Origin of the sequence: Pseudomonas machongensis (assembly GCF_034961125.1) — a bacterium.
GTDB lineage: Bacteria > Pseudomonadota > Gammaproteobacteria > Pseudomonadales > Pseudomonadaceae > Aquipseudomonas > Aquipseudomonas machongensis.
The window spans coordinates 76,427-130,774 of record NZ_JAYFUI010000180.1; the positions used below are offsets into that span (position 1 = coordinate 76,427).

Sequence of the window (54,348 nt, forward strand, 5' to 3'; positions counted from 1 at the left end):
GCGACGCCTGGCAACAGGCCTACGCCCGGGTCGAGGGTCTGCGCAAGCTGGTGCAGCGTTACCTGGACGAAGCCCGCCGGGCCGAAGACAAGCGTGAGCAGAAGCTGCTCGACGAGCTGTCACAGCGCTTGCCCAGGCAGAATCATTTTCCAGGCTGACACCGCTCAAAGCCGCTGCGCTTGCGGCCCAGCCGGGCTGCTGCTAAACCTTCCTGAGTCGTAGCCATCATCGAAGGAATCGCACGCATGGCAGTCGAAACTGATTTTTCACCGGACGAAAAGCAGCTGACGATCAAGGTCAAGGGCCGTTTCGATTTCGGCAAGCATCAGGAATTTCGTGACGCCTACGAGCGCCAGCATCCGGCCCCGGACTCGGTCGTGGTGGATCTCAAGGATGCGACGTACCTGGACAGCTCCGCACTGGGCATGCTGCTGCTGTTGCGCGATCACGCCGGTGGTGACCACTCGGATATCAAAGTGATCAATACCAGTTCTGATGTGCGCAAGATCCTCGCCATTTCCAACTTCGAAAAATTGTTCGACGTCAGCTGAGGCCGTTCATGCCCGCCGAACAGGGATTGAGGGTGCTGATCGCCGAGGACGGTGCCGCGGACCGCTTGCTGCTCGCGCAGATCGTGCGGCGCCAGGGACACGAGGTGGTCACTGCCGAAAACGGCGAGCAGGCCGTTGCGCTGTTCGCCGAACAGAGGCCGGACCTGGTGCTGCTCGACGCCTTGATGCCGGTGATGGATGGATTCGAGGCGGCGCGACGGATCAAGGCCATGGCCGGTGAAGCGCTGATACCGATCATCTTCCTCACCTCGATGAACGAGGAGCAGGGGCTGGTGCGTTGCTTGGAAGCCGGCGGCGACGATTTCATGGCCAAGCCGTATAGCGCAGTGATTCTGGCTGCCAAGATCGGCGCCATGGATCGCCTGCGTCGGCTGCAGGCCACGGTACTGGAGCAGCGCGACGAACTGGCCCGGCATCACCATCACCTGCTCAACGAGCAGCGCGTAGCCAAAGCGGTGTTCGACAAGGTCGCCCATTCCGGTTGCTTGAGAAGCAGCAACATCCGCTACCTGCAGTCGCCCTACGCATTGTTCAACGGCGATCTGCTGCTGGCGGCGTTCGCGCCTTCGGGCGACATGCATGTGCTGCTGGGTGATTTCACCGGTCACGGCCTGCCGGCGGCCGTGGGGGCAATGCCCCTGGCCGAGGTGTTCTATGGCATGACCGCCAAGGGCTATGGTTTGGTCGAGACGCTGCGCGAGATGAACGCCAAGCTCAAGCGCATCCTGCCGGTGGACATGTTCTGTTGCGCGCTGTTGCTGAACCTGAGTTTCGAGCGTGGCACGGTCGAGGTGTGGAACGGTGGCATGCCCGATGGCTATCGTTTGTCGGCCGCCGGCGAGGTGCTGTCGGTGCTGCAATCCCGGCACTTGCCGCTGGGCATCCTGGCGCCCGAGCAGTTCGACGACCGCACCGACATACTGCCGCTGGCAGCGGGGGAGCGATTGTTCCTGCTGTCCGATGGCGTGGTCGATACCAGCGATGCGACGGATCGATTGTTTGGTGTGGAGCGCTTGCGTGAGGTGTTGGCGGCCAACCGCGATCCTGGGCGACTGTTCGATGAAGTGATGCAGGCGCTGGAGCGTTTTGGCGGTGTGCCGCGAGACGACATCAGCCTGTGCGATATCCGCATGGCCGAACCTGGTGGCCTGGCACCTGTGGCGCCGGTGTATTCCGACAGCGGTCGCTCCAGTCCGCTGGATTGGTCGTTGTCGCTGGTGCTGCATGCCGACAGCCTGAAGCGCTTCAACCCGGTACCTTATCTGTTGCAGTTCCTCCAGGAAATCCATGGTCTGCGTCCCAGCAGCGGGGTGTTGCACAGTGTGCTGGGTGAGCTGTATTCCAATGCGCTGGAGCACGGGGTGTTGGGCCTGGACTCACGGCTCAAGCAGGATGCCGAGGGATTTGCCGAGTACTACCGCGAACGCGGTCGGCGCCTGGCCGCGTTGTCCGAGGGCTTCGTGCAGATCGCACTGAGGGTGGAACCCATGGCGGCAGGTGGTCGTCTGACAGTTGAGATCAGCGACAGTGGCACGGGTTTTGATATCGAGAAAGTCTTGGCGCGCCCTGCGTCGGAAAAAGGTTTCAGTGGGCGTGGGCTACAGTTGGTACAGCGCTTGGGCGTCAAGGCTCAATGGCTCGACCAGGGGCGGCGGGCGCGGGTGGAGTTCGGTTGGTGAGCGGCCTCGGCGATTGAGGCATAATCAAGCTTGATCAAGGAGTGAGCAAGTGACACACGAGCATATCGATCAAAAGGTCCTTAGCGACCTGCAGGAGGTCATGGAAGATGGCTATCTGCAGTTGCTGGAAACCTTCCTGGAAGACTCCGAGCGCCGTCTCAGTCAGTTGCACGAGGCCAAGGACGCCAGCGAGTTGGGGATGGCCGCCCACAGCTTCAAGGGCAGCAGCAGCAACATGGGCGCAGTTGGCCTGGCCAGTCTGTGCCAGCAGCTCGAGGAGCGTGTGCGGCAACAGCCTTTGTATGGCATCGAGGACCTGATCAATCGGATCGACCAGGAGTTCGTCGAGGTCCAGCGCTTCTACCGTAGCGAGCGCGAGCGGGTTTCTGCAGGCTGACGGTAAAGCTGGCGCGAGTTTTGCCTGTCTTCACCCAGATTCTATTTCGGTTCACTGGCGTGGAGAGTTTCAATGCCTGTCGCATCCAATCCCTTGTTGCAAGCCGGCCTCGCCAACGCGACCTCGCGGGCGACCAGTCCTGCGGCGGACAAAACCCCGCAAGCACCGGGCAATCAGGGCAGCGGCTTCGACCAGCTGATGGCCCGACAGCAGAGCGACAAGATGCCGGTGCGCAACGACAAGGCCTCTGTGCCGGCGCCCAAGGACAAGCCTGACTTCAATGCCGGCGGCAAGGGCGGCAACGACCGATCTTCGCCGGTTGCCGGTAATGGCAAGAACTTGCCAGCCAACAGCAACAAGGCCGCATTGGCCGCTGACAAGAACAACCAGGGTAGCGACAGCACTCAACAGGCTGGTGACAGTACCCAGCAGGCCTCCAGCGACGCCAATCAGGCAAGCGACTCGAGCTCCCTGGACGCCAGCCTGGTGGCAGGGCAGGTGACCGACGCCCAGGCGGGGGCGCAATTGCTCCAGGCCCAGGCCGAAGCCGTCGCCCCGGTGCTGCAGGCCGCGATCCAGCAGACTGCTGCGCAACCGGTCCCTGAAGAGCTGGCGCCGCCAGTCGCCGAGCAGGCCGACAGCGACTTCGATCCCGAGGCCGACGCCCTGGCGAACATGCCGACCTTGCGCCTGGCGCTCGAGCAGAGCGCCCAGGCCAAAGGCACCACCTCGACGCACGCCTCTGGCCAGGGTGACAAGACCCAGGCCCAGGACGACAGTGCCCAGGCCAACGTCAATACCTTGGCGAACCTGGCGGTCAAGCCTGAGGGTGAATCCGAGCGCGGACAATCACAGCCTGGCGAAAAAGGCTTCTCCGAGCTGTTGTCCAATGGTCTGAAGGACGTCAAGCATGCCGACAGCGACACCCGCGTGGACGACTTCGCCAATCGCCTGGCCAACCTGACCCAGGCCGTCACCGCCAAGACTGCCCATGCCGTACCGCCGACCAATCCGCTGCACCAGCCCCTGGCGATGAATCAGGGGGCCTGGACCGAAGGGTTGGTCAACCGCGTCATGTACCTGTCGAGCCAGAACCTCAAGTCGGCCGACATCCAGCTCGAGCCTGCCGAGCTCGGCCGTTTGGACATTCGCGTCAATGTCGCGTCGGACCAGGCCACCCAGGTGACCTTCATCAGTGGTCACGCCGGCGTGCGCGATGCGCTGGACAGCCAGCTGTACCGACTGCGCGAGCTGTTCGCCCAGCAGGGGCTGGCCCAGCCTGACGTCAACGTCGCCGACCAGTCGCGTCAGCAACAGCAGCAGGCCCAGCAGGGTGGATCGAATCTGTCTGGTGTCGCTGCGCGTCGCGCCGGGGAGGCGGGCGAGGACGGTGAGCTGGCCGATGCTTCGCGGCCGGTGGAGCAGCAGGTGGTGATCGGCGACAGTGCGGTCGATTACTACGCCTGATCATTCGGGGCTGCGTCTGACACCGGTGCGGGCTTTTGTGAGCAACTGTCTTGCTCAAAATCTAGAAGCCAGCCCAAATCACTGTGGGAGCGGGCTTGCCCGCGAAAAATACACCGCGCTACCTGGCACGGGCTACGCCCGTGTTCGCGGGCAAGCCCGCTCCTACCACCTCCTCAAGCCCGCTCGGCCAAATCTGGCATAACACTTGCTCAGCCACGTCATCCTTTCTTGAAACCCCGATGGACGACGGATTATTGGCATGGCGAAGAGCGACGCAGTCAAAGACCCCGCCACTAAAGGCAAACTGAAGCTGATCCTGCTGCTGGTGCTGGCCTTGCTGCTGGCCGTGGGCCTGTCGGTGGGCGCCACCTGGTTCATCATGCACAAGAGCGAGCCTGCACCTGCGGCCGACCCTGCCGTGGCCAGCGTCAAGCAAGCGGCGATCTACGAGCCCCTGGCGCCGGCCTTCGTGGTCAATTTCAACCAGAACGGCCGCCAGCGCTACATGCAGGTGAGCATTACCCTGCAGGGCCGCAACCAGGCGGACCTCGATGCGCTGAAAGTGCACATGCCGGTGATTCGCAACAATCTGGTGATGATGTTCTCCGGGCAAGGCTTCGACAGCCTGGCCAGCAGTGCCGTGGGCCAGGAAATGCTGCGCCAGAAGGCCACTGCGGTGGTCCAGGAAGTGGCGCAGAAGGAAGTCGGCAAGCCGGTCATCGACCAGTTGCTGTTCACCAATTTCGTATTGCAGTAGGAGCACACTCGATGGCCGTGCAGGACCTGCTGTCCCAGGATGAGATCGATGCCCTGCTGCATGGGGTCGACGATGGGCTGGTACAGACCGAGAGCGCTGCCGAACCCGGTGGCGTCAAGAGCTACGACCTGACCAGCCAGGACCGGATCGTCCGCGGTCGCATGCCGACCCTGGAGATGATCAACGAGCGCTTCGCCCGTTACACCCGCATCAGCATGTTCAACCTGCTGCGTCGCTCCGCCGACGTGGCGGTGGGCGGCGTGCAGGTGATGAAGTTCGGCGAGTACGTGCATTCGCTGTACGTGCCGACCAGCCTCAACCTGGTCAAGATCAAGCCGCTGCGCGGCACCTCGCTGTTCATCCTCGACGCCAAGCTGGTGTTCAAGCTGGTGGACAACTTCTTCGGTGGCGACGGTCGCCACGCCAAGATCGAAGGCCGTGAGTTCACCCCGACCGAGCTGCGTGTGGTGCGCATGGTCCTGGACCAGTGCTTCGTCGACCTCAAGGAAGCCTGGCAGGCGATCATGCCGGTGAACTTCGAATACATGAACTCCGAGGTCAACCCGGCCATGGCCAACATCGTCGGGCCCAGCGAGGCGGTGGTGGTCTCGACCTTCCACATCGAGCTCGATGGCGGCGGCGGCGACCTGCACGTGACCATGCCGTATTCGATGATCGAACCGGTGCGCGAGATGCTCGATGCCGGTTTCCAGTCCGACCTGGACGACCAGGACGAGCGTTGGGTCAAGGCCCTGCGCGAGGACGTGCTGGACGTCAATGTGCCGCTCTCGGCCACCGTTGCCCGTCGTCAGCTCAAGCTGCGCGACATCCTGCACATGCAGCCGGGCGATGTGATTCCGGTAGAGCTGCCCGAACACCTGGTACTGCGCGCCAACGGCGTGCCGTCGTTCAAGGCGCGTCTGGGCTCGCACAAGGGCACCCTGTCGCTGCAGATCATCGACCCGATCGAGCGCCGCTGACGGCGAGCCGGTCGCACTACGAATTGAAAGCCTGTCGAGGACTTTATGGCTAACGAAAACGAGATCACCTCCCCAGAGGAACAGGCCCTGGCCGATGAGTGGGCGGCAGCCCTGGAAGAAACCGGTGATGCCGGCCAGGCGGACATCGATGCGCTGTTGGCAGCCGACAGCGGTCGCTCCTCCGGCGCAGGTCGCCTGCCGATGGAAGAGTTCGCCAGCTCCCCGCGGCCGAGCGAGAACGTCGGCCTGGAAGGGCCGAACCTGGACGTGATCCTGGACATTCCAGTGAGCATCTCCATGGAGGTGGGCGCCACGGAAATCAGCATTCGCAACCTGCTGCAACTGAACCAGGGGTCGGTCATCGAGCTTGATCGCCTGGCAGGCGAACCGCTGGATGTACTGGTCAATGGCACGCTGATCGCCCATGGCGAAGTGGTGGTGGTCAACGAGAAGTTCGGCATTCGCCTAACCGACGTGATCAGCCCCAGCGAACGCATCAAGAAGCTGCGCTGAGTGAAGGGCCTGATACGCGGCGTCGCCGCCCTGGGCGCATTGCTCGCCAGCGAGGTGGTGATCGGCGCGGCTGATCCCGCGTCGGTGTCGGCCAGCACGTCCGCGCCCGGCGGCATGGGTGGGCAACTGGCGCAGATGGTCTTTGGTCTGCTCGTGGTGGTGGGCGCCATCTTCCTGCTCGCCTGGCTGTTGCGCCGCCTGCAGGTGGCACAGCCGCGCGGCGGGCAGGTGATCGAGATCGTCGGCAGCCGAGCCCTCGGCCCGCGCGACCGCCTGCTGCTGGTGCAGGTGGGCAAGGAACAGATCCTGATCGGCCACAGCCCTGGCAGCATCGAGGCGCTGCACGTCATGGCCGAGCCCGTGGAGGTGCCTGTCGGCGCGCGTCAGGCGGCACCGGAATTCGCCCAGCGGCTGCTCGAGCTGATGGGCAAGGACCAGAAGGACAAGAAGTGATGAGCGGCGCGCTGCGCTTACTGTTGACCCTGGCGCTGCTGCTGGCCGCGCCTGTGGCCCTGGCCGCCGATCCGTTGTCGATCCCGGCCATCACCCTGTCCAATGGGCCGGACGGCCAGCAGGAATATTCGGTCAGCCTGCAGATCCTGTTGATCATGACGGCGCTGAGCTTCATTCCGGCGTTCGTCATCCTGATGACCAGCTTTACCCGCATCATCATCGTCTTCTCCATCCTGCGCCAGGCCCTGGGCCTGCAGCAGACGCCGTCGAACCAGTTGCTCACCGGCATGGCCCTGTTCCTGACCATGTTCATCATGGCGCCGGTGTTCGATCGGGTGAATCGTGACGCGTTGCAGCCCTACCTGAACGAACAGATGACCGCGCAACAGGCCATCGACAAAGCCCAGGGGCCGCTGAAGGACTTCATGCTGGCGCAGACCCGGCAAAGCGATCTGGACCTGTTCATGCGCCTGTCCAAGCGCACCGACATCGCCGGCCCCGACCAGGTGCCGCTGACCATCCTGGTGCCGGCATTCGTCACCTCCGAGCTCAAGACCGCGTTCCAGATCGGCTTCATGATCTTCATCCCGTTCCTGATCATCGACATGGTGGTCGCCAGCGTGCTGATGGCGATGGGTATGATGATGCTGTCGCCGCTGATCATCTCGCTGCCGTTCAAGATCATGCTGTTCGTCCTGGTCGATGGCTGGGCGCTGATCATGGGTACGCTGGCCGGCAGTTTCGGCGGCGTCTGAGGCCACTCAAGGAGAGTTTTCGATGACCCCTGAAGTTGCCGTCGACCTGTTCCGCGATGCGCTCTGGCTGACTGCCCTGATGGTGGCGGTGCTGGTGGTGCCGAGCCTGCTGGTCGGCCTGCTGGTGGCGATCTTCCAGGCGGCCACGCAGATCAACGAACAGACCCTGAGCTTCCTGCCGCGCCTGCTGGTGATGCTGATCACCCTGATCGTGGTCGGTCCGTGGCTGGTGCAGAAGTTCATGGAATACATGACCGGCCTGTACAGCGGCATTCCGCAGTTGATCGGATGATGAGCCCATGCTCGAGCTGAGCGCCGCGCAGATCGGCACCTGGGTCGCCACCTTCATCCTGCCGCTGTTTCGCGTGGCAGCGGTGCTGATGACCATGCCGGTGTTCGGGACGCGCATGCTGCCGGCCCGCATACGCCTGTATGTAGCGGTCGCGATCACCGTGGTGATCGTGCCCGGCCTGCCACCGCTGCCCGAGTTCGAGCCCTTGAGCGTGCGTGGCGTGCTGCTGTGCGCCGAACAGATCATCGTCGGCGCGCTGTTCGGGTTTTCCTTGCAGATGCTGTTCCAGGCGTTCGTCGTCGCCGGGCAGATCGTGGCGATTCAGCTGGGCATGGCGATGGCCTCGATGATCGACCCGGCCAATGGCGTCAACGTGGCGGTGGTCGGGCAGTTCCTGACCATGCTGGTGAGTGTGCTGTTCCTGCTGATGAACGGCCACCTGGTGGTGATCGAGGTATTGACCGAAAGCTTCACCACGCTGCCGGTGGGCAATGCCCTGGTGGTCGCGCATTTCTGGGAGATTGCCGGACGCCTGGGCTGGGTGCTGGGAGCGGGGCTGGTTCTGATCCTGCCAGTCATCGCAGCCCTGTTGGTGATCAACATCGCCTTTGGTGTGATGACCCGAGCCGCGCCACAGCTGAACATCTTCTCCATTGGTTTCCCGCTGACCCTGGTGCTGGGGCTGGCCATCTTCTGGGTCGGGCTTGCCGACATCCTCTCGCACTACCAGCAACTGGCCAGCGAGGCCTTGCAGTGGCTGCGTGAGCTGGCACGGGCGCCCTGAGCATGGCAGAGAGCGAGAGCGGTCAGGACAAGACAGAGGAACCCACCGAGAAGCGCAAGCGCGACGCACGGGAAAAGGGTGACATCGCCCGTTCCAAAGAGCTCAACACCTTCGCGGTGACCCTCGGCGGCGCCGGCGCCTTGCTGGCCTTCGGCGGCCACCTTGCCGAAACCCTCATGACGCTGATGCGCGTGAACTTCAGCCTGTCGCGCGAAGTGATAGTCGACGAGCGGGCCATGGGTGCCTTCCTGATGGCCTCGGGCAAGATGGCCATCTGGGCCACCCAGCCGGTGCTGGTGCTGCTGTTCGTCGTATCGTTCGTGGCCCCTATCGCCCTGGGCGGCTTTCTGTTTTCCGGCTCCTTGCTGCAGCCCAAGTTCAGCCGGATGAACCCGCTGTCCGGGATCAAGCGCATGTTCTCGCTGAACTCGCTGACCGAACTGCTCAAGGCGGTGGCCAAGTTCTTCCTGGTGCTGGTGGTGGCGCTCGTGGTGCTGGCCAACGACCGCGAGGCGCTGATGGCGATTGCCAAGGAGCCGCTCGAGCAGGCGATCATCCACAGCGTGCAGGTGGTGGGCTGGAGCGCCTTGTGGATGGCGGCGGGTCTGCTGCTGATCGCCATCGTCGATGTGCCGTTCCAGCTCTGGCAGACGCACAAGAAGCTGAAGATGACCAAGCAGGAAGTGCGCGACGAATACAAGGATACCGAGGGCAAGCCGGAGGTGAAGCAGCGCATTCGCCAACTGCAGCGCGAGGCGTCGCAGCGCAGGATGATGGCGGCGGTGCCCGAGGCCGATGTGATCATCACCAACCCGACGCACTATGCCGTGGCGCTCAAGTACGACCCGGAGAAGGGCGGTGCGGCGCCGCTGCTGCTGGCCAAGGGCACCGACTTCCTGGCCTTGAAGATCCGCGAGATCGGCCAGGAGCACAAGGTACAGATCCTCGAATCGCCAGCGCTGGCACGGGCGATCTACTACTCCACGGAGCTGGAGCACGAAATTCCGGCCGGGCTGTACCTGGCAGTGGCGCAGGTGCTGGCGTACGTGTTCCAGATTCGCCAGTACCGCTCGGGCAAGGGCAAGCCGCCCGAGCCGCTGAAGAAGGATTTGCCGATCCCGCCGGACCTGCAGCGCGACAGTTGATCCTGTTGGCGCGGGCTTGCCCGCGAAAAGAACACCGCGGTGGACCGCGAAAACACCGCAACAGAGCGCCTGGCCCCGCACCCCGGCAAAGTTGGAAAGCTTCTTGCAAAGCCACGCCCAAGCGCCGTCCAGGCGTCAAAGTTTTGCTTGAAGAGGATACCCGGTGGATCGCGCACAGTTAATCAGCAACGCCCGTAACAACCTGGCCGGTCTCGGTCGGGGGAACCTGGGTGTGCCGCTGTTGCTGCTGGTGATGCTGGCGATGATGATGTTGCCCATCCCGCCGTTCCTGCTCGATGTGTTCTTCACCTTCAACATCGCGCTGTCGATCGTGGTCCTGCTGGTCTGCGTCTACGCCCTGCGCCCGCTGGACTTCGCCGCCTTTCCGACCATCCTGCTGGTGGCGACGCTGCTGCGCCTGGCGCTCAACGTCGCCTCGACCCGCGTGGTCATGCTGCACGGCCAGGAGGGCCACGGAGCGGCGGGCAAGGTGATCCAGGCCTTCGGTGAGGTGGTGATCGGCGGCAACTACGTGGTCGGTGCGGTGGTGTTCGCCATCCTGATGATCATCAACTTTGTCGTGGTGACCAAGGGTGCCGGGCGTATTTCCGAGGTGAGCGCGCGCTTCACCCTCGACGCCATGCCCGGCAAGCAGATGGCCATCGACGCCGACCTCAACGCCGGCCTGATCGACCAAGCCCAGGCCAAGGCGCGTCGTGCCGAGGTCGCCCAGGAGGCCGAGTTCTACGGTTCGATGGACGGTGCCAGCAAGTTCGTGCGTGGCGACGCCATCGCCGGCCTGCTGATCCTGTTCATCAACCTCATCGGCGGCATGCTCATCGGCATGCTGCAGCATGGCATGACCTTCAGCGACGCCGGCAAGGTGTACGCTTTGTTGACCATCGGTGACGGTTTGGTGGCGCAGTTGCCCTCGCTGCTGCTGTCCACTGCGGCCGCGATCATGGTCACCCGCGCCTCGGGCTCCGAGGACATGGGCAAGCTGATCAACCGGCAGATGTTCGATTCGCCCAAGGCGCTGGCCGTTTCCGGCGTGCTGATGGTGGTGATGGGGCTGGTGCCGGGTATGCCACACATCGCCTTCCTCAGCCTTGGCGTGCTGGCCGGCGGCGGCGCCTACATGGTGTGGAAGAAGCAGCAGAAGGCCAAGCTCCTGGCCGTGCAGGAAGCGCAGCGCCAACAGGATCTGCTGCCATCGCCGCAGCGCGCCATGGAAACCAAGGAGCTGGGCTGGGACGACGTCACGCCGATCGACATGATCGGCCTGGAAGTCGGCTATCGCCTGATTCCGCTGGTCGACCGCAACCAGGGCGGCCAGTTGCTGGCGCGGATCAAGGGCGTGCGCAAGAAACTCTCGCAAGACCTGGGCTTTCTCATGCCCACCGTGCACATTCGCGACAACCTCGACCTGCAGCCCAGTGCCTATCGCCTGACGTTGATGGGAGTGATCCTGGCCGAGGCCGAGATCTACCCGGACCGCGAGCTTGCGATCAACCCTGGGCAGGTGTTCGGCACCCTCAATGGTATCGCCGCGCGCGACCCGGCCTTTGGCCTCGAGGCGGTGTGGATCGATGTGGCCCAGCGCGCCCAGGCGCAGTCCTTGGGTTACACGGTGGTCGATGCCAGCACCGTGGTCGCCACTCACCTGAATCAGATCCTGCAGAAGCACTGCCACGAGCTGATCGGCCATGAAGAGGTCCAGCAGTTGCTGCAGGTGCTGTCCAAGGCATCGCCGAAACTTGCCGAGGAACTGGTGCCGGGTGTCATTTCCTTGTCGGGGTTGCTCAAGGTCCTGCAGGCCTTGCTTGCCGAGCAGGTGCCCGTGCGTGACATCCGCAGCATTGCCGAGGCCATCGCCAACAATGCCGCCAAGAGTCAAGATACCGCCGCGTTGGTGGCTTCGGTGCGGGTCGGCTTGTCACGTGCCATCGTGCAAAGCATTGTCGGCGTTGAGTCCGAGCTGCCTGTGATCACCCTTGAACCAAGGTTGGAACAGATCTTGCTCAATAGTCTGCAAAGGGCCGGGCAGGGTCAGGAAGACGGTGTTCTTCTTGAACCGAGCATGGCCGAGAAGCTGCAGCGTTCGCTGATCGAGGCGGCGCAGCGCCAGGAGATGCAAGGCCAGCCGGCCATTCTCCTGGTCGCCGGCCCGATCCGTGCCATGCTGTCGAGATTCGGTCGTCTGGCCGTGCCCAACCTGCATGTGCTGGCGTACCAGGAAATACCGGACAACAAGCAAGTCACCATCGTTGCCACCGTGGGCCCTAACGGCTGAGGTAGTGGGTTATGCAAGTTAAGCGTTTTTTCGCCGCCGATATGCGTCAGGCCATGAAGCTGGTCCGTGATGAGCTTGGCGCCGATGCCGCAATCATCGGCAACCGGCGTATCGCCGGCGGTGTCGAACTGACGGCCGCGCTGGACTACAAACTGTCCGCCCTGGCCCCACGCGTGCCGAATGTCGAGCTCGAGGACGAGCTGCGCAAGACCCATTCGCGCATCGCCACCGCCCAGGCCGAGCTGGACGGGCGTGGTGACGCCGAGCTCGGCAACCGGCAATTGTTTGCCGGCCTGTCGCTGACCGCGTCCGAGCCGCTGGTCGAGCCGCATGTGGATGTTCCGGCGCCCGCGCCGGCCCCTGCGGCCCCGACGGTCGACAAGCGCGTCTTCGACGCCATGCGTTCGGAGCTTTCGGGCTTGCGCGAGCTGCTTGAAGTGCAGCTGGGCTCGCTTGCCTGGGGCCAATTGCAGGGCAACAAGCCGCAGCAGGCCAACCTCTGGCGTCGCTTGCAGCGCCTGGGCCTGTCTGGCCCGATCGCCCGTGATCTGCTTGAGCGGGCCGGTGAGATCGAAGACCCGCGTCAGGCTTGGCGCATGGTCCTGGCGCACTTGGCGCGTCTGATCGAGGTGCCTGAGGTGGAGCCGATCGAGGAGGGCGGGGTCATCGCCATGGTCGGCCCGGCCGGCATGGGCAAGACCACCACCCTGGCCAAGCTCGCCGCGCGCTATGTGCTCAAGTACGGCTCGCAGCACCTGGCGCTGGTGAGCATGGACAGCTACCGCATCGGTGCCCAGGAGCAGCTCAAGACCCTCGGGCGCATCCTCAATGTGCCGGTGACCTACGTCGATCCGGGCCAGTCGCTGGCCCAGGCCCTGGAACCACTGCTGCGCAAGCGCGTGGTGCTGATCGATACCGCCGGCCTTCAGGCCAGCGATCCGGCGCTGCGCATGCAGCTCGAATCGCTCGCCAGCCGCGGCATCGCCGCCAAGAACTACCTGGTACTGGCCACCACCAGCCAGAAACAGGTGCTGACCGCCGCCTATCACAGCTACAAGCGCTGTGGCCTGGCCGGTTGCATCCTGACCAAGCTCGATGAAACGGGCAGCCTCGGCGAAGTGCTGAGCCTGGCCATCAGTCACGAACTGCCCGTGGCCTATCTCACCGATGGTCCGCGCATTCCTGACGACCTGCAGTTGCCGCGCAAGCATCAGTTGGTGAGCCGCGCGGTCAGCGTGCAGTTGCAGGAAGAGCCCAGCGAAGAGGCCATGGCCGACATGTTCGCTGATCTCTACCACAATCCCGATAAGCGCGCGGGTTGACGATGAACGGCGCAGGGGGTCGACAGCGGCCCTTCAAGTGGGCAGGTCCCACGCGAGACAAGGTAAAGAACAGACATGGGTAGCATGCATCCCGTACAGGTGATCGCCGTCACCGGTGGCAAAGGTGGCGTCGGCAAGACCAACGTTTCAGTGAACCTGTCCCTGGCGCTGGCTGAACTCGGCCGCCGGGTCATGCTGCTGGACGCCGACCTGGGTCTGGCCAACGTCGACGTGCTGCTGGGGTTGACCCCCAAACGTACCCTGGCCGACGTCATCGAAGGACGCTGCGAGCTGCGCGACGTGCTGTTGCAGGGGCCGGGCGGCGTGCGCATCGTGCCGGCGGCCTCGGGTACCCAGAGCATGGTGCACCTGGCGCCGGCCCAGCATGCCGGGCTGATCCAGGCGTTCAGCGAGATCGGCGACAACCTCGATGTATTGGTGATCGACACCGCTGCAGGTATCGGTGACTCGGTGGTCAGTTTCGTTCGCGCGGCGCAGGAAGTGTTGTTGGTGGTGTGCGACGAGCCCACTTCGATCACCGACGCCTACGCCCTGATCAAGCTGCTCAACCGCGATTACGGCATGAATCGTTTCCGCGTCCTGGCCAACATGGCGCAGAGCCCGCAGGAAGGACGCAACCTGTTCGCCAAGCTGACCAAGGTCACCGACCGCTTCCTCGACGTGGCCTTGCAGTACGTGGGCGCCGTGCCCTACGACGAATGCGTGCGCAAGGCGGTGCAGAAGCAGCGCGCAGTGTACGAGGCCTTCCCGCGCTCCAAATGCGCCCTGGCGTTCAAGGCCATTGCGCAGAAGGTCGACAGCTGGCCGCTGCCGGCCAACCCGCGCGGGCACCTGGAGTTCTTCGTCGAGCGCCTGGTACAGCCCACCAGTGCGGGGCCGGTGCTATGAGCGCGAGTGGATTCAAGATGTACAGCAAGGCGTCCAAGGACGCTCAGTACGAGCTGGTCGAGCGCTATGCCCCGCTGGTCAAGCGGATTGCCTACCACCTGTTGGCGCGCCTGCCGGCGAACGTGCAGGTCGAGGACCTGATCCAGGCCGGCATGATCGGCCTGCTGGAAGTGGCCAACAAGTACGACGCCAGCAAGGGTGCGAGCTTCGAGACCTATGCCGGCATCCGCATCCGTGGCGCCATGCTCGACGAGGTGCGCAAGGGCGACTGGGCGCCGCGTTCGGTGCACCGCAACACGCGCATGGTCAGTGACGCGATTCGCGCCGTCGAAGCAAGAACCGGTCGTGACGCTAAAGATCACGAGGTTGCTGCCGAACTCCAATTGGGTCTCGACGATTATTACGGGATTCTGAACGATACCTTGGGCAGCCGCCTGTTCAGTTTCGACGACCTGCTGCAGGACGGCGAACACGAAGGGCTGCACGAGGACGGTGTCAGCGGCCAGGTCGAGCCGTCGCGTGACCTGGAAGACGAACGCTTCCAGGCTGCACTGACCGATGCGATCGCCAACCTGCCGGAGCGCGAGCGCCTGGTCCTGGCGCTGTACTACGACGAAGAGTTGAACCTCAAGGAAATCGGGGAAGTGCTGGGGGTCAGCGAATCGCGTGTCAGCCAGTTGCACAGCCAGTGCGCGGCGCGTCTGCGCAGTCGGTTGGGTGAATGGCGAGCGCGGTGAACCCGGGTTCGATGCAGTCGTTTTACGTGGTGCCGAATTGATTGAGCGCGCGCTTGTGAGACGAGCGCGTTTAAGACTGCTTGGAGGTCTAATTGAACAAAGATATGAAAATCCTCATCGTTGACGACTTCTCGACGATGCGGCGGATCATCAAGAACCTGTTGCGTGATCTGGGCTTCACCAACACCGACGAAGCCGACGATGGCACCACGGCTCTGCCGATGCTCGAAAGCGGTCACTACGACTTCCTGGTGACCGACTGGAACATGCCTGGCATGTCCGGCATCGATCTGCTGCGCAAGGTGCGCGCCCACGACCGTCTCAAGGGCATGCCGGTGCTGATGGTGACCGCCGAGGCCAAGCGCGACCAGATCATCGAAGCGGCCCAGGCCGGCGTCAACGGCTATGTGGTCAAGCCTTTCACCGCGCAGGTACTCAAAGAAAAGATCGAAAAGATCTTCGAACGCGTCAACGGCTGAGCCATGTCTGGGGGCGCTATGGAATCAAGAAACGATTCTCTGGGGGAGTTCGAGTCGACCCTGAAGAAGCACGCCGAGCAACTGGTGCAAAGCCTGGAACGCGGCCAGTTCGGCGAGGCGGTGCAGCTGATCCACCAGCTCAACCAGACCCGTGACCGCGGCCTTTATCAGGAAGTGGGCAAGCTCACTCGCGAGCTGCACAGCGCTATCGTCAGTTTCCAGATCGATCCGCGCATGCCGCAGGCCGAGGAAGTGTCGCAGATCACCGACGCCACCGAACGGCTGTCCTACGTGGTCCGGCTGACCGAGAACGCGGCCAATCGCACCATGGACCTGGTCGAGCAAAGCACGCCTGTGCTCAACGATCTGGCATCCGAAGCCCAGAACCTGTCTGCCGACTGGCAGCGCTTCATGCGCCGCGAGGTGGCAGCGCCTGAATTTCGTGAGTTGGTCAAGCGCGTCGACAGTTTCCTGACGCACAGCGCCGAAGGTAACCGCAAGGTGGCCGGCCATCTCAACGACATTCTCCTGGCTCAGGACTATCAGGACCTGACCGGGCAGGTGATCAAGCGGGTGACCGCGCTGGTCACCGAAGTCGAAAGCAATCTGCTCAAGCTCGTGTTGATGGCAAGTCAAGTCGACCGCTTTGCCGGCATCGAACATGACCACGATCAATTGCGTGCTGAAAAAGATGAAGAAAAACATCCAACTCGGGGTGAAGGTCCGCAGATTCATGCCGATAAGCGTGAAGACGTCGTGTCCGGTCAGGACGATGTCGACGATCTGCTGTCCAGCCTGGGTTTTTAGGGAGCACGTTTAATGAGCTTCGGCGCCGATGAAGAAATCCTTCAGGATTTCCTGGTAGAAGCCGGCGAAATCCTCGAGCAACTGTCCGAGCAACTGGTGGAGCTGGAAAGCCGACCTGATGATGCGGACCTGCTCAATGCGATCTTTCGCGGTTTTCACACTGTAAAAGGGGGCGCCGGCTTCCTTCAGCTCAATGAGCTGGTGGAGTGCTGCCACATTGCCGAGAACGTCTTCGACATCCTGCGCAAGGGAGAGCGCCGGGTCGATGCCGAACTGATGGATGTGGTGCTCGAAGCGCTCGACACGGTCAACAGCATGTTTGGCCAGGTTCGCGAGCGCAGCGACATCACCCCGGCTACGCCAGAGCTGCTCGCCGCGCTGTCGCGCCTGGCCGAACCGGCCAGCGCCGATGCCGTGGCACCGGTTGCCGTGGCGGCGGTCGTCGAGGCACCGGCTGCCGAGGCGGACATCACCGATACCGAGTTCGAGCAACTGCTCGACTCCCTCGACGCGGTCAAGGCCCAGGCCGAGGCGGCCGAGCAGTCGCAGGGCGAAGCCGTTTCCGGCAGTGCCGACGAGATCACCGACGCCGAGTTCGAGTCGCTGCTCGACCAACTGCATGGCAAGGGTCAGTTCTCGCCGGAAGTCGCGGCGAGCGAGCCGGAGGCTGCAGTCGCGACGCCGGCCGGTGACGAGATCACCGACGAAGAGTTCGAGGCGCTGCTCGATCAGTTGCATGGCAAGGGCGCTTTTGCCGCCGATGCACTGCCGAGCGTCGAAGCCACCGCCTCTGCGCCAGCGGCCGAACCTGTCGGCGATCACATCACCGACAACGAGTTCGAGGCCCTGCTGGACCAACTGCATGGCAAGGGCAAGTTCAGTGGCGATGCCGTCGCGGCTGAAGCGCCTGCCGTTGCCGTGGCTGCCGCGCCTGCTGCCAAGGTCGAAAGCAAGCCTGTCGCCAAGCCGGCGCCTGCCCCCGCCGCGGCTGCCAAGCCGGCCGCTGCTCCGGCACCGGCACGCGCTGCAGCGCCGGCTGCCGACAAGCACGGCGCCAGCGAAGCGGAAACCACGGTGCGGGTCGATACTGCGCGCCTGGATGAAATCATGAACATGGTCGGCGAACTGGTGCTGGTGCGTAACCGCCTGGTGCGCCTGGGCCTGAACAGCGGCGACGAGGCCATGTCCAAGGCCGTGTCCAACCTCGACGTGGTCACTGCCGACCTGCAGACCGCGGTCATGAAGACCCGCATGCAGCCGATCAAGAAGGTCTTCGGCCGCTTCCCGCGCCTGGTACGCGACTTGGCCCGCCAGCTCAAGAAAGAGATCAACCTGGAGCTGGTCGGCGAAGAGACCGACCTGGACAAGAACCTGGTCGAGGCTCTGGCCGACCCGCTGGTGCACTTGGTGCGCAACGCGGTCGACCATGGCGTCGAGACCCCCGAGGAACGCGAGGCCTCCGGCAAGGCGCGTACCGGTCGGGTGGTGCTGTCGGCCGAGCAGGAGGGTGACCATATCCTGCTGTCGATCTCCGACGACGGCAAAGGCATGGACCCGAACGTCCTGCGCGCCAAGGCGGTCGAGAAGGGCCTGATGGACAAGGATGCAGCCGACCGCCTGAGCGAGTCGGATTGCTACAACCTGATCTTCGCCCCGGGCTTCTCGACCAAGACCGAGATCTCCGACGTGTCCGGCCGCGGTGTGGGCATGGATGTGGTGAAGACCAAGATTTCCCAGCTCAATGGCTCGATCAACATCTTCTCGGCCAAGGGCCAGGGCTCGAAGATCGTCATCAAGGTGCCGCTGACGCTGGCAATCATGCCGACGCTGATGGTGATGCTGGCCAACCAGGCGTTCGCCTTCCCGCTGGTCAACGTCAACGAGATCTTCCATCTCGACCTGTCGCGCACCAACGTGGTCGATGGCCAGGAAGTGGTGATCGTGCGCGACAAGGCGCTGCCGCTGTTCTACCTCAAGCGCTGGCTAGTCCAGGACCAGCAGCACGAGGAGCAGCTCGAAGGGCATGTGGTGATCCTGTCGGTCGGTACTCAGCGCATCGGCTTCGTGGTCGACCAGTTGGTGGGCCAGGAAGAGGTGGTGATCAAGCCGCTGGGCAAGATGCTGCAGGGCACCCCGGGCATGTCCGGCGCCACCATCACCGGTGACGGTCGTATCGCGCTGATCCTCGACGTCCCGAGCATGCTCAAGCGTTACGCCGCCCGGCGTATTTGATTTCGGCGGCGCGACCTGGCGGTTGCGCCGCCTAACGGAGTGTTTATGGCAGTCAAGGTCCTGGTGGTGGATGATTCCGGTTTCTTCCGCCGCCGTGTCTCGGAAATCCTCTCGGCGGACCCGACCATCCAGGTGGTCGGCACCGCGACCAACGGCAAGGAAGCGATCGATCAGGCGCTGGCGCTCAAGCCTGACGTGATCACCATGGACTACGAGATGCCGATGATGGACGGCATTACCGCCGTGCGGCACATCATGCAGCGCTGCCCGACACCGGTCCTGATGTTCTCTTCGCTCACCCACGAAGGTGCGCGTGTCACCCTCGATGCGCTGGATGCAGGGGCGGTCGACTACCTGCCGAAGAACTTCGAGGATATTTCGCGCAACCCCGAGAAGGTCAAGCAGATGCTGTGCGAGAAGGTCCATACCATCTCGCGCAGCAATCGCCGTTTCAGCAGCTTCGCCAGCCACGCGCCCAGCCCGGTTGCCAGCGCTGGGTCGAGCACCAGCCATGCCCCGGCCAGCACCTTGGGCAGCGCTGCACCGACACGCCCTGCGGCGCCGGTACGCAGCGTTGCGCCTGCCGCCAGCCATTCGCCGGCGCCCAAGCGCAAGCCCTACAAGCTGGTGGCCATCGGCACCTCCACAGGCGGTCCGGTTGCCCTGCAGCGGGTGCTGACGCAACTGCCCGCCAACTTCCCGGCCCCCATCGTGCTGATTCAGCACATGCCTGCGGCGTTCACCAAGGCCTTTGCCGAGCGCCTCGACAAGCTGTGCAAGATCAGCGTCAAGGAGGCCGAGGACGGTGATGTGCTGCGTCCAGGCCTCGCGCTGCTGGCCCCGGGAGGCAAGCAGATGATGGTCGATGGCCGTGGCACGGTGAAGATCCTGCCGGGGGACGAACGCCTGAACTACAAACCCTGCGTGGACATCACCTTCGGCTCGGCGGCCAAGACCTACGGTGACAAGGTGCTGTCGGTCGTGCTGACCGGCATGGGTGCCGACGGACGCGAAGGTGCTCGCCTGCTCAAGCAGGGCGGCAGCACCGTATGGGCCCAGGACGAGGCAAGCTGCGTGATCTACGGCATGCCCATGGCGATCGTCAAAGCCAACCTGGCCGACGCCGTGTACAGCCTGGACGAGATCGGCAAGCACCTGGTAGAGGCCTGTGTCTGATGGATGTTCTTAGCCTTATCGGCCTGATCCTGGCGTTCGTCGCCATCGTCGGCGGCAACTTCCTCGAGGGCGGCCACGTCGGTGCGCTGCTCAACGGCCCTGCCGGGCTGATCGTCATCGGCGGCACCCTGGCCGCGGCGCTGCTGCAGTCGCCGCTGTCGGCGTTCAAGCGTGCGTTGCAGATCCTGCGCTGGATCTTCTTCCCGCCTCGGGTCGACCTGGCTGGCGGCATCGATCGTGTCGTCAACTGGAGCCTGACTGCGCGCAAGGAAGGCCTGCTGGGGCTGGAGGGCGTCGCTGATGCCGAACCGGACCCGTACGCACGCAAAGGTCTGCAGTTGCTGGTCGATGGCGCGGAGCCTGAGTCGATCCGCAGCATTCTCGAGGTCGACTTCCTCACCCAGGAGAGCCGTGACATCCAGGCTGCCAAGGTCTTCGAGAGCATGGGCGGCTACGCGCCGACCATCGGTATCATCGGTGCGGTGATGGGCTTGATCCATGTGATGGGCAACCTGGCCGATCCGTCGCAACTGGGTAACGGCATCGCCGTGGCCTTCGTCGCCACCATCTATGGTGTGGCCAGTGCCAACCTGATCCTGCTGCCGGTGGCCAACAAGCTCAAGGCCATCGTCATGCGCCAGTCGCGTTATCGCGAGATGCTGCTCGAGGGGCTGCTGTCGATCGCCGAAGGCGAGAACCCACGCTCGATCGAGCTGAAGCTGCAAGGCTTCATGGAGTAAGCCATGCGTCGTCGTCGCCATACGGAGGAGCATGAGAACCACGAGCGCTGGCTGGTCTCGTACGCCGACTTCATCACCTTGCTGTTCGCCTTTTTCGTGGTGATGTACTCGATTTCCTCGATCAACGAGGGCAAGTACAAGGTCATTTCCCAGGCGCTGATCGGAGTGTTCAACGACCCCGAGCGCAGCCTCAAGCCGATCCCGATCGGCGATGAGCGTCCGCTGACGATCAAGCCGGCAGAACCCTTGATCAAGGACAGTGACCAGGTCGATGCAGGCCTGGGACAGACCAGCGTCGACCCGCTCAAGACCATCACCGACCAGGTGGCCGATGCCTTCGGCGACTTGATCAAGTCGAACCAGATGACCGTGCGTGGCAATGAGCTGTGGGTGGAGATCGAACTCAATTCGGCATTGTTGTTCGGCAGCGGCGATGCCATGCCCAGCGACATCGCCTTCGAGATCATCGAGAAGGTGGCCCGGATCCTCAAGCCGTTCGCCAACCCGGTGCATGTCGAAGGCTTCACCGACAATCTGCCGATCCGCACTGCCCAGTACCCGACCAACTGGGAGTTGTCGTCGGCGCGCGCGGCGAGCATCGTGCGCTTGCTGGCAATGGAAGGGGTGAACCCGGCGCGCATGGCCTCGGTGGGTTACGGCGAGTATCAACCGGTCGCCAGCAACGATACCGCCGATGGCCGGGCGCGCAATCGTCGGGTGGTGCTGGTGATTTCGCGCAATCTCGAAGTGCGCCGCAGCCTGACTGGCTCCGGCAGCGCCAACGCCACCCCGGACGCAGCGTTGCGCCGTGCTGGCACACAAAGTGCACCAGCTACGCCAGCCACGACGGTCGGGAGCAATCCCGTCAAATCTCCGTCACCTAATCTATAGAACCGTTCCCGGCGGGACATTTCGCCCATGCTGGGAGGAAGCAACGCACGATGAGAGTCTGGGCAGTAGCCAATCAAAAAGGTGGCGTCGGCAAGACCACCACCACCATCGCCCTGGCCGGTCTGCTGGCCGAGGCGGGCAAGCGCGTGGTCGTCGTCGACCTCGACCCGCACGGCTCGATGACCAGCTATTTCGGGCACAATCCCGACGCCCTGGAGCACAGCTGCTACGACCTGTTCCTGCACAAGGGCGTGGTGCCCGAAGGGCTGCCGGGGCAGTTGCTGCTGCCGACCAGCCATGAGCGTATTTCGTTGCTGCCCTCGAGCACTGCACTGGCGGTGCTGGAGCGCCAGTCGCCGGGCCAGAATGGCCTGGGCCTGGTAATCGCCAAGAGTCTGGCGCAGCTGTGGCAGGATTTCGACTTTGCCCTGATCGACAGCCCGCCCTTGCTGGGTGTGCTGATGGTCAACGCCCTGGCGGCCAGCCAACAACTGGTGATCCCGGTGCAGACCGAGTTCCTCGCGGTCAAGGGCTTGGAGCGTATGGTCGGCACCCTGGCGATGATCAACCGCTCACGCAAGCAGGCGCTACCCTTCCAGATCGTCCCGACCCTGTTCGACCGCCGTACCCAGGCCTCGCTCGGCACGCTCAAAGTGCTGCGCGACACCTACGGCGAGCAGGTCTGGCAGGGTTACATTCCGGTCGACACGCGCCTGCGCGATGCCAGCCGCAACGGCGTCACGCCCTCGCAGTTCGACGGCAAGAGCCGCGGTGTGATCGCCTACCGGGCGCTGCTCAAGCACCTGCTGACCTACCGCAACGCATTGCAGGTGGCCTGATGAACCGTGCCCCGCAGATCACCAGCAAGCCGCAACTGGCCTTGCAGTCGTACCTCGACGGCCTGTTGCAGGAAGCCACCGAGCCGGTTGAAGTGCCTGAGGCGCCGCTGCCGACAGTGCAGCCACAGGCAGCCGAGCCCAGCGACGAATTCGCCGCTGCGGTTCGTGAAGAACAAGCCCGCGACGCCGTCCGCCAGCCCGAGTCGGTGGTGGCGCTCAAACCCTTTGCCGAGCCTGCGCCCAGGATCCTGCCGACGCTGTTGCCGCCGGTGGAGCCGGTGGTCAGCGTGGTCGAAGAGCAAGTGCTGGCCGAGGCTTCGATTCCGGTGCTGACCCAGACCCAAGCCATAGAGCCGGTCGCCCCGCTGGTCGAAGTCCACCTGCCGTCACCTGCTGCACCGGTGCCGCCGGCTACCGTCGACGGGCGTCCGGCCTGGGCTGCGGAGCCTTTCGAATGCCTGCTGTTCGACGTCGCCGGGCTGACCCTGGCGGTGCCGCTGGTGTGCCTGGGGTCGATCTACAGCCTGGCCGGCCAGGAGCTCACGCCGCTGTTCGGCCAACCGGACTGGTTCCTCGGCATCCTCAGTTGCCAGGCCGGCAACCTGAAGGTGCTGGACACCGCACGCTGGGTCATGCCTGACCGTTACCGCGAGGATTTCCGCCAAGGCTTGCAGTACGTGATTTCCGTGCAGGGCTACGAGTGGGGGCTGGCGGTGCATCAGGTCAGCCGCTCGCTGCGCCTGGACCCGGCCGAGATCAAGTGGCGCAGCCAGCGTGGCCAACGCCCGTGGCTGGCGGGCACGGTGATTGAACACATGTGCGCCTTGCTCGACGTCGCCGAGCTGGCCGAGCTGATCGCCAGTGGTGCGGTCAAGCAGCTGAATACCAAACACAACTGACATGGGCGCCGCATCTGCCGCGGCCTCAACGAGCACACCGCCAACGGCGGTACAAGAGGGCTAGGGGAATGAAAAAGTCGTCTGCACAAGGTTCCGAAGATCCGATCCTGCAGTGGGTCACCTTCCGTCTGGACAACGAGTCCTACGGCATCAACGTCATGCAGGTGCAGGAAGTCCTGCGCTATACCGAAATCGCTCCAGTGCCGGGTGCGCCGAGCTATGTGCTCGGTATCATCAACCTGCGCGGCAACGTGGTCACCGTGATCGACACCCGCCAGCGTTTCGGCCTGATGCCCTCGGACGTCACCGACAACACCCGTATCGTGATCATCGAGGCGGACAAGCAGGTGGTCGGCATCCTGGTCGACAGCGTGGCCGAAGTGGTCTATCTGCGTCAGTCGGAGATCGAGACTGCGCCGAACGTCGGTAACGAAGAGTCGGCCAAGTTCATCCAGGGCGTGTGCAACAAGAACGGCGAGCTGCTGATCCTGGTCGAGCTGGACAAGATGATGACCGAGGAAGAGTGGTCGGAGCTGGAGAACATCTGAGGTGATCTTCGAGGCTGCGGTAATCCTCCTGGCGCTGTTGTGGGCGCTTAGCCTGTGGTTCTTCCTCAACTACAGCAAGCGCCAGCGCGAGCTGGCCAGCCAGCAGGCCCAGGGCGATGCGCTGCGTGATCAGCGCATCAGGGACCTGGCGAAACGTCTGGATGACTACCAGAACGGTACCGTGCGCATGGGCGAGGCGATTCACGAACTGCGTTCGGTGGTCGCGCCCTTGCCGGAAAAGGTCCAGCAGCTTGAGCAGCGCGACCCCAACAGCGTCACCTTCACCCAGGCGGCCAAGCTGGTCAACATGGGTGCCAGTGTCGAGGAACTGACCCAGACCTGCGGCCTGACCCTGGCCGAGGCGCAGCTGATGAGCAAGCTGCACCGCGGTGAGTGAGGGGTGCTGGCAGGCTGAACGACTTGGGGGCGCACTGCGCCCCCGAGTCGTTTGTGCGTCGGCACCTGTCAGGCGCTCGTGCCAATAACGGTCGAGCATGCTGTTGTAGATGTCGTTGAAGTCCAGTCCCAGATGAACTTCTGCAAGGCCTGGGCGCGCCGCACCTGTCGGTAGCGTTCGCAGCAGCAAGCTGGCCATCAGCCCTGGCCGGCAGTCGAGCCGAATTTCCACGAGTTGGCATTGCCCATGTCGGCCACACGCTCCAGCGGCACCAGCCGCTCCCGCGCTTGTTGGTAATCCGCCAGATCGAACAGGGCCTGATGATTGATCGCTGGCAGGTTGAACACCTCGGTCGCGTTTCTCAGTGTGTTGAGCTCCGGCAGGTTGCGTTCGATCACCGCATTGAGCACACCGGGACCGGTGAGCTGGTTGAGCTGGTGCGAGTAAGCCCGCAGGCCTGCCGGATTGCCCAGCGGATCGGGCCTTGGGCTGGTGTAGAACGCTGTAGCGCCTTCTTGGGTGCGGTAACGGTAGAGGATCTCGTCGGAGATCTGGTTGAGCAGCGGGTTGAAGGGGCGGCTGCCGATCATGCTGGTGTTGTAGTGGGTGTACATGCCCAGGTCGGCGTTGCTCACCGGGCTGTTGAGCAGCAGGTTGTACAGTGGCGTCACCAGCGGCACCCGATCGATGCTGGCGCGTGCGCCGCTGGCCGAGGGCTCGGTCAGCAGCTGGTCGTCGAGGTCCAGGTACAGCCCGCCTTCGGCGTGCAGGATGCGATAGCGCAGGATGTCCGAGGCAGAGGAGAAGTTGCAGGCCACCCCGCCATTGCCGTCGATGGCGGCCTGGTACTGCTCGAAGTACTCGCTGTCGCGAAACGTGTGGTAGAACGTCTGGTGTTCCAGCGTCGATACCTGCAAGCCCTTGTCGATGCGGCTGGCGAGCAGCGCCATGTTCTCGGCGTGAGCCGCGGGGCTGGCGTTGGAGAGATACAGGCGCAGCTGGTACTCGCTGTGTTCGAGGGCCTGCAGGTTGTGGTCGAGGGTCTCCAGATACAGCTGGCCTATTGGCTGGTCACCCACCCACAGCGAGAAGATCTGCTTGGGTATGGCGATGCCCGGTGCTCTGCCCAGCGCGGCGAAGTCCACCGGCAGCGGCAGGTCGATACCCAGTGCGCGCAAAGTTGCCGTACGCGAAGCCGAGGTGACGCTGCGCTCGAAGGTGTTGGCCGGGACCAGCGCTCTTGAGCTGCCGGAGGCCAGGGCGGACGGGTCGACGATGTACCCGGTGCGGTCGCTGTCCAGGGTGCGCTGGCGCAGGAACGCGTCCTGCTCGGCGTCATACACCAGCTCGCTGTGCGAGTCGCCGATCTGACCGAACAGGGTGTCATCGCCGCTGAAGCTTCGGCTGCGCAAAATGTCGTCGCCAGCCAGTGGCGCTGGTGCGGGCAGCGGCGCGGCAGGCGTGAGGTCTTCGAAGAACGGCGCTGCCGCCTGTTCGGGCAGGCGCGGTGGTCTGATCGGGCTCAGCGGGTAGCCGATCTGGCCGTTGATCCGCCTAGGTTTGATGAAGCCTGACGAGGCGCGGCTAAACAGCGAGCGGCCGGCTTTTGCGCCCTGCACCAGGCCCGGCGCAGCGCCCAGCGCGCCGAACACGGCTTGCTGAATGCCTTCGCTGCGCGCTTGCGGGTCGTTGTCGTTGAGCGCCTGATCCAGCCCGAGGCCGAACTGCACGGCGCTGCCCAGCACCAGCAATGGGATGAGTTCGGGGGCCACCAGCAGCAGCGGGGCCAGCAGGTTCATGCTCTGGTAGAAGTAGCTGCGCCAGGTGGCCTTGCTCAATTGCCTGTCACTGGTGATGAGGTACTCGGCGTCGGCCAGGCTGCGGCGGCGCTGGGCCTGGGCGACGGCGCGGAACAGGTCATGCTCGAGCAGTGGACTGTAGGTATCGGCCTTGTAGTTGACGTAGATGGCCGGGTCCCAGTACTCCACCACCTTCTGCATGCCGCTGGGTGGCATCGGCAGCGTGAGCACTGCGCGCGTGCCCAGTTTTCTCAGCGCGTTGCCCAGCCCGGCGAGGAACGGGCCGTCATCGACGTCCTCGGCGCGGAAGTGGTAGAGCAGAGCACTGCGCAGTGACGGCTGGCGGCAGCATCCGGCGAGCCAGCGAGCCATGCTCGTTGTATCGGCAAACTCATGCAGCGGATGCTCGCTGCCGGGGATGTAGAGCAAGGTCAGGCCAGTGACACGGTCGCTCAGGCAGAGAATGTCGCTGGAGCAGTAGCCGTAGAAATTCAGCAGCCTGGCTTGAACCGCGTTGTCGGCGAGCCGTTTGCTGGTAGCGATGCGCTCGACCCCGGCGCTGCGCCAGGCCAGGCTGCGGGCCTGCTCGCTGAGCCGGCCCAGCAGCACCTGGCGGTTGCAGGCGGCGAGGAACGCGATGCGGGCGCTGAGGGCATACCGCTCCTGCGAGGTTTGCCAGAACGCTTCGAGTTCCTGTTTGAACACGTTCTTGAAGTCCAACTGCCAGATGAATGCCTGGAACGCCTCGGCATCGAGCTGCAGGTAGCTGCCGGCATCGAAGCGCTGCGGTGTGCCGGGCAGGAACAGGCCGTGAAACTCGATGTGCACATCGGTATCAGTCAGTAGGCCCGCTGCGGGCAGTTCCTCGACGATCGACAGACTGCCGTGCGCCAGGGCTGTGCGCAGTGGCATGTGCCGCTGGCGCGGGAGCATGTCGAGCAGCAGCGCGGCCATTTCCGCGGCGGTGGACGGGCGAGTGAGCTTCTCCAGAGCTTGCGACACCAGCTCGCTGATGCTCCGGTCCTGCCAGTTGACCAGCAGCGCCTGGGTCATGCTCATCTGCTCGGCGATTTTCGCCAGCCAGCCGCGGCCGTCGACGTACCGGCAATGCAGGGTCACTGCCTGGGTGGTGTCCGGATCGAGCTCATGGCCGTGTTGCCGGGCCCAGGTGCGGATCCTCGTGCTGGCACTGCGAGCGGGGGTGGGAATCAGCGTTGCTGTCTGTTGTACGTGCTGTATGCCTTTGCTGCCGACAAAGGCCTGGGGGAGAGGTTTGGACATGGAGTGGATCTCCGGTTGCGGGCTCGGGAGAATCCGTGTGATGGGGGAGTGGCAGGTAATAGATATTGCTTGTGCGGGGGTTCGCATCCCTTTCAGGTATTCGTGTAGAGGCTGGCAGGTGTTCGCCGAAGATGTTGCAGCGCCCACCTTCACAGAGTGCCGTTAGGCAGGCGTGGTAGGTCCGGGGGGACATCGCGCTCACCGGGTGCTGTGTCGTTGAAACCGGCCGGTACCTTGCCGCGCAGTTGCCAGGCAAACGCGATGATCTCGGCGATGGTCAGGTACAGCGCCTCGGGAATCTGCTCGCCAAGCTCCAGCCGCGCCAGCAGGCGCACCAGTTCGGCGTTCTCGTAGATCGGCACTTCATGTTCGCGGGCCAGGGCGAGGATGGCTTCGGCCAGTTCGTCCTCACCCTTGGCGCTCAGGGTGGGCGCCTGATCACCGTCGTAGCTCAGGGCAATGGCCTGGCGGGGGGCTTTGTTGCTCATGCGGTTTCATCCACCCAGCGTTGTTCCAGTCGTGTGCGCGGACCTTGTGGCGGGATGCCGGGGTGACATTCCAGGTCGCCAACGTCCAGGCCCCGTGCCAGCAGGCGTTCGCGCAGGCTGCCAAGCTGGCTGTCGATCAGTTCGGCGGTTTGCGGGCGCTCCGCCCACAGCTGGCCGCTAAGCCGGCCTTGGGTGAGCTGGGCCTGGACCTGTAATGGGCCCAGCGGCGGCAGGTCGAAGGCCAGGTCGATGCGCCACAACGACTCGAGTGGATCGCGCTGCTCGCGCTGCGGGTCGGCCTGCTGCCGCGGGGTGTCCTCGCGTTGCAGCTTGGCCTGCAGCGGGATGAACTCCTGGCCGTGGCGCAAGGGGATCTCGGTTTGCCAGGTGGTCTGCTGGTTGCCGCTCTCGGTGGTACCGGTCTGCTGCAGGCTGGCCAGTTGATGGCTTTGTACCCGCGAAATGGCGGCGGCGGCCAGGCGCAGCAGTTGCTGCAGGTCGCCTTTTTCTTCCAGGCTTTGCAGCAGACGTGAGGGCAGGGGGAAGGTGCCGGGCTGCGGGCGGCTGCTGACTTGGTCGAGCATGCCCAGGGCGCTGCGGGCCATGCCCGGCAGGACCTGGGCCAGGGCGGTGGCGGCCAGCGCCGGATTGAATGTGGGGTTGCCCGGAACGCTCGGCAAGACTTGCGCCACCAGGCGCACCAGCTGCGCCTTGAGGTCTGGAGCGACTCCCGCGCCAAGGCCGCCGAGCAGCTTGGCCTCGAGAAACGCGCCACTGTTGTTCAGCGCCTGGGCGATGCTCTTGGCGTCGCCCAACTGTGCGGGGGTTGGCAGGCTGGCCAGCAGGCGCGCGGCGGTAGCGCTCAGCTCGCTGTTGCCAGCGGGGGCACTGGCGATCTGCTGCAAGGCGTTGAGCAAGGTTGGCAGCGATGCCTGACGGCTGGTTTGGGTCAGCAGTTGCTGGGCGATGGTCAGTTGGTCCTGGCGCCCGCTAAGGGGTACGAAGCGCAGCGACTGGTCGCCTTGCACCAGCGCGCTGAGCAGGCTGCCGAGCGCCAACGGACGTGGGCTGTCGATGGTCAGCGTAGCGCCGGCCTGGCTGCTGTTGAGCAAACTCACCAGCGAGCGGAACGCTGTGGTCTGTGCCGCGCTGCCGGGCAGTGCCTGGCTGGTCAGCACCTTGCCCTGCAGCAAGTTGCCGATCGGTATCTTGCCGGTGTCGAGCTGAGTGAGGGTGGCGATGTTGCTGGCGCTGGCCTGTTGCAAAACCACCGCCAGGCGGTTGCTATCGGCTTGGCCAAGCGTGATCTGGCTGCCGGGGGGCAGGGGCTGGTTGGCACTGGCCTGCACCTGGGCCTGGTTGCCGTTGGGCAGGCTCAGGCGCAACAGCATCATGAAGTCCTGGCCCACCTGGCGCAGGTTCAGCACTTCGGCCTGGGCAGTCTGGCCCGGGGGGATCAGGCCGGGTTGTGCTTGACTCAGGCGCAGCAGCTCACCGGTCAGGCTGGCCTTGGCCACCTGCGCTGCGAATGCGCTTTGTGCGCCGAGACTATTGATTTCCGTCATGATTGTATACAACCTGTCGAGCCAGCCCTCTTGGCAGCGGGATGGCACATGTAATAATGCCGGGCGCGTTGCCACTGCCAGTATAACGGCCAGTGGCAGGGCGACTTGAGACAAGGGTGTTGATCTGCGGTGTTTCATTCGCGGGCAAGCCCGCTCCCACAGGATCGCTGCTGCTTCTGTGGGAGCGGGCTTGCCCGCGAAGAAGGCGCACTGCTCGACACGCCATGAACAGCATAAGGCGAAACCGTGACCCTCCACCTCCAAGCCGCGAACCTTGCCTGCGAGCGCGACTGGCGACTGCTCTTCGAGCACCTTGACTTCGAACTGCGCCCCGGCGACATGCTGCAGGTCAGCGGCCCCAATGGCAGCGGCAAGACCAGCCTCCTGCGCCTGTTGGCCGGCCTGATGCAGCCGACGGCAGGGCAGATCCTGCTCGATGGCCGCGCCCTCGGCGAGCAGCGCCATGCCCTGGCCAGTATCCTGCTGTGGATCGGGCATGCTGCCGGGATCAAGGAATTGCTGACGGCCGAAGAGAACCTTGCCTGGCTCTGCGCCCTGCATCGACCCGCGACCCGCGCGGGCATCTGGACGGCTCTCGAGGCGGTCGGCCTGCGCGGATTCGAGGATGTACCTTGCCACACTCTCTCGGCCGGCCAGCAGCGCCGCGTCGCCCTGGCCCGCCTGTACCTGGACTGCCCGCCACTGTGGATCCTCGATGAACCGTTCACCGCCCTCGACAAGCAGGGGGTGGCCCAGCTCGAAGCGCACCTGGCCGCGCACTGCGAGCAGGGGGGGACGGTGGTGCTGACCACCCATCACAACCTCGAGCGCAGACCGTCCGGCTACCGTGAACTCAACCTGGGGCAGTGGGCGGCATGAGCGTCTTCCTTCTGTTGCTGCGCCGCGAAGCGCGCCTGTTGTTCCGTCGCCCGGCAGAGCTGGCCAACCCGCTGGTGTTCTTCGCCATTGTCGTGGCGCTGTTTCCGCTGGCGGTCGGCCCCGAGACGCAATTGTTGCAAACCTTGTCGCCTGGACTGGTCTGGGTCGCGGCCTTGCTGGCGGTATTGCTGTCGCTGGACGGCCTGTTCCGCAGCGATTTCGAGGATGGCTCGCTGGAGCAGTGGGTGCTGTCACCGCATCCACTGCCATTGCTGGTGCTGGCCAAGGTTTTGGCGCACTGGACCTTTTCCGGGCTGGCGCTGGTATTGTTGGCGCCACTGCTGGCGCTGATGCTGGGTTTGCCAGTCGCCTGCCTGCCGGTGCTGCTCGGCTCGCTGCTGCTCGGCACTCCGGTGCTGAGCTTGCTGGGTGCGGTGGGCGCGGCGTTGACGGTCGGGCTCAAGCGCGGTGGTTTGCTGCTGGCGTTGCTGATTCTGCCGTTGTATATCCCTGTATTGATCCTGGGCAGTGGTGCGTTGCAGGCGGCGTTGCAGAATATGCCCGCGACCGGACACCTGCTCTGGCTGGCCAGCCTGACCGCCCTGGCCGTGACACTGACACCCTTTGCGATAGCGGCCGGCCTGAAGATCAGCGTCGGCGAATAACGAGTCCCGGGCACCGAAGTCCGGCAAAGACCCTGGATGTACCCTGATGAAAATGAGCTGGACGTGGTTCCACAAACTGGGTTCCCCCAAATGGTTCTATGCCATCAGCGGCCGCATGCTGCCGTGGCTGACCATCGCTGCCGTGCTCCTGCTGCTGGTGGGCATCGCCTGGGGCCTGGCTTTCGCCCCGCAGGACTACCAGCAGGGCAACAGCTTCCGCATCATCTATATCCACGTACCTGCGGCCATGCTCGCGCAGTCCTGCTACGTGCTGCTGGCGGTCGCCGGTGTGGTGGGGCTGGTGTGGAAGATGAAGCTGGCCGACGTCGCCCTGCAGTGCGCCGCCCCCATCGGCGCCTGGATGACCGCAGTGGCGCTGGTCACCGGGGCGATCTGGGGCAAACCGACCTGGGGCAGCTGGTGGGTGTGGGACGCGCGCCTGACCTCGATGCTGATCCTGCTGTTCCTGTACTTCGGCATCATCGCCCTGGGCCAGGCCATCAGTAACCGTGACAGCGCCGCCAAGGCCTGCGCGGTGCTGGCCATCGTCGGCGTGGTCAACATCCCGATCATCAAGTACTCGGTGGAGTGGTGGAACACCCTGCACCAGGGCGCCACCTTCACCCTCACCGAAAAACCGGCCATGCCTGCCGAGATGTGGCTGCCGCTATTGCTGACGGTGCTGGGGTTCTATTGCTTCTTCGGCGCCGTGCTGCTGCTGCGCATGCGCCTTGAAGTGCTCAAGCGCGAAGCGCGTGCCAGTTGGGTGCGCGAAGAGGTGCTCAGCAGCCTGGGCCGGGAGACCGTGCGATGAGTTTCGCCTCCTTCAGTGATTTCCTCGCCATGGGCCATCATGGCCTGTACGTGTGGTCGGCCTATGGCATCTGCCTGATGGTACTGGCGATCAATGTCGCCCTGCCGCTGCAGGCCCGCCGCCGCTACCTGCAAGAAGAGGCGCGCCGTCTGCGCCGGGAGAACCACCAGTGAATCCGCAGCGCAAGAAACGCCTGTTGCTCATCCTCGGCCTGCTGGTCGGCGTCGCCGTAGCCCTTGGCTTTGCCCTGAGTGCCCTGCAGCAGAACATCAACCTGTTCTACACGCCCACCCAGATCGCCAACGGCGAGGCGCCGCAGGACACACGCATTCGCGCCGGCGGCATGGTCGAGAAGGGCTCGGTGCAGCGCTCGGCCGACTCGCTCGACGTACGCTTCGTGGTCACCGACTTCAACAAATCGGTGCCGATCACCTACCGTGGCATCCTCCCGGACCTGTTCCGCGAAGGGCAGGGCATCGTTGCCTTGGGCAAGCTCAACGCCGAGGGCGTGGTGGTGGCTGACGAGGTGCTGGCCAAGCACGACGAGAAGTACATGCCGCCTGAAGTGACCAAGGCACTCAAGGAGAGCGGCCAGGCCAACGCTGCCGGCGAGGTCAAGCCATGAACGCTGCCTTGGTGATCCCTGAGCTTGGCCAGTTGGCGATGATCCTGGCCATCTGTTTTGCCGTGGTGCAGGCCAGCGTGCCGCTGCTCGGTGCCTGGCGCGGCGACCGTCTGTGGATGAGCCTGGCGCGCCCGGCGGCCTGGGGCCAGTTCGCCTTTCTCGCCTTTGCCTTCGCCTGCCTGACCCACGCCTTCATGACCGACAATTTCTCGGTCGCCTATGTCGCCCACAACTCCAACACCGCACTGCCCTGGTACTACAAGTTCAGCGCTGTGTGGGGCGCCCACGAAGGCTCGCTGCTGCTCTGGGCGTTGATCCTGGGTGGCTGGACCTTCGCCGTGTCGGTGTTCTCGCGCCAGTTGCCGCAGGTGATGCTGGCGCGGGTGCTGGCGGTGATGGGCATGATCAGCACCGGTTTCCTGTCGTTCCTGATCATCACCTCCAACCCGTTCACCCGCCTGCTGCCACAGGTGCCCACCGACGGTCGCGACCTCAATCCGCTGCTGCAGGACTTCGGCCTGATCGTCCATCCGCCGATGCTGTACATGGGCTACGTGGGCTTCTCGGTGGCCTTCGCCTTCGCCATCGCGGCGCTGCTCGGTGGTCGCCTGGATGCCGCCTGGGCGCGCTGGTCGCGGCCCTGGACCATCGTCGCCTGGGCCTTCCTCGGCATCGGCATCACGCTCGGCTCCTGGTGGGCCTACTATGAGCTGGGCTGGGGCGGCTGGTGGTTCTGGGATCCGGTGGAAAACGCCTCGTTCATGCCATGGCTGGTCGGCACTGCGCTGATTCACTCGCTGGCAGTGACCGAAAAGCGCGGGGTGTTCAAGAGCTGGACCGTGCTGCTGGCCATTGCGGCGTTCTCGCTGAGCCTGCTGGGTACCTTCCTGGTGCGCTCCGGGGTGCTGACCTCGGTACATGCCTTCGCCGCCGACCCGTCGCGCGGTGTGTTCATCCTGATCTTCCTGTTGTTCGTGGTCGGCGGCTCGCTGACCCTGTTCGCCCTGCGCGCACCGGTGGTCAAGAGCCACGTGGGCTTTGGCCTGTGGTCGCGCGAGACGCTGCTGCTGGCCAACAACCTGGTGCTGGTGGTGGCGGCCTCGATGATCCTGCTGGGCACTCTCTACCCGCTGGTGCTCGACGCCCTGACCGGCGCCAAGCTGTCGGTCGGCCCGCCTTATTTCGACGCCCTGTTCCTGCCGTTGATGGCGCTGCTGATGGTAGTGCTGGCGATTGGTGTGCTGGTGCGCTGGAAGGATACGCCTGGCAAATGGCTGTTCGGCATGCTGACGCCGGTGCTGATCGGCAGCGCGGTCCTGGCGCCGGTCGCCGGGCTGATCGTCGACGACTTCGACTGGCCGGCGCTCAGCGTCTTCGCCCTGGCCGCCTGGGTGGTGCTCGGCGGGGTGCGCGACATCCTCGACAAGACCCGTCACAAGGGCCTGCTCAAGGGGCTGCGCGGCCTGCATCGCAGCTACTGGGGGATGCACCTGGCGCATCTGGGGTTGGTGGTGTGTGCCCTGGGCGTGGTGCTGTCGAGCAACAACAGCGCCGAGCGCGACCTGCGCATGGCGCCGGGCGAAAGCGTCGAACTGGGCGGTTATCACTTCCTGTTCGAGGGCGCCAAGCACTTCGAGGGTCCGAACTTCATCTCCGACAGGGGCACCATCCGTGTGTCGCGCGAGGGGCGTGAAGTGACCGTGCTGCACCCGGAAAAACGCCTGTACACCGTGCAGCAATCGATGATGACCGAGGCCGGTATCGATGCCGGCTTTACCCGCGACCTCTATGTCGCCCTGGGCGAGCCACTGGAAAACGGTGCCTGGGCGGTACGGGTACACATCAAGCCCTATGTGCGCTGGATCTGGCTGGGCGGCTTGCTGACCGCACTGGGCGGGCTGCTCGCAGCGCTCGATCGGCGTTATCGGGTCAAGGTCACGGCGCGGGTGCGCGATACATTGGGCCTGTCTGGAGCGACGGCATGAAGCGTTGGATCATGGTAGTGCCATTGGCGGTGTTCCTGCTGATGGCCGTGTTTCTGTACAAGGGGCTGTTCCTCAAGCCCGACGAACTGCCGTCGGCGATGATCGGCAAGCCATTCCCGGCATTCTCGCTGCAGAGCGTGCAGGGCGACCGGACCCTGACCCAGGCCGACCTGCAGGGGCGACCGGCGCTGGTCAACGTCTGGGGCACCTGGTGCCCATCGTGCAAGGTCGAGCACCCTTACCTGAACCAACTGGCCGAGCAAGGCGTGGTGATCCACGGCATCAACTACAAGGACGACAACGCCGCCGCGCTCAAATGGCTGGCCGAGTTCCACAACCCTTACCAGCTCGACATCCGCGACGAACAGGGCACTCTGGGCCTGGACCTTGGCGTGTACGGCGCGCCGGAAACCTTTCTCATCGACGCCAAGGGCATCATCCGCTACAAGCATGTCGGTGTGGTCGATGCCACGGTCTGGCGCGAGCAACTGGCGCCGTTGTACCAGGAGCTGGTCGATGAGGAGCGGCCATGAAGCGCTGGCTTGCCGCCGCCGTACTTGGCTTGAGCCTGGCCGGCATGGCCAGGGCGGCCATCGATACCTATCAGTTCCGCGACGATGCCGAGCGCGAGCGCTACCAGCAACTGACCAAGGAACTGCGCTGCCCCAAGTGCCAGAACCAGGACATCGCCGACTCCAACGCACCGATCGCCGCCGACCTGCGCCGGGAGATCTTCCGCATGCTCGGCGAAAACCAGAGCAACCAGCAGATCATCGACTTCATGGTCGATCGCTACGGCGACTTCGTACGCTACAAGCCAGCGCTGACGGCGCGTACCTGGTTGCTCTGGTTCGGCCCTGGCGTGTTGCTGGCTGGCGGCTTCGTGGTGCTGGCGGTGATCGTCCGTCGGCGCCGCAGCCCGGTGGCGCAGGGCAACTCCGAACTCTCCGTGGACGAACGCGAACGTCTCGCCAAACTGCTGGATAAAGAACAGACCCATGACTGAATTCTGGCTGAGTGCGGGCCTGCTGTTGCTCGCCGCCCTGGCTTTCCTGCTGATCCCGATCCTGCGTGGCCGCCGCCAGCAGCAGGCCGAAGAAGACCGCACCGCGCTCAACGTGGCCTTGTATCAGGAGCGGGTCGCTGAGTTGACTGCGCAGCAGGAGGCCGGGGTGCTCGACGCCGGGCAACTGGCCAAGGGCCGCGACGAGGCGGCCCGTGAACTGCTGTCCGACACCGAAGGTAGCGAGGCGCCGCGTCAGGGGCATCTGGGCAAGACCCTGCCGCTGGTGGCTGCCGTGCTGGTGCCGGTAATGGCGCTGGGGTTGTACCTGCATTTCGGCGCCGCCGACAAGGTCGAGCTGACCCGTGAGTTCGCCGATGCGCCGAAAACCATGCAGGAGATGACCACGCGCCTGGAGCGTGCCGTGCAGGCCCAGCCAGACTCTGCCGAGGGTCTGTATTTCCTCGGCCGCGCCTACATGGCCGACCAGCGTCCAGGCGATGCCGCCAAGGCCTTCGAGCGTGCGGTCGCCCTGGTCGGTCGTGAACCCGAGCTGCTCGGGCAGTGGGCCCAGGCGCAGTACTTCGCTGCCGACAAGCAGTGGAGTGCGCAACTGCAGAGCCTGACCGACGAAGCACTCAAGGCCGACCCGAACGAGGTTACCAGCCTGGGGCTGCGCGGCATCGCTGCCTTCGAGGGCGAGCACTATCAGGAAGCGATCGATTACTGGCAGCGCCTGCTGGCGCAACTGCCTGAAGGCGATGCCTCGCGCGCCGCCCTGCAGGGCGGTATCGACCGTGCCGCCGACAAGCTCAAGGCCGATGGCGGCAAGCCGGTGCAGGCGGCGAGCCTGACCGTGCGTGTCGAGCTGGCCGCAGCGCTCAAGGACAAGGTCAAGCCGGACGACACCGTGTTCATCTTCGCCCGCGCCAGCAACGGCCCGCCGATGCCGCTGGCGGCCAAGCGGGTGACTGTGGCGCAGTTGCCGATCGAAGTGCAGCTGTCGGATGCCGACGCGATGATGCCGCAGATGAAACTGTCGGACTTCGCTGAAGTCCAACTGGTTGCGCGCGTATCGCGTGCCGGCCAGCCGACCCAGGGCGAGTGGATCGGCCAGAGCGCGCCGCTGGCTACCCGCGGCCAGCCAACCCAGCAGCTGACCATCGACCGTCCCGACCGATAAGAGATTGCCGCCATGAACCGCAGCGTACGCCTGACCCTGATCACCCTGGCCCTGGGGCTTTCTGCCTGTACGGTGCACCAGCCAGGCGAGCGCGAGTCGCTGCCACCGATCGAGACCACGCCACCACCGCACCAGGGGCCGGTGGTCAAGCCGCTACCGGGCGGACAGCCCGCACCGCAGCCTGGCGCGCCGTCCGGTATTCCCAAGCCGATGCCACGCACCTCCGCGAGCTTCGCGCCCCCGCCAGGCGGTGCCAGCCACTGGGACCCGAAGCTTGGCGTCTATGTGCTGGAGAAGCAGCCCAACACCTTCTATCGTCAGCGCACCTACTACCGTTATGACAAGGGCTGGAGCTGGTCGCTGAGCCCCAATGGCCCCTGGCAGGAAACCGACAGCAGCGGTGTGCCGGGCGGGTTGGGCAGGGCCTTCGCGCAGTAAGTATCCTTCACGTCCCTGTCGTGGGCTCGCCCCCGCGATAGAGGCCCTCGCAGTCTCCCGCCGAACTGGCATAATCCCCCTCTGAATCGAACCGGAGGGTGGCATGAGCAAGACAGTCCTGGTACTGGTGGAAACCGTCGATGATTACCTGCCGCTGCTGGAGCAGGCCGGTTACCGCCTGATTCGTGCCCCATCCCCGCAACGGCGAGCGCAAGCTATCGCCGAGCATGCCGAGCAGATCGATGCTGTCCTCACCCGTGGCCCGCTGGGCCTGACCGGTGCTGAAATCCAGGCACTGCCCAAACTCGAAATCATCTGCGTGATCGGCGCAGGCTATGAGCAGGTCGACCTGGCCGCCGCGAAGGCCCGTGGCATCACCGTCACCAATGGTGCTGGCGCCAACGCAGGCCCGGTCGCCGATCACGCCATGGCCCTGTTGCTGGCGATGTTGCGCGACATTCCCCGGGCCGATGCCAGCACCCGGCGCGGTGAATGGAACCGAGTCATCAGCCCATCGGTGAGCGGCAAGCGACTTGGCATCATCGGACTTGGCGCGATCGGCCAGGCCATCGCCAAGCGTGCAGCCCAGGGCTTCGACATGAGCGTCAGCTACCACAGTCGCACGCCGCGTGGTGATGTGCCCTACACCTGGTACGACAGCCCGTTGCAACTGGCCCAGGCCGTGGACATCCTGGTGATCGCCACCCCGGGTGGTGCCGGTACCCTGCATCTGGTCGATGCCCCGGTGCTCGAGGCGCTGGGGGGCGAGGGGTATCTGGTCAATATCGCCCGCGCGAGCGTGGTCGATACCCAGGCGCTCGTGCAGGCATTGCAGACGGGCGTTATCGCAGGTGCCGCATTGGATGTCTTCGATGACGAGCCTGCCGTGCCAGAGGCACTCAAGGTGTTGGGCAATACCGTGCTGACCCCGCATGTCGCCGGCCAGTCGCCGGAAGCGGCGCGCGACACCGTGACTCTGGTGCTGCGCAATCTCCAGGCATTCTTCGCTGGCGAGCCGGTGCTCACGCCAGTACTGTCGTAATCCCAGCTTTCGATCCCGCCTGACAAGGAGTGTGTGCATGCAACTTGAGATCTTCCAGGTCGATGCTTTTTCGGCCGAACCGTTTGGCGGTAACCCAGCGGCGGTGATTCCGCTGGACAGATGGCTGCCGGACGATGTGCTGCAGCGCGTCGCCGAAGAGAACAACCTGTCCGAGACGGCCTACTTCGTGCGTAACGGCGAAGGCTTCGACCTGCGCTGGTTCACCCCGGCCGTGGAGGTCGATTTGTGCGGCCACGCCACGCTGGCTTCGGCCTGGGTGTTGTTCGAGCAGTTGCATGAGCAGGCCGAGGTGTTGCGCTTCAATACCCGCAGCGGTGAGTTGCGCGTCAGCCGCGGTGCAGATGGCTTGCTGGCCATGGACTTCCCGGCCAAGCAACCTGTGGCGGTGGACATCCCCGATGGCCTGCTCGAGGCCCTCGGCCTGGCGAGCGCCCGCGCGCTGTACCGCTCGGATGACTTCGTGGTGGTGATCGACGATGCAGCGTTGATCGATCCACTCAAGCCCGATTTCGTCGCGCTGTCGGCCTTCGATGTGCGTGGCATTGCCGTGACTGCGCCGGGGCGCGGCTTCGACTTTGTCACCCGCTGGTTCGGCCCTCGCGTGGGGATCAACGAAGATCCGGTGACCGGCTCGGCACACACCTCGCTGGCGCCTTACTGGTCCGAGCGCCTCGGCAAGCGCAGCCTCAGCTGCGAGCAGGGCGGGGTGCGCAAGGGGCAGTTGCAGTGCGAGGTGCCGGGTAACGGCCGGGTGATCATCAGCGGGCGTGGGGCGCTGTATATGCGAGGGACAGTGTTCATCTGACGGGCGAGGGTGGCTGGCGGGCCTCTTGTGGGAGCGGCGGTTTGCCGCTGCGACTTGCCCGCGAAGAGGGCTGTAGCTGCACCGCTATACTTTGCAGCTTCCTCACCCGCCAGGAGCCCCTCCCATGTCTCACACCAAGCACGGCGCCTGCCTCTGCGGCGCCACCCGCCTGACTGCCACGGTCGAAAACCTTGAAGTCAACGCTTGCCACTGCAGCATGTGCCGCACCTGGGCCGGGGGCCCGATGTTGGCCGTGCACTGCACCCAGCCGCCCAGTTTCGAAGGCGCTGTTCCCAGCGTCTTCCGCTCCTCCGACTGGGCCGAGCGGGGCTTTTGCGGGCAGTGTGGCACTCACCTTTACTACCGCCTGATCGCCAAGAACGAATACGCGTTGCCGGTCGGCCTGCTCAAAGGCGATGACTGGCAGTTCACGATGCAGATCTACGTCGACGAGCGCCCGAGCTGGTACTGCTTCTCCAATCAGACCCAGGACCTCACCGGCGAGCAGGTCATGCAGCTGTTCAGCTAAGCGCGTGTCGCAACCACTCGGCGAAATTGTGGGATTGCATGCCGGACTGGCCCGACTTGACTGGAGACGGCAGCCATCGTGAAGGTGATCGGCCGCGTCCGATGGTCGATGCGCCAGCACGACGTCGCCCCCGGACTTGCCAAATCCGTGCATTCCTGAGAAAAGGGCGGCCTCGAAATCTGCCGCAAGGAAATGACCGTGACTCAGGAACTGCACATCACCGAGATCCAGGAAGGCGACGGCAAGGCCGTGGTCAAAGGCGCCCTGATCACCACCCAGTACACCGGCTGGCTGGCCGACGGCAGCGAGTTCGACTCGTCCTGGTCGCGCGGCAAGCCGTTCCAGTGCGTGATCGGTACCGGCCGGGTGATCAAGGGCTGGGACCAGGGCCTGATGGGCATGCGCGTGGGCGGCAAGCGCAGGCTGCAGGTACCCGCGCACCTGGGCTATGGCGAGCGCTCGGTGGGCAGCATCCCGCCGAACTCGGACCTGACCTTCGAGATCGAGTTGCTCGAGGTGCTGACGCGGGATGATTGATGTCCAGTTGTTGCAAGGGTGACGTAATTCGGCAACATCGATGGTCCAACATGGCTGCTGCCAGGGAGGGCCAGCATGGAAGAGCCCATCAGGCGGCCGGTGCCTTGCAGCGCCGCCGGCAAGGATGGTGCACAAGCAAGGATGCTCCCCGTCCTTAGCCGAACGAGCCCTGCCATGAAGTGGATGCAATACCTGCGACGCCGTCACCTGTTTCTCGGTCTCACCCTCGCCGCGGTGCTGATACCGCTGACCCTCGATGTGGTGCAAAGCCGCGACCAGCACGGTGATGGAACCCAGACGCTGGTGTTCCTGCGCCATGCCGAGAAGCCCGGCGAGGGACTGGGGCAACTGAACTGCCAGGGCCTCAACCGCGCCATCGACCTGGCCACGCTGCTGCCTGAGCGCTTCGGCGCTGCCGACTACGTGTTCGCAGCCGACCCCGGCCGACATGTCGAGGAGGGCAGCGAGGATAAACGCTACAGCTACATCCGCCCGCTCATGACCATCAGCCCCAGCGCCATCCGCCTCGGGCTGCCGGTCAATATCGACTTCGGCGCCAACGACTACGACGATCTCGCCGAAGAACTGCTGCGCGCCAAGTACCGCAACGCCACGGTCTACACCGCCTGGTCGCACGGCTACCTGCCAGACCTGATCAACGCCGTGGCTGGCAAGGCCCTGGGCGAGAAGCGCGTCATCACCTCGGACTGGGACGGCGATGATTTCGACACGCTCTACGTGATCACCCTGACCTGGCATGACGGCAAGGCCACCATGCTCAGCCGCAACGTGCGTCAGGAACTCGATGGCGGGTCCGAGGTTTGCCCGACCTGATTCAGACGTTTCTGACTCGCTCGGGGTGTCCAGGCTGACTTATTTCCAGGTGACGACAAGGCACTGTTCACGGGTTTCCGGAAATCCGATTCCGGGCGTGAGGAATGCGGGGTTGCATGGAAATCGATCGGTCTTATCGGTTCATCGGTCATCGCGGCGTGACCTTCGATGTCATCGAGTTCACCGTGAGGGCCGATAACTGCTGCTGGCTCAATACGCTGCATATTCCAACAGCGGGCCGACATCAGTATCGCGTGGTCGGCAAGGTGAAGGAGCTGTACGAGCGGATGCAGGCCGGGCAGTTGCCCTGCGTGATGGTGGTGGCGGTTTCATTGCCGTTGACGCGCGAGCAGGGGGATGCTTTGAACTCACAGCGCTGGACAGTCGCTGCTCTGGTGTCGGCAGGGGGGGCTGCAGTCACCGGGACGTTCGCCCCGGCGTTGGTAGTTGGCGCGGCAAAGATGGGCACATTCGCTTTTGTCTCCAACCGTCTGCCAACGTTTCACGCGGGTGATGTCTTGGTATCAGTCGAGGCCAAAGTCCAGGGCGGTATTGGTCCGCAACGCAGTTCTACTTCCCTGATACTAAAAGCTGGGGTTGAGCATGTCGTTCGATGATCTGCTGCAGCCGATTTTGATCATGTTCATCTGGTGGGCACTGGATCGCTGGACCGTATCACCCTGGCGCGGATGGGTAGGGCTGGCCCTTCTGGCGGGTGGCTTGTCCAGCTTTTTCTGGACCGAAATGTGGAGAGTTTTTGGTCACGAAATAATCATGTGGAAGTCGTCCGCTATATCTATCGGCATTTTTCTCATGCTGCGCAGCAACCGGCATGTCGACAAGTCGTAAGCATCACTGGGAGAGTGGGTCAGCTTGTGACAAGGCCGCCGAGCCTTCAGGGTGACGATACGGCGGCCTCGAGCTGAATTTATCGCCCCAGCCGCATCGGCCAGCCCACCACCTTCTTCACCCGCGGCGTCGCATAGGTGCGCACCTTCGACGTGCTCAACCCCAGTCGCACCAGCGATTCGGCGATGGTCACCGCCGCACTCACGCCATCAACCACTGGCACGCCGGTACGCTGGCGAATCTGTTCGTCGAGCCCGGCCATGCCGCCGCAGCCCAGGCAGATCACCTCGGCCTTGTCGTCACGCACGGCACGCTCGGCCTGTTCGACGATGGCCTCCACGGCGCGCTGCGGATCAGCTTCCAGCTCCAGCACCGCCAGACCGCTGGCCCGCACCGAGGCGCAGCGGTCATACAGTCCGGACAGCTTCAGGCGATCCTCGATCAGCGGCACGGTGCGGTCCAGCGTGGTGACCACCGAGTAGGCATGGCCCAGATACATCGCGGTGCTGGCGGCGGCATCGGTGATGTCCACCACCGGTACATTGAGCAACTCCTGCAAACCTTCGCGGCCGTGCTCGCCGTACCCGGCCTGGATCACCGCGTCGTAGGGCCGGTCGTAGGCCAGCACCCGGTCCATCACGGCGATGGCGGCCAGATAGCTCTCGAAATTTCCCTCCACCGACTCTGCGCCGAACCAGGGCGTCAGCCCGACGATCTCGGTGCCGGGCGCTGCAACGCTGCGTGCCTGTTCGGCAATGGCCTCGGTGATGGCTTCGGTGGTGTTGACGTTGACGATCAGAATACGCATCAAAGAACTTCCCTTGATCAATGGCTGCTGTGGTCGACGGCGATGGCTTCGCCGCTGACGTCGAGGTATTGGCGGTTGCGCGGTGCGATCAGCAGGTAGAGCGCGGCCGCGGTACCTGCACCGATCAGCCAGGAGAATGGCGCGACGCTGTGGAAGTGCGGTACCAGTGCCAGCACGATCGCCAGCAGGGCCGATGGAATGAACGCCGCGAGTGCGCGCAGGTTGACGCCCCGCGAATAGTGGTAGGCACCGGCCGGGTTCTCGCTGTACAGCTCCGGCACGTTGATCCGGCCTTTGCGCAACAGCCAGTAGTCGGACATGATCACCCCGTACAGCGGGCCAAGCAGGGCGCCCAGGCCGGACAGGAAGTACACGATCACCAGCGGGCTGTTGTACAGGTTCCACGGCAGGATCAGCACCGCCACGGTGGCACTGATCAGCCCGGCGCGGCGGAAGTTCAGGTGGCGTGGTGCCAGGTTGCTGAGCACGAAGGCCGGGGCGACGAAGTTGGCCATGATGTTCACCGCAACGGTGACGATCAGGAAGGCCATGCAGCCCAGGACCAGGAACAGGGTGTTGGGGATGGTAGCGACGATCTGGGTCGGGCTGTCGATCACCTGCCCGTTGATCTGGAACTGTGCGCCGCACAGCACCACGGTGATCACCGCAAACACCAGGATGTTCACTGGCAGGCCCCAGAAGTTGCCGACGCGGATGGTCCTGCGGCATGGCGAGGAGCGGGCGAAGTCGCAGAAGTTGAGCACCAGGGTGCCGTAGATTGCCAGCCAGAGCGCGCCGCCGGCAAAGATGTTGCGCCACATCTCGTAGCCGGTCAGCGGATCGGCCACCGACCAGGCGATGCGCGCATCGTTCTTGAAGAACATCCAGGCGGCCAGGCTCGCCACGGTCAGCAGGATCACCGGCCCGGCGAAACCTTCGTAACGGCGCACCATCTCCATGCCGTAGGCGAGGATCACCAACTGCACGATCCAGATCGCCACGAAGCATACCCAGCCCAGGCTCGACAATCCAAGAATGCTGTCGTGGTCATAGGCGGCTACCTGCGGCCACACGGCGGTGAGCAGCACGCGCAGTACCACCGAGGCCAGGTAGGTCTGGATACCGAACCAGGCGATCGCGATCACCGCGCGGATCAGCGCGGGAATCTGCGCGCCATGGATACCGAAGGCGATGCGGCTCATGACCGGGAACGGTACGCCGGTCTTCTGGCCCATGTAGCCGGAGAGGTTCATGAAGAAGTAGACAAGCGCGGCACCGATCGCCAGGGAGACGAGAATCTGCCAGCCGCCAAGGCCCAGGGCGAACAGCCCCATGGCGAAAGAGTAGTTGGCGATGTTGTGCACATCGTTGGTCCACAGGGCGAAGATGCTGTAGCCACCCCAGCGCCGACCCTCGATGCGGGTTGGCGCAAGATCACGGTTGTGCAGGCGTGGACTCAGCTCGTACGGTCCGGCGGGGTTTTCCAGCGTGGTGGCGGTGGGGCTGGTGCTGGCAACGGAAAGTTCAGGGGCAAGGTCGAGACTGCTACTCATTCCGGCGGCTCCTGATGCGCTAGGACTGCGATGAGGCGGGCTTGCGCACGGGCTCGCCTTCTCGTCTGTGCAGCATTGGCATCACTGGGTTCTGGGCGCTAGCGGCCTGCGGGGCAGGCGCTGCGTGTTCTTGTGTATTTATGTTTTGTTTAAGTTGTATACAAAACACAAGTTCACTCAAGCCAGTTCCATGCCAGGGAGGGCACAGTTTCTGAGTTGCTATTACTTTGACTTTCTCCTTTTGTTTGGTAACTTTATGAAAATAAAGAACTATAAATTGACCATTTGATCAGTATTTATTTTTCATTCACTTATTAGTTGATTTTAGAGTCAATTTTTATCGGCTTTCCGGTGTAACGTGTTGGGGCATGTCCGTAACCAGTGCACACAAAAATGGCACTCTAGGTGACATTCTTGTGTACAAGTCTTGGGTCATGCCATCGGTGGCAGGCGCCGCTTGACCGGTGTCTTCTTGATGATCGCGGTGTTGGTCTCGGCCAGGGTGTTGAGCCGGTCAAGCAGGGTGTCCAGCTGTTCCATCGAGCGCACATGCAGGCGGGCGATGAAGCAGTCCTCGCCGGTAACCTTGTCGCATTCGGTGAACTCGGGAATGGCGACGATCTGCCGCTCGACTTCCTGCAATTGCCCCGGCAGCGGCCGGATTCGCACGATGGCCTGCAGCTGGTAACCGAAACAGCGTGGGTCGATTTCCACGGTGTAGCCGCGCAGCACGCCGCGTTCCTCCAGGCGGCGCAGCCGCTCGCTGACGCTGGGGGCGGAGAGGCCGCTGATCTGCGCCAGGGCCTTGAGCGAGCGGCGCGAATCCTCCATCAGGGCATTGATCAGCAGTTGGTCGATATCGTCGGTCATGCTTGCCTCGTCAGGTAAAAGTGCAAATCTGCCTTGATAGTAAAGGCGATTGGTGATTCTGGCCTTGTTTATCCGCTGGAGTGCCCATGTCCGCGCCAGCATACTGTTGCCATCTTCGACAGGAGGCATGAGATGGACAGTTCGATTCGTCGCGGCTCGCTGGAAATGGTCGCCGCCATGCTGATTTCCGGAACCATTGGCTGGTTCGTGCTGGTGTCCGGGCAGCCGGTGCTGGACGTGGTGTTCTGGCGCTGCGTCCTGGGCGCTGGCACCTTGCTGCTGATTTGTGCGGTCATGGGCTTTCTCAAGCCCGGTATCCTGAGCCGCACCACCTTTCTGTTGGCGGTGCTCAGCGGGGTCGCCATCGTCGGCAACTGGTTGTTGCTGTTCGCCTCTTATTCGCGCGCTTCGATCGCCATCGGCACGGCCGTCTACAACGTCCAGCCTTTCCTGCTGGTGGGCCTGGCGGCGGTGTTTCTTGGCGAGCGGATTACCGCAGCCAAGCTGACCTGGCTGACACTGGCCTTCCTCGGCATGTTGGCGATCGTCAGCGCTCACGGGCAAGGGCAGGGCGGCGATGAGTACCTGCTAGGTATCGGCCTGGCATTGGGGGCGGCGCTGCTCTATGCCGTGGCGGCATTGATCATCAAGCGCTTGAGCGGAACCCCGCCGCACTTGATTGCCTTGATCCAGGTAAGTACCGGCGCACTGCTGCTGGCCCCTTGGGTCGGGTTCGGCGGGCTGCCGGCAGCGCCTGCCGCGCTGGGTAGCCTGGTGACACTGGGGGTGGTGCATACCGGGTTGATGTACGTGCTGTTGTACAGCGCCATCCAACGCCTGCCCACGGCGCTGACCGGCGCGCTGTCGTTCATCTATCCGATTGCCGCGATCCTGGTGGACTGGGTAGCCTTCGGTCATCGCTTGGCACCGCTGCAGTGGCTGGGCGTGGCGCTGATCCTGCTGGCGGCGGCAGGGATGCAGCAGGGGTGGTGGTTCAGGTCGCGCAGGGCGGCCTCGGCCTCACAAAGCAGGTAGAATGGCGGTTTTTCGCTATGCGGCCCGCCATGACCTCCCCGATTTACACTCTGGAGCAGCACCTGCTCACCGCCCTCGACCCCGCGCCTGTCGAAACCCGTCGTCTGTTCCATGGCCGTGGCCGTTGCTGGCCGGGCCTGGAGCAGATCACCGTCGACTGGCTCGACGGGGTGCTGTTGGTCGCGCTGTTCCGCGAGCCGCCCGATGGCCAGTTGGCCGAGCTCGAGGCGATGCTGCGTGCCCTCGCCGAGCGCCCGCAATGGAGCGGACAGGCGATCCTGCTGCAGCACCGCTACCTGCCCGACAGCCCCGGTCAGTGGCTGCTCGGCGAGCCCTGCCAGCAGCGCGAGGTGATCGAGGACGGCTTGAAGTACCTGCTGGACCTGGGCGTTAGGCAGAACAACGGATTGTTCCTGGACATGCGCTACGGTCGCCGCTGGGTGCGGGAGCAGGCGGCGGGCAAGCGGGTGCTGAATCTCTTCGCCTACACCTGCGGGTTCTCTGTGGCGGCCATCGCCGGTGGCGCACAGCAGGTGGTGAACCTGGACATGGCCAAGTCGGCGCTGTCGCGTGGGCGCGAGAACCACCGCCTCAATGGCCATGATGCGTCATGCGTCGCTTATCTCGGGCATGAGCTGTTCAAGTCGTGGGGCAAGGTGCGCAAGTACGGCCCGTACGACCTGATCATCATCGACCCGCCGACCTTCCAGCGCGGCAGCTTCGTGCTCACCCAGGACTACGCCAAGATCCTGCGTCGTTTACCTGAACTGCTGAGTGAGGGCGGGACAGTGCTGGCCTGCGTGAACGATCCGGCGATCGGCCCGGAATTTCTCATCGACGGCATGGCGCAGCAGGCGCCGCAGCTGGCCTTCGTCGAGCGCCTCGAGAATCCACCGGAGTTTCCCGATGCCGACCCACAAGGCGGGTTGAAGGCGCTGGTCTTCCAACGGCAGGGCTGAACCCGAGGACTCGGGTTCGGCCCGGTCGCTGATCAGTATTCGGACAGCGAAAACTCGGTCAGGCAGAAAGTCGGCACCCCGGCGGCTTGCAGGCGGCGCGAGCCTTCGAGTTCGGGCAGGTCGATGATCGCTGCAGCTTCGAATACCTTGGCACCGGTACGGCGCACCAGGTTGGCGGCCGCCAGCAGGGTGCCGCCGGTGGCGATCAGGTCATCGAAGATCAGTACCGAATCGCCGTCGCACAGGCTGTCGGCATGCACTTCCAGAAAGGCTTCGCCGTATTCGGTCTGGTAGGGCTCCGACAGTACGTCGGCCGGCAGTTTGCCCTGCTTGCGGAACAGGATCAGGGGCTTGTTCAGTTGGTGGGCGATGATCGAGCCGATCAGAAAACCCCGTGCATCCATGGCACCGATGTGACTGAACTCGGCCTCGACATAGCGCTCGATGAACTGGTCGGCGACATAGCGCAGCCCGCGTGGCGACTGGAACAGCGGAGTGATGTCACGAAAGATCACGCCCGGCTTGGGGAAGTCCACTACCGGACGGATCAGGGCTTTGAGGTCGAAGGTGTCGCTGTGCATGGGGCGGGTATCCTGGAAAACGTGGCGTCAGTATACCCTGCCGTGGCAGCGATCAGACCTCCATCGCACCACCGGCCAGCGCGCACAGCTGGATCGGGTCAAGGATATGCACTTCCTTGCCTTCGGCCTTGAGCAGGCCGTTCTGCTGGAAGCGGGTGAACACGCGCGATACGGTTTCCACCGCCAGGCCCAGGTAGTTGCCGATCTCGTTGCGCGACATGCTCAGGCGGAACTGGTTGGCCGAATAACCGCGGGCGCGGAAGCGTGCCGAGAGGTTGACCAGGAAGGTGGCGATCCGCTCGTCGGCGGTCTTTTTCGACAGCAGCAGCATCATCTGCTGGTCGTCGCGGATCTCGCGACTCATCACCCGCATCAGTTGGCGGCGCAGCTGCGGCAGTTGCACCGAGAGCTCGTCGAGGCGTTCGAAGGGGATTTCGCAGACCGAGGTGGTCTCCTGGGCCTGGGCCGACACCGGATAGGCTTCAGTGTCCATGCCCGATAGCCCGACCAGTTCGCTGGGCAGGTGAAAGCCGGTGATTTGTTCTTCGCCAGCATCGCTGAGGCTGAAGGTCTTGAGGGCGCCGGAGCGTACAGCGTAGACCGAGCCGAAATTGTCACCCTGGCGGAACAGGAACTCGCCCTTCTTCAGTGGGCGGCCGCGCTTGACGATTTCATCCAGTGCGTCCATGTCCTCGAGATTGAGCGACAGGGGCAGGCACAGAGGGGCCAGGCTGCAATCCTTGCAATGTGCCTGGCTGTGGGGGCGCAGTTTGACTGGCTCGGACATTTTTTTCGATCCTTGTGATAAAGCACACATAAGCTGTAAGGGTAACCTACAGCTGGACTAGAGGCCAGTCTGCACTTTTTTGGTGCGGCTTGGCGACGCCCTGCGCGGATGAGTTCGGGCGCCTTCTACCATCCATGGTGTGCCTGACAAGGCGGGCTGTCCATGCGGTGTAACGTCTCGGAAAAACGACTAGATGACCCGTGAAAAACGTTGGCGATTGTGCAGGTCCAGATAGGCATCGAACACCATGCATACCGAGCGCACCAGCAGCCGACCTGCTGGCAGCACCTTGATACCGCGGCTGTCGAGGGTGATCAGGCCGTCGCGCTGCATGGCCTGTAGTTGTGGCCAGAGCCCTTTGAAGTATCCACGAAAGTCCAGGGTGAAAGCCTGCTCGATCTGCTCGAAGTCTAGTTCGAAATGACAGATCAGTTGCTGGATCACGGCCCTGCGCACACGGTCATCCTGATTGCACAGCAGGCCACGCTGGGTCGCCAGTTGGGCGCTGGAGAGGGTGTCCTGGTAGGTGTTCAGGTCGCTGCTGTTCTGGCAGTAGAGATCGCCGATCTGACTGATGGCCGAAACGCCCAGCCCCACAAGGTCGCAATGACCGTGGGTGGTGTAGCCCTGGAAGTTGCGTTGCAGGGTACCTTCCTCCTGGGCGATGGCCAGTTCATCGTCGGGCAGGGCGAAGTGGTCCATGCCGATATAGCGATAGCCGGCGGCAGTGAGTTGCTCGATGGTGTTGTGCAGCATTTCCAGCTTGGCGGCCGGCGCTGGCAGCTCGGCGGCGTCGATGCGTCGCTGGGGCATGAAGCGTTCGGGCAGGTGCGCATAGTTGAACACCGACAGGCGGTCTGGCTGCAGGCGAATCACCTCCTCGACGGTGCGGGCGAAACCTTCCGGGCTCTGGCGTGGCAGGCCGTAGATCAGGTCGAGGTTCACCGAGCGGAATTGCAGGGTGCGTGCGGCTTCCACCAGAGCGCGGGTCTGCTCCAGGCTCTGCAGGCGGTTGATCGCTCGCTGCACGGCCGGGTCCAGGTCCTGCACGCCGAGGCTGACACGGTTGAAGCCCAGCTCGCGCAACAGGCCCATGGTCGACCAGTCGGCCTCGCGCGGGTCGAGCTCGATGCCGTAGTCACCCGAATCGTCATCCAGCAGGTTGAAATGCTGGCGCAGGCAGGTCATCAGCTGGCGCAGTTCCACATGGCTGAGAAAGGTGGGAGTGCCACCGCCGAAATGCAGTTGTTCGACCCGTTGCTTGGGGTCGAGGTGACAGGCGATCAGCTGGATCTCCTGCTCCAGGCGCTGCAGGTAGGGCGCGGCGCGGGCGCGGTCTTTGGTGATGACTTTGTTGCAGGCGCAGTAGTAGCAGATGTTGGCGCAGAACGGCACGTGCACGTACAACGACAGCGGGCGCACCGCACGGCGGCTTTCGCGCAGGGCATGCAGCAAGTCGAACGAACCCACTTCGCCATGCAATTGCACGGCGGTCGGGTAGGAGGTGTAGCGTGGTCCGGCCAGATCGTAGCGACGGATCAGGTCGGCATCCCAACGTAGGTCGTCGAGCATGTGGGCAGTCCCCGGATAGAGCAGCAGTGCCCGGAGTCTAGATATGTCTGTAGGAAGGGGTCTTGACTTGTATCAAGCCGAGTCGGCAGTCACCTGGTGCAACACTCTCAGGCGATCAATGCCCCATCAGCCAGTGCTGGTGCGGCCCAGGTAGCGTCCACAGGCCGAACAGCATCACCAACAATCCGCCCGCCATGCGCACGCTGCGCCGTCGTAGCAGCGCGTTGGCCCGTTCTGCGGCAAGGCCCGTGGCCAGCAACACTGGCCAGGTACCGACACCGAATGCCAGCATCAGCGCCGCGCTGTGCGCGGCGTTGCCCTGGCTCGCCGCCCACAGCAAAGTGCTGTAGACCAGCCCGCAGGGCAGCCAGCCCCACAGTGCGCCGAGCAGCAGGGCCCGCGGCAGGCTCGAGACCGGCAGCAGACGCGACGCCAGCGGCTGGATGTGTCGCCACAAGCCTCGGCCCAGGGCCTCGATACGGGTCAGCCCACTCCACCAGCCGGCCAGGTACAAGCCCATGGCGATCAGCAGCAAGGCCGCCGCCACTCGCAGCAGTTGGGCGGCAGGGCTGCTGGCCAGGGCCCAGCCGGCCAGGCCCAGCAGCAGCCCGGCGGCCGCGTAGCTGAGCACGCGGCCGAGGTTGTAGGCGACCAGCAGGCGCAGGCGGCGGGCGCGTTGTTCGGGCGGGATGGCCAGAGTCAGGGCACCCATCAGGCCGCCACACATGCCCAGGCAGTGGCCACCACCGAGCAGGCCGAGCACCAGGGCGGAACCGAGCAGCGGGAGCAGGTCAGACACGCGGGGTGGGATCCTTGTCGTCGGGCTGTTCGGGCTTGGCTTCTTCGGGTTTCACGGCGGCCTGGTGGCGCGGGTCCTGATCGTCGAACAGGATGCTGTGGGCAGGGCCCTCGAGGTCATCGTACTGGCCGCTGTCCACGGCCCAGAAGAAGATGTACACCGCCACGCCGACGAGCAGCAGGGCGGCGGGGATCATCACATAGAGGGCGGGCATCGGCGATTCCTGCTCAGGCCATGACGGGACGAGGGGCAGCATTGGCAGCCTGCACGGTTGGCATGCGCGTCAAGCGCAGGGCATTGAGCACCACGATCAGCGAGCTTACCGACATGCCGACCGCCGCCCACACCGGCGTGATCCAGCCCAGCGCGGCAAAGGGCAGCATGAGGCCATTGTACAGCGTTGCCCAGAGCAGGTTCTCGAGGATGTTACGGCGCGTGCGGCGCGCCAGGTCGAAAGCCTGTGCCAGTGCCTTCAGGCGGTTGGACAGGAGCACGGCGTCGGCGCTGGTCTTGGCCAGATCGGTGGCCGAGCCCATGGCGATGCTGATGTCGGCGGCGGCCAGCACCGGCACGTCGTTGACGCCGTCACCGAGCATCAGCACTTTGCGTCCTTCACTCTGCAGGGCCTTGACCCTGGCCAGCTTGTCGTCCGGACGCAGGCCGCCGATGGCCTGGTCGATGCCCAGTTGTGCGGCGACTTCCCCGACCATCGGCGAGCTGTCGCCCGACAGCAGCAAGGTCTGCCACCCGCGCGCCCTGCACGCGGCCAGCAACTCGCTGGCATCGTCACGCAAGCGATCGTCAAGGCCGAACCAGGCCAGGGGGCCCATGCGGTCACCCAGGAGCAGCCACTGCCCGCGGGGCTCGGGTACCGCCGGCACTTCGGCGCCGCTCAGGGCGCAGACGAAGGCGGCCTGACCGATGCGCAGCCGCTGCTGGCCGACCTGGCCCTCAAGGCCCAGCCCAGGTACGGCCTGGACATCGTCGGCAGGTTCGGCGCTGCGTCCGAAGGCACGGGCGATGGGATGTTCCGAGCGGTTCTCCAGGGCGGCTGCCAGGGCCAGGCAGCGGTCAGGCGCAAGGCTGCCCAGCGGGCGGATGCTACGCAGGGCCAGGCGTCCTTCGGTCAGGGTGCCAGTCTTGTCGAACACCACGGTATCGATCTGGTTCAGCCCTTCGAGCACGTGGCCGCGGGTCACCAGCAGGCCAAGTTTGTGCAGGGTGCCGGTGGCCGTGGTCAGGGCGGTCGGGGTGGCGAGCGAGAGCGCGCAGGGGCAAGTCGCGACCAGCATCGCCAGGACGATCCAGAACGCGCGCTCGGCATCCAGATGCCACCACCACAGGCCGATGGCCAGCGCGGCAGCCAGGCTGAACAACAGGAACCACTGCGAGGCGCGGTCGGCGATCTGCGCCAGTCGTGGCTTTTCCGATTGCGCGCGCTCGAGCAGGCGCACGATGGCCGACAGGCGCGAATCCTGGCCGAGGGCGTCGACCTCTACGGTCAACGCGCTCTCGACGTTGAGCGTGCCACCGGTGACCCGGTCGCCAGCCCGTCGGGCCTGGGGCAGGTATTCACCGGTGAGCAGCGATTCGTCGATGCTCGAACGGCCTTCGAGGATGCGACCGTCAGCGGGAATCACGGCGCCCGGCAGGATCTGCACGTGATCGCCGCGGACCAGCTCGGCCAGCAGGATGCGTTCGGCACGCCCCTGCTCGTCGAGGCGCAGGCACGAGGCCGGCAGCAGGTTGACCAGTTGCGCGGTAGCCGCTGCCGTGCGTTCGCGGGCGCGCCGCTCCAGGTAGCGGCCGGTGAGCAGGAACAGGGCGAACATGCCCACGGTGTCGAAGTACAGCTCGCCGCTGCCGGTGATCGCGGTCCAGATCCCGGCGCCATACGCCAGGGCGATGGCCAGCGATACCGAGACATCCATTGTCAGATGGCGGGTGCGCAGGTCACGAGCAGCCCCTTTGAAGAACGGTGCGCAGCTGTAGAACACGATCGGCGTGGTCAGGAACAGCGCAACCCATCGCAGGATGGTGTGCAGTTCGGGCGACAGGTCGATATTGAATTCCGGCCAGGTCGCCATGGTCGCCATCATCGCCTGGAACCACAGCAGGCCCGCCACGCCCAGGCGTCGCAGCGCCGTGCGGTTTTCCCGGGCCAGTTGCTCGGCGGCCTGGTCGGGCTGGTAGGGGTGGGCGGCGTAGCCGATGCCGCGCAGTTCAGCGATCAGCCGCGAGAGCGGCAGTTGCCCGTCGTTCCAGCTGACGTGCAGGCGGTGGTTGGACAGGTTCAGGCGCGCCTCGCCAACGCCTTCGAGATTGCGCAGGTGCTTCTCGATCAGCCAGCCGCAGGCCGCGCAACTGATGCCTTCGATCATCAAGGTGGTTTCGGCCAGGGCGCCCTGGTGCTGCACGAAGTTCTGCTGGACGTCGGCGCGGTCGTACAGCGCCAGTTCGTCCTGCAACTGCCGCGGCAGTGCCTCAGGGTTGGCACTGGTTTCGCTGCGGTGCTGGTAGTAGTGCTCGAGCCCGCCTGCGACGATGGCTTCGGCGACTGCCTGGCAGCCAGGGCAGCAGAACTGCCGGGGCTGGCCGAGTACCACGGCGCTGAAGCGGTTGCCGGCGGGGACGGGCAGGGCGCAGTGGTAGCAGGGGGTGGGTTGGGTCATCGGGGTCATGCCTGGCCGTGGGCAACAGCGCAAAACCTGTGGGAGCGGGCTTGCCCCGCGATGGCGATCACCTGGACAACATCATTGCCTGGGCTGATGCTATCGCGGGGCAAGCCCGCTTCCACGGGGTCGGTGCTGTTGAAGCGGTTCATTCTTGATGCTCGGCGCCTTGCAGGGCTTCATCGCCCAACTGCAAGGTCACGCCATGCTCGACCTTCTCTTCCTCGAACAGGCGCCATACCTGGCCGTTCTCGGTACCCAGCAGCTCGACGAAGCGCCGGCCCTCGACCTTGTCGTCGAGCTGGCCGACATAGCGCCCGGTTTCGCTACGGGCAAGCTGGACCTTGCGGTCCTTGTCCGGCTGGGTCGGCGAAATCAGGTTCAGCTCAAGGGTCTGCGGATCGCTGTTGCCGGTCAGGCGCAGTTCCACCTCGCCGGTCAGGTCGTCCAGATGCACGCTGGCCTTGAGACCAAGCGTCTGGGCCAGCAGCTCGCGGTCCAGCGAGCGGTTGATGCCTTTGCCTGCCTCGTAGTAGTTGTCGTTGACCAGGTTGTCCGGGTTGCGCACGGCGATGCTGACCATGGTCAGGCTCAGGCACACCGAGGTGGTGAGGATGCCGATGATGATCCAGGGCCAGAGGTGCTTGTACCAGGGGCTGTTGGCGGTGGCGGCAGTCATTGTCGAACGTCTCTCTCAGCGGATCTGTGGGCCGATGAAGCGGCTCTTGGCTTCAACCTGGGTGCCGTTGTCGTCGGCATCCTTGAGGATGAAGGTGATGTCGTTGGTGCTCGAGGGCAGTTTCTCGGGGGCGACCGACAGCTGCACCGGCAGGCTGACGATGTCGCCTGCGGCCACGCGGATCTCGCGTTGCCCGGACAGCTGCAGGCCAGGCAGGCCGGCGGCATCGAGCACGTAGACGTGGTCGCGCTGGTCCTTGTTCATCACCTTGAGGCTGTAGACGTTCTCGATCCAGCCTTGGGCGTTCTCGCGGTATAGCACGCGGTCCTTGCTGACGTCGAAGCCGACCAGCGAGCGGGTGGCGAAGGCGGTGGCCAGTGCACCGATCATCACCAGCAGCACCAGGGCGTAGCCAATCAGGCGCGGGCGCAGCATGTGGGTCTTCTGCCCGGAAAGATTGTGCTCGGTGGTGTAACTGATCAGCCCGCGCGGATAGTCCATCTTGTCCATGATGCCGTCGCAGGCGTCGATGCATGCGGCGCAGCCGATGCATTCGATCTGCAGGCCATCGCGGATGTCGATGCCGGTGGGGCAGACCTGCACGCACATCGTGCAGTCGATGCAGTCG

At 64.3% G+C, this 54,348-nt stretch carries 60 protein-coding genes (2 of these 60 only partly in view); 46 read left to right on the forward strand and 14 right to left on the reverse strand.

Annotation, left to right across the window (positions count from 1 at the left end):
* From fliJ to VA602_RS16455, 27 genes are all read left to right on the forward strand, one after another.
* Positions 1 to 158, forward strand: partial view of a flagellar export protein FliJ gene (gene fliJ / locus VA602_RS16325; protein WP_054891879.1) — the end only. It extends 301 nt beyond the left edge of the window; only the last 158 of its 459 coding nucleotides appear in the window; its start codon lies off the left edge, out of view; the stop codon is at positions 156 to 158.
* A gap of 87 nt (positions 159 to 245) precedes the next feature.
* Positions 246 to 551 (forward strand): STAS domain-containing protein, encoded by a 306-nt coding sequence (locus VA602_RS16330; protein WP_054891878.1) that lies wholly within the window; start codon positions 246 to 248, stop codon positions 549 to 551.
* Between the two features lie 8 nt (positions 552 to 559).
* Positions 560 to 2,251 (forward strand): fused response regulator/phosphatase, encoded by a 1,692-nt coding sequence (locus VA602_RS16335; protein WP_323453710.1) that lies wholly within the window; start codon positions 560 to 562, stop codon positions 2,249 to 2,251.
* A gap of 49 nt (positions 2,252 to 2,300) precedes the next feature.
* Positions 2,301 to 2,648 carry an Hpt domain-containing protein gene (locus VA602_RS16340; protein WP_054891876.1) on the forward strand — a complete coding sequence of 116 codons (348 nt, stop codon included), beginning with the start codon at positions 2,301 to 2,303 and terminating at the stop codon, positions 2,646 to 2,648.
* A gap of 72 nt (positions 2,649 to 2,720) precedes the next feature.
* Complete coding sequence (locus VA602_RS16345) at positions 2,721 to 4,115, forward strand: flagellar hook-length control protein FliK (protein WP_323453711.1); 1,395 nt, start codon at positions 2,721 to 2,723, stop codon at positions 4,113 to 4,115.
* 259 nt (positions 4,116 to 4,374) lie between these two features.
* Positions 4,375 to 4,872 carry a flagellar basal body-associated protein FliL gene (gene fliL / locus VA602_RS16350; RefSeq protein WP_054891874.1) on the forward strand — a complete coding sequence of 166 codons (498 nt, stop codon included), beginning with the start codon at positions 4,375 to 4,377 and terminating at the stop codon, positions 4,870 to 4,872.
* Positions 4,873 to 4,883: 11 nt separating this feature from the next.
* Positions 4,884 to 5,852, forward strand: a complete 969-nt coding sequence (fliM, locus tag VA602_RS16355) for a flagellar motor switch protein FliM (protein ID WP_054891873.1) — start codon at positions 4,884 to 4,886, stop codon at positions 5,850 to 5,852.
* 45 nt (positions 5,853 to 5,897) lie between these two features.
* Positions 5,898 to 6,365 carry a flagellar motor switch protein FliN gene (fliN, locus tag VA602_RS16360; protein WP_186666415.1) on the forward strand — a complete coding sequence of 156 codons (468 nt, stop codon included), beginning with the start codon at positions 5,898 to 5,900 and terminating at the stop codon, positions 6,363 to 6,365.
* Positions 6,366 to 6,818 (forward strand): flagellar biosynthetic protein FliO, encoded by a 453-nt coding sequence (gene fliO / locus VA602_RS16365; RefSeq protein ID WP_323453712.1) that lies wholly within the window; start codon positions 6,366 to 6,368, stop codon positions 6,816 to 6,818.
* Positions 6,818 to 7,573, forward strand: a complete 756-nt coding sequence (gene fliP / locus VA602_RS16370; protein ID WP_054891870.1) for a flagellar type III secretion system pore protein FliP — start codon at positions 6,818 to 6,820, stop codon at positions 7,571 to 7,573. The genes fliO and fliP overlap by 1 nt, the downstream gene beginning before the upstream one ends.
* Before the next feature lie 22 nt (positions 7,574 to 7,595).
* A complete protein-coding gene (gene fliQ / locus VA602_RS16375) occupies positions 7,596 to 7,865 on the forward strand; it encodes a flagellar biosynthesis protein FliQ (protein ID WP_054891869.1) in 270 nt (89 codons plus the stop codon).
* Positions 7,866 to 7,872: 7 nt separating this feature from the next.
* The gene (gene fliR / locus VA602_RS16380) at positions 7,873 to 8,649 is read left to right on the forward strand and encodes a flagellar biosynthetic protein FliR (protein WP_054891868.1); all 777 of its coding nucleotides are present in this window, start codon (positions 7,873 to 7,875) and stop codon (positions 8,647 to 8,649) included.
* 2 nt (positions 8,650 to 8,651) lie between these two features.
* Complete coding sequence (gene flhB / locus VA602_RS16385) at positions 8,652 to 9,794, forward strand: flagellar biosynthesis protein FlhB (protein ID WP_063545677.1); 1,143 nt, start codon at positions 8,652 to 8,654, stop codon at positions 9,792 to 9,794.
* 163 nt (positions 9,795 to 9,957) lie between these two features.
* Positions 9,958 to 12,087: a flagellar biosynthesis protein FlhA gene (flhA, locus tag VA602_RS16390; protein ID WP_323453713.1), complete on the forward strand. Its 2,130-nt coding sequence runs from the start codon at positions 9,958 to 9,960 to the stop codon at positions 12,085 to 12,087.
* An 11-nt stretch (positions 12,088 to 12,098) separates the two neighbouring features.
* Complete coding sequence (gene flhF, locus VA602_RS16395) at positions 12,099 to 13,409, forward strand: flagellar biosynthesis protein FlhF (protein WP_054895560.1); 1,311 nt, start codon at positions 12,099 to 12,101, stop codon at positions 13,407 to 13,409.
* Positions 13,410 to 13,484: 75 nt separating this feature from the next.
* Entirely contained in the window at positions 13,485 to 14,318 is an 834-nt protein-coding gene (gene fleN, locus VA602_RS16400) for a flagellar synthesis regulator FleN (protein WP_016393812.1), read from the forward strand.
* Positions 14,315 to 15,055, forward strand: a complete 741-nt coding sequence (gene fliA / locus VA602_RS16405) for an RNA polymerase sigma factor FliA (RefSeq protein WP_054895561.1) — start codon at positions 14,315 to 14,317, stop codon at positions 15,053 to 15,055. The genes fleN and fliA overlap by 4 nt, the downstream gene beginning before the upstream one ends.
* Positions 15,056 to 15,159: 104 nt before the next feature.
* Positions 15,160 to 15,534: a chemotaxis response regulator CheY gene (locus tag VA602_RS16410; protein WP_104881405.1), complete on the forward strand. Its 375-nt coding sequence runs from the start codon at positions 15,160 to 15,162 to the stop codon at positions 15,532 to 15,534.
* 18 nt (positions 15,535 to 15,552) lie between these two features.
* Entirely contained in the window at positions 15,553 to 16,341 is a 789-nt protein-coding gene (locus tag VA602_RS16415) for a protein phosphatase CheZ (protein WP_054895562.1), read from the forward strand.
* Between the two features lie 12 nt (positions 16,342 to 16,353).
* On the forward strand, positions 16,354 to 18,573 hold the full coding sequence (locus tag VA602_RS16420) for a chemotaxis protein CheA (RefSeq protein ID WP_323453714.1): 2,220 nt from the start codon (positions 16,354 to 16,356) through the stop codon (positions 18,571 to 18,573).
* A gap of 45 nt (positions 18,574 to 18,618) precedes the next feature.
* Positions 18,619 to 19,749 (forward strand): protein-glutamate methylesterase/protein-glutamine glutaminase, encoded by a 1,131-nt coding sequence (locus VA602_RS16425; RefSeq protein WP_323453715.1) that lies wholly within the window; start codon positions 18,619 to 18,621, stop codon positions 19,747 to 19,749.
* Positions 19,749 to 20,489 carry a flagellar motor protein gene (locus VA602_RS16430; RefSeq protein WP_054895565.1) on the forward strand — a complete coding sequence of 247 codons (741 nt, stop codon included), beginning with the start codon at positions 19,749 to 19,751 and terminating at the stop codon, positions 20,487 to 20,489. The genes VA602_RS16425 and VA602_RS16430 overlap by 1 nt, the downstream gene beginning before the upstream one ends.
* Positions 20,490 to 20,492: 3 nt before the next feature.
* Positions 20,493 to 21,380: a flagellar motor protein MotD gene (motD, locus tag VA602_RS16435; RefSeq protein WP_054895566.1), complete on the forward strand. Its 888-nt coding sequence runs from the start codon at positions 20,493 to 20,495 to the stop codon at positions 21,378 to 21,380.
* Between the two features lie 50 nt (positions 21,381 to 21,430).
* Entirely contained in the window at positions 21,431 to 22,219 is a 789-nt protein-coding gene (locus VA602_RS16440) for a ParA family protein (RefSeq protein WP_054895567.1), read from the forward strand.
* Complete coding sequence (locus tag VA602_RS16445) at positions 22,219 to 23,118, forward strand: CheW domain-containing protein (RefSeq protein WP_063545672.1); 900 nt, start codon at positions 22,219 to 22,221, stop codon at positions 23,116 to 23,118. Before VA602_RS16440 ends, VA602_RS16445 begins: the two co-directional genes overlap by 1 nt.
* Positions 23,119 to 23,186: 68 nt before the next feature.
* A complete protein-coding gene (locus VA602_RS16450; protein WP_016393802.1) occupies positions 23,187 to 23,666 on the forward strand; it encodes a chemotaxis protein CheW in 480 nt (159 codons plus the stop codon).
* Between the two features lies 1 nt (position 23,667).
* A complete protein-coding gene (locus VA602_RS16455) occupies positions 23,668 to 24,063 on the forward strand; it encodes a DUF2802 domain-containing protein (protein ID WP_323453716.1) in 396 nt (131 codons plus the stop codon).
* Positions 24,064 to 24,260: 197 nt separating this feature from the next.
* Here VA602_RS16455 and VA602_RS16460 read toward each other — a convergent pair whose 3' ends face one another.
* The 3 genes from VA602_RS16460 to VA602_RS16470 all read right to left on the reverse strand — a co-directional run bounded on the left by VA602_RS16460 (position 24,261) and on the right by VA602_RS16470 (position 29,196).
* Complete coding sequence (locus VA602_RS16460) at positions 24,261 to 27,143, reverse strand: dermonecrotic toxin domain-containing protein (protein WP_323453717.1); 2,883 nt, start codon at positions 27,141 to 27,143, stop codon at positions 24,261 to 24,263.
* 149 nt (positions 27,144 to 27,292) lie between these two features.
* Entirely contained in the window at positions 27,293 to 27,631 is a 339-nt protein-coding gene (locus VA602_RS16465) for an EscU/YscU/HrcU family type III secretion system export apparatus switch protein (RefSeq protein WP_323453718.1), read from the reverse strand.
* Positions 27,628 to 29,196 carry a flagellar hook-length control protein FliK gene (locus VA602_RS16470; RefSeq protein WP_323453719.1) on the reverse strand — a complete coding sequence of 523 codons (1,569 nt, stop codon included), beginning with the start codon at positions 29,194 to 29,196 and terminating at the stop codon, positions 27,628 to 27,630. Before VA602_RS16470 ends, VA602_RS16465 begins: the two co-directional genes overlap by 4 nt.
* A 246-nt stretch (positions 29,197 to 29,442) precedes the next feature.
* Between VA602_RS16470 and ccmA the strand changes: the two genes are divergently transcribed.
* From ccmA to VA602_RS16555, 17 genes are all read left to right on the forward strand, one after another.
* Entirely contained in the window at positions 29,443 to 30,075 is a 633-nt protein-coding gene (gene ccmA / locus VA602_RS16475; protein WP_323453720.1) for a cytochrome c biogenesis heme-transporting ATPase CcmA, read from the forward strand.
* Positions 30,072 to 30,740 (forward strand): heme exporter protein CcmB, encoded by a 669-nt coding sequence (ccmB, locus tag VA602_RS16480; protein ID WP_063545669.1) that lies wholly within the window; start codon positions 30,072 to 30,074, stop codon positions 30,738 to 30,740. Before ccmA ends, ccmB begins: the two co-directional genes overlap by 4 nt.
* Positions 30,741 to 30,786: 46 nt before the next feature.
* Entirely contained in the window at positions 30,787 to 31,554 is a 768-nt protein-coding gene (locus VA602_RS16485; RefSeq protein ID WP_054895615.1) for a heme ABC transporter permease, read from the forward strand.
* On the forward strand, positions 31,551 to 31,727 hold the full coding sequence (ccmD, locus tag VA602_RS16490; protein WP_153774575.1) for a heme exporter protein CcmD: 177 nt from the start codon (positions 31,551 to 31,553) through the stop codon (positions 31,725 to 31,727). Before VA602_RS16485 ends, ccmD begins: the two co-directional genes overlap by 4 nt.
* Entirely contained in the window at positions 31,724 to 32,179 is a 456-nt protein-coding gene (gene ccmE / locus VA602_RS16495; RefSeq protein WP_323453721.1) for a cytochrome c maturation protein CcmE, read from the forward strand. The genes ccmD and ccmE overlap by 4 nt, the downstream gene beginning before the upstream one ends.
* An 11-nt stretch (positions 32,180 to 32,190) precedes the next feature.
* The gene (locus VA602_RS16500; RefSeq protein ID WP_323453817.1) at positions 32,191 to 34,164 is read left to right on the forward strand and encodes a heme lyase CcmF/NrfE family subunit; all 1,974 of its coding nucleotides are present in this window, start codon (positions 32,191 to 32,193) and stop codon (positions 34,162 to 34,164) included.
* On the forward strand, positions 34,161 to 34,697 hold the full coding sequence (locus VA602_RS16505; RefSeq protein ID WP_151925590.1) for a DsbE family thiol:disulfide interchange protein: 537 nt from the start codon (positions 34,161 to 34,163) through the stop codon (positions 34,695 to 34,697). Before VA602_RS16500 ends, VA602_RS16505 begins: the two co-directional genes overlap by 4 nt.
* Positions 34,694 to 35,170, forward strand: coding sequence for a cytochrome c-type biogenesis protein (locus VA602_RS16510; RefSeq protein WP_063545664.1), 477 nt, complete (start codon positions 34,694 to 34,696; stop codon positions 35,168 to 35,170). Before VA602_RS16505 ends, VA602_RS16510 begins: the two co-directional genes overlap by 4 nt.
* On the forward strand, positions 35,163 to 36,350 hold the full coding sequence (gene ccmI / locus VA602_RS16515) for a c-type cytochrome biogenesis protein CcmI (RefSeq protein WP_323453722.1): 1,188 nt from the start codon (positions 35,163 to 35,165) through the stop codon (positions 36,348 to 36,350). Before VA602_RS16510 ends, ccmI begins: the two co-directional genes overlap by 8 nt.
* Before the next feature lie 12 nt (positions 36,351 to 36,362).
* Positions 36,363 to 36,788 carry a hypothetical protein gene (locus VA602_RS16520; protein ID WP_065862031.1) on the forward strand — a complete coding sequence of 142 codons (426 nt, stop codon included), beginning with the start codon at positions 36,363 to 36,365 and terminating at the stop codon, positions 36,786 to 36,788.
* A 103-nt stretch (positions 36,789 to 36,891) separates the two neighbouring features.
* Positions 36,892 to 37,830, forward strand: coding sequence for a 2-hydroxyacid dehydrogenase (locus tag VA602_RS16525; RefSeq protein WP_125929335.1), 939 nt, complete (start codon positions 36,892 to 36,894; stop codon positions 37,828 to 37,830).
* Between the two features lie 37 nt (positions 37,831 to 37,867).
* Positions 37,868 to 38,656, forward strand: coding sequence for a PhzF family phenazine biosynthesis protein (locus VA602_RS16530; RefSeq protein WP_323453723.1), 789 nt, complete (start codon positions 37,868 to 37,870; stop codon positions 38,654 to 38,656).
* Between the two features lie 124 nt (positions 38,657 to 38,780).
* Complete coding sequence (locus VA602_RS16535; protein ID WP_054894747.1) at positions 38,781 to 39,185, forward strand: GFA family protein; 405 nt, start codon at positions 38,781 to 38,783, stop codon at positions 39,183 to 39,185.
* 192 nt (positions 39,186 to 39,377) lie between these two features.
* Positions 39,378 to 39,722, forward strand: a complete 345-nt coding sequence (locus VA602_RS16540; protein WP_232233468.1) for an FKBP-type peptidyl-prolyl cis-trans isomerase — start codon at positions 39,378 to 39,380, stop codon at positions 39,720 to 39,722.
* Between the two features lie 174 nt (positions 39,723 to 39,896).
* Entirely contained in the window at positions 39,897 to 40,556 is a 660-nt protein-coding gene (locus VA602_RS16545) for a hypothetical protein (RefSeq protein ID WP_054894750.1), read from the forward strand.
* A gap of 116 nt (positions 40,557 to 40,672) precedes the next feature.
* Complete coding sequence (locus VA602_RS16550) at positions 40,673 to 41,173, forward strand: hypothetical protein (protein ID WP_323453724.1); 501 nt, start codon at positions 40,673 to 40,675, stop codon at positions 41,171 to 41,173.
* Positions 41,160 to 41,405 (forward strand): hypothetical protein, encoded by a 246-nt coding sequence (locus VA602_RS16555; protein ID WP_323453725.1) that lies wholly within the window; start codon positions 41,160 to 41,162, stop codon positions 41,403 to 41,405. Before VA602_RS16550 ends, VA602_RS16555 begins: the two co-directional genes overlap by 14 nt.
* Before the next feature lie 79 nt (positions 41,406 to 41,484).
* Here the strand turns inward: VA602_RS16555 and VA602_RS16560 are convergent, their stop codons facing one another.
* From VA602_RS16560 to VA602_RS16570, 3 genes are all read right to left on the reverse strand, one after another.
* On the reverse strand, positions 41,485 to 42,213 hold the full coding sequence (locus VA602_RS16560) for an aspartate/glutamate racemase family protein (protein WP_323453726.1): 729 nt from the start codon (positions 42,211 to 42,213) through the stop codon (positions 41,485 to 41,487).
* A 17-nt stretch (positions 42,214 to 42,230) separates the two neighbouring features.
* Positions 42,231 to 43,766, reverse strand: coding sequence for an NCS1 family nucleobase:cation symporter-1 (locus VA602_RS16565; protein WP_200602789.1), 1,536 nt, complete (start codon positions 43,764 to 43,766; stop codon positions 42,231 to 42,233).
* A 432-nt stretch (positions 43,767 to 44,198) separates the two neighbouring features.
* Positions 44,199 to 44,636: an Lrp/AsnC family transcriptional regulator gene (locus VA602_RS16570; protein ID WP_063545655.1), complete on the reverse strand. Its 438-nt coding sequence runs from the start codon at positions 44,634 to 44,636 to the stop codon at positions 44,199 to 44,201.
* Between the two features lie 132 nt (positions 44,637 to 44,768).
* On the opposite strand from VA602_RS16570, the gene VA602_RS16575 reads away from it, so the two are divergent.
* On the forward strand, positions 44,769 to 45,671 hold the full coding sequence (locus VA602_RS16575; protein ID WP_054894756.1) for a DMT family transporter: 903 nt from the start codon (positions 44,769 to 44,771) through the stop codon (positions 45,669 to 45,671).
* 29 nt (positions 45,672 to 45,700) lie between these two features.
* Complete coding sequence (locus tag VA602_RS16580; protein WP_323453727.1) at positions 45,701 to 46,630, forward strand: class I SAM-dependent methyltransferase; 930 nt, start codon at positions 45,701 to 45,703, stop codon at positions 46,628 to 46,630.
* A 32-nt stretch (positions 46,631 to 46,662) separates the two neighbouring features.
* Here VA602_RS16580 and VA602_RS16585 read toward each other — a convergent pair whose 3' ends face one another.
* From VA602_RS16585 to ccoG, 8 genes are all read right to left on the reverse strand, one after another.
* Positions 46,663 to 47,211 (reverse strand): adenine phosphoribosyltransferase, encoded by a 549-nt coding sequence (locus VA602_RS16585; protein ID WP_063545653.1) that lies wholly within the window; start codon positions 47,209 to 47,211, stop codon positions 46,663 to 46,665.
* Between the two features lie 52 nt (positions 47,212 to 47,263).
* Positions 47,264 to 47,998, reverse strand: coding sequence for a Crp/Fnr family transcriptional regulator FnrA (gene fnrA / locus VA602_RS16590; RefSeq protein ID WP_054894758.1), 735 nt, complete (start codon positions 47,996 to 47,998; stop codon positions 47,264 to 47,266).
* A 189-nt stretch (positions 47,999 to 48,187) separates the two neighbouring features.
* Positions 48,188 to 49,570 (reverse strand): oxygen-independent coproporphyrinogen III oxidase, encoded by a 1,383-nt coding sequence (hemN, locus tag VA602_RS16595; protein WP_063545652.1) that lies wholly within the window; start codon positions 49,568 to 49,570, stop codon positions 48,188 to 48,190.
* 115 nt (positions 49,571 to 49,685) lie between these two features.
* Entirely contained in the window at positions 49,686 to 50,369 is a 684-nt protein-coding gene (locus VA602_RS16600) for a sulfite exporter TauE/SafE family protein (protein WP_323453728.1), read from the reverse strand.
* On the reverse strand, positions 50,362 to 50,583 hold the full coding sequence (ccoS, locus tag VA602_RS16605) for a cbb3-type cytochrome oxidase assembly protein CcoS (RefSeq protein ID WP_054894761.1): 222 nt from the start codon (positions 50,581 to 50,583) through the stop codon (positions 50,362 to 50,364). The genes VA602_RS16600 and ccoS overlap by 8 nt, the downstream gene beginning before the upstream one ends.
* Positions 50,584 to 50,596: 13 nt before the next feature.
* Positions 50,597 to 53,041: a heavy metal translocating P-type ATPase gene (locus tag VA602_RS16610; RefSeq protein ID WP_323453729.1), complete on the reverse strand. Its 2,445-nt coding sequence runs from the start codon at positions 53,039 to 53,041 to the stop codon at positions 50,597 to 50,599.
* A gap of 148 nt (positions 53,042 to 53,189) precedes the next feature.
* Complete coding sequence (locus tag VA602_RS16615) at positions 53,190 to 53,720, reverse strand: FixH family protein (protein WP_054894763.1); 531 nt, start codon at positions 53,718 to 53,720, stop codon at positions 53,190 to 53,192.
* A 15-nt stretch (positions 53,721 to 53,735) separates the two neighbouring features.
* On the reverse strand, positions 53,736 to 54,348 hold the 3' portion of the coding sequence (gene ccoG / locus VA602_RS16620) for a cytochrome c oxidase accessory protein CcoG (protein WP_063545649.1). The gene runs 803 nt beyond the window's last position; 613 of the gene's 1,416 nt are visible here — the last part of the coding sequence; the start codon falls outside the window, past its right edge; it ends in the stop codon at positions 53,736 to 53,738.

What these genes read in the sequence shown, in the direction of transcription:
- VA602_RS16330 (WP_054891878.1), top strand. Translation starts at nt 246, where the DNA reads ATGGCAGTCGAAACTGATTTTTCACCGGACGAAAAGCAGCTGACGATC.
- VA602_RS16335 (WP_323453710.1), top strand. Translation starts at nt 560, where the DNA reads ATGCCCGCCGAACAGGGATTGAGGGTGCTGATCGCCGAGGACGGTGCC.
- VA602_RS16345 (WP_323453711.1), top strand. Translation starts at nt 2,721, where the DNA reads ATGCCTGTCGCATCCAATCCCTTGTTGCAAGCCGGCCTCGCCAACGCG.
- fliL (WP_054891874.1), top strand. Translation starts at nt 4,375, where the DNA reads ATGGCGAAGAGCGACGCAGTCAAAGACCCCGCCACTAAAGGCAAACTG.
- fliM (WP_054891873.1), top strand. Translation starts at nt 4,884, where the DNA reads ATGGCCGTGCAGGACCTGCTGTCCCAGGATGAGATCGATGCCCTGCTG.
- fliN (WP_186666415.1), top strand. Translation starts at nt 5,898, where the DNA reads ATGGCTAACGAAAACGAGATCACCTCCCCAGAGGAACAGGCCCTGGCC.
- fliP (WP_054891870.1), top strand. Translation starts at nt 6,818, where the DNA reads ATGAGCGGCGCGCTGCGCTTACTGTTGACCCTGGCGCTGCTGCTGGCC.
- fliQ (WP_054891869.1), top strand. Translation starts at nt 7,596, where the DNA reads ATGACCCCTGAAGTTGCCGTCGACCTGTTCCGCGATGCGCTCTGGCTG.
- fliR (WP_054891868.1), top strand. Translation starts at nt 7,873, where the DNA reads ATGCTCGAGCTGAGCGCCGCGCAGATCGGCACCTGGGTCGCCACCTTC.
- flhB (WP_063545677.1), top strand. Translation starts at nt 8,652, where the DNA reads ATGGCAGAGAGCGAGAGCGGTCAGGACAAGACAGAGGAACCCACCGAG.
- flhF (WP_054895560.1), top strand. Translation starts at nt 12,099, where the DNA reads ATGCAAGTTAAGCGTTTTTTCGCCGCCGATATGCGTCAGGCCATGAAG.
- fleN (WP_016393812.1), top strand. Translation starts at nt 13,485, where the DNA reads ATGGGTAGCATGCATCCCGTACAGGTGATCGCCGTCACCGGTGGCAAA.
- fliA (WP_054895561.1), top strand. Translation starts at nt 14,315, where the DNA reads ATGAGCGCGAGTGGATTCAAGATGTACAGCAAGGCGTCCAAGGACGCT.
- VA602_RS16410 (WP_104881405.1), top strand. Translation starts at nt 15,160, where the DNA reads ATGAAAATCCTCATCGTTGACGACTTCTCGACGATGCGGCGGATCATC.
- VA602_RS16415 (WP_054895562.1), top strand. Translation starts at nt 15,553, where the DNA reads ATGGAATCAAGAAACGATTCTCTGGGGGAGTTCGAGTCGACCCTGAAG.
- VA602_RS16420 (WP_323453714.1), top strand. Translation starts at nt 16,354, where the DNA reads ATGAGCTTCGGCGCCGATGAAGAAATCCTTCAGGATTTCCTGGTAGAA.
- VA602_RS16425 (WP_323453715.1), top strand. Translation starts at nt 18,619, where the DNA reads ATGGCAGTCAAGGTCCTGGTGGTGGATGATTCCGGTTTCTTCCGCCGC.
- VA602_RS16430 (WP_054895565.1), top strand. Translation starts at nt 19,749, where the DNA reads ATGGATGTTCTTAGCCTTATCGGCCTGATCCTGGCGTTCGTCGCCATC.
- motD (WP_054895566.1), top strand. Translation starts at nt 20,493, where the DNA reads ATGCGTCGTCGTCGCCATACGGAGGAGCATGAGAACCACGAGCGCTGG.
- VA602_RS16440 (WP_054895567.1), top strand. Translation starts at nt 21,431, where the DNA reads ATGAGAGTCTGGGCAGTAGCCAATCAAAAAGGTGGCGTCGGCAAGACC.
- VA602_RS16445 (WP_063545672.1), top strand. Translation starts at nt 22,219, where the DNA reads ATGAACCGTGCCCCGCAGATCACCAGCAAGCCGCAACTGGCCTTGCAG.
- VA602_RS16450 (WP_016393802.1), top strand. Translation starts at nt 23,187, where the DNA reads ATGAAAAAGTCGTCTGCACAAGGTTCCGAAGATCCGATCCTGCAGTGG.
- VA602_RS16460 (WP_323453717.1), bottom strand. Translation starts at nt 27,143, where the DNA reads ATGTCCAAACCTCTCCCCCAGGCCTTTGTCGGCAGCAAAGGCATACAG.
- VA602_RS16465 (WP_323453718.1), bottom strand. Translation starts at nt 27,631, where the DNA reads ATGAGCAACAAAGCCCCCCGCCAGGCCATTGCCCTGAGCTACGACGGT.
- VA602_RS16470 (WP_323453719.1), bottom strand. Translation starts at nt 29,196, where the DNA reads ATGACGGAAATCAATAGTCTCGGCGCACAAAGCGCATTCGCAGCGCAG.
- ccmB (WP_063545669.1), top strand. Translation starts at nt 30,072, where the DNA reads ATGAGCGTCTTCCTTCTGTTGCTGCGCCGCGAAGCGCGCCTGTTGTTC.
- VA602_RS16485 (WP_054895615.1), top strand. Translation starts at nt 30,787, where the DNA reads ATGAAAATGAGCTGGACGTGGTTCCACAAACTGGGTTCCCCCAAATGG.
- ccmD (WP_153774575.1), top strand. Translation starts at nt 31,551, where the DNA reads ATGAGTTTCGCCTCCTTCAGTGATTTCCTCGCCATGGGCCATCATGGC.
- VA602_RS16505 (WP_151925590.1), top strand. Translation starts at nt 34,161, where the DNA reads ATGAAGCGTTGGATCATGGTAGTGCCATTGGCGGTGTTCCTGCTGATG.
- VA602_RS16510 (WP_063545664.1), top strand. Translation starts at nt 34,694, where the DNA reads ATGAAGCGCTGGCTTGCCGCCGCCGTACTTGGCTTGAGCCTGGCCGGC.
- ccmI (WP_323453722.1), top strand. Translation starts at nt 35,163, where the DNA reads ATGACTGAATTCTGGCTGAGTGCGGGCCTGCTGTTGCTCGCCGCCCTG.
- VA602_RS16520 (WP_065862031.1), top strand. Translation starts at nt 36,363, where the DNA reads ATGAACCGCAGCGTACGCCTGACCCTGATCACCCTGGCCCTGGGGCTT.
- VA602_RS16525 (WP_125929335.1), top strand. Translation starts at nt 36,892, where the DNA reads ATGAGCAAGACAGTCCTGGTACTGGTGGAAACCGTCGATGATTACCTG.
- VA602_RS16530 (WP_323453723.1), top strand. Translation starts at nt 37,868, where the DNA reads ATGCAACTTGAGATCTTCCAGGTCGATGCTTTTTCGGCCGAACCGTTT.
- VA602_RS16535 (WP_054894747.1), top strand. Translation starts at nt 38,781, where the DNA reads ATGTCTCACACCAAGCACGGCGCCTGCCTCTGCGGCGCCACCCGCCTG.
- VA602_RS16540 (WP_232233468.1), top strand. Translation starts at nt 39,378, where the DNA reads ATGACCGTGACTCAGGAACTGCACATCACCGAGATCCAGGAAGGCGAC.
- VA602_RS16545 (WP_054894750.1), top strand. Translation starts at nt 39,897, where the DNA reads ATGAAGTGGATGCAATACCTGCGACGCCGTCACCTGTTTCTCGGTCTC.
- VA602_RS16550 (WP_323453724.1), top strand. Translation starts at nt 40,673, where the DNA reads ATGGAAATCGATCGGTCTTATCGGTTCATCGGTCATCGCGGCGTGACC.
- VA602_RS16555 (WP_323453725.1), top strand. Translation starts at nt 41,160, where the DNA reads ATGTCGTTCGATGATCTGCTGCAGCCGATTTTGATCATGTTCATCTGG.
- VA602_RS16560 (WP_323453726.1), bottom strand. Translation starts at nt 42,213, where the DNA reads ATGCGTATTCTGATCGTCAACGTCAACACCACCGAAGCCATCACCGAG.
- VA602_RS16565 (WP_200602789.1), bottom strand. Translation starts at nt 43,766, where the DNA reads ATGAGTAGCAGTCTCGACCTTGCCCCTGAACTTTCCGTTGCCAGCACC.
- VA602_RS16570 (WP_063545655.1), bottom strand. Translation starts at nt 44,636, where the DNA reads ATGACCGACGATATCGACCAACTGCTGATCAATGCCCTGATGGAGGAT.
- VA602_RS16575 (WP_054894756.1), top strand. Translation starts at nt 44,769, where the DNA reads ATGGACAGTTCGATTCGTCGCGGCTCGCTGGAAATGGTCGCCGCCATG.
- VA602_RS16580 (WP_323453727.1), top strand. Translation starts at nt 45,701, where the DNA reads ATGACCTCCCCGATTTACACTCTGGAGCAGCACCTGCTCACCGCCCTC.
- VA602_RS16585 (WP_063545653.1), bottom strand. Translation starts at nt 47,211, where the DNA reads ATGCACAGCGACACCTTCGACCTCAAAGCCCTGATCCGTCCGGTAGTG.
- fnrA (WP_054894758.1), bottom strand. Translation starts at nt 47,998, where the DNA reads ATGTCCGAGCCAGTCAAACTGCGCCCCCACAGCCAGGCACATTGCAAG.
- hemN (WP_063545652.1), bottom strand. Translation starts at nt 49,570, where the DNA reads ATGCTCGACGACCTACGTTGGGATGCCGACCTGATCCGTCGCTACGAT.
- ccoS (WP_054894761.1), bottom strand. Translation starts at nt 50,583, where the DNA reads ATGCCCGCCCTCTATGTGATGATCCCCGCCGCCCTGCTGCTCGTCGGC.
- VA602_RS16610 (WP_323453729.1), bottom strand. Translation starts at nt 53,041, where the DNA reads ATGACCCAACCCACCCCCTGCTACCACTGCGCCCTGCCCGTCCCCGCC.
- VA602_RS16615 (WP_054894763.1), bottom strand. Translation starts at nt 53,720, where the DNA reads ATGACTGCCGCCACCGCCAACAGCCCCTGGTACAAGCACCTCTGGCCC.